This window comes from Terrabacter sp. LjRoot27 (genome assembly GCF_964254175.1).
GTDB lineage: Bacteria > Actinomycetota > Actinomycetes > Actinomycetales > Dermatophilaceae > Terrabacter.
The window spans coordinates 4314292-4368207 of record NZ_CAXUSS020000001.1; the positions used below are offsets into that span (position 1 = coordinate 4314292).

Annotated in this window: 58 protein-coding genes and 2 riboswitches (2 of these 60 cut by a window edge); of the genes, 36 read left to right on the forward strand and 22 right to left on the reverse strand. The window is 73.2% G+C overall.

Features of this window, described 5'->3' with window-relative positions:
- Positions 1 to 656: the final stretch of a precorrin-2 C(20)-methyltransferase gene (locus tag ACSQ2D_RS19870; protein WP_435987637.1), read on the forward strand. The gene continues 874 nt to the left of window position 1, outside the view; 656 of the gene's 1530 nt are visible here — the last part of the coding sequence; its start codon lies beyond the left edge, outside the window; its stop codon occupies positions 654 to 656.
- A 202-nt stretch (positions 657 to 858) separates the two neighbouring features.
- Positions 859 to 1401, forward strand: coding sequence for a GNAT family N-acetyltransferase (locus tag ACSQ2D_RS19875; RefSeq protein WP_435987638.1), 543 nt, complete (start codon positions 859 to 861; stop codon positions 1399 to 1401).
- 208 nt (positions 1402 to 1609) lie between these two features.
- On the opposite strand, the gene ACSQ2D_RS19880 is transcribed toward ACSQ2D_RS19875, so the two are convergent.
- Together ACSQ2D_RS19880 and ACSQ2D_RS19885 are read right to left on the reverse strand one after the other, a co-directional pair.
- The gene (locus tag ACSQ2D_RS19880; protein WP_435987639.1) at positions 1610 to 2209 is read right to left on the reverse strand and encodes a GNAT family N-acetyltransferase; all 600 of its coding nucleotides are present in this window, start codon (positions 2207 to 2209) and stop codon (positions 1610 to 1612) included.
- A gap of 499 nt (positions 2210 to 2708) precedes the next feature.
- The gene (locus ACSQ2D_RS19885; protein ID WP_435987640.1) at positions 2709 to 2987 is read right to left on the reverse strand and encodes a GNAT family N-acetyltransferase; all 279 of its coding nucleotides are present in this window, start codon (positions 2985 to 2987) and stop codon (positions 2709 to 2711) included.
- Between the two features lie 112 nt (positions 2988 to 3099).
- Between ACSQ2D_RS19885 and ACSQ2D_RS19890 the strand changes: the two genes are divergently transcribed.
- From ACSQ2D_RS19890 to ACSQ2D_RS19905, 4 genes are all read left to right on the forward strand, one after another.
- Positions 3100 to 3522 carry a hypothetical protein gene (locus ACSQ2D_RS19890; protein WP_435987641.1) on the forward strand — a complete coding sequence of 141 codons (423 nt, stop codon included), beginning with the start codon at positions 3100 to 3102 and terminating at the stop codon, positions 3520 to 3522.
- 36 nt (positions 3523 to 3558) lie between these two features.
- Positions 3559 to 4212 (forward strand): VWA domain-containing protein, encoded by a 654-nt coding sequence (locus ACSQ2D_RS19895; RefSeq protein WP_435987642.1) that lies wholly within the window; start codon positions 3559 to 3561, stop codon positions 4210 to 4212.
- A gap of 161 nt (positions 4213 to 4373) precedes the next feature.
- A complete protein-coding gene (gene glsA, locus ACSQ2D_RS19900) occupies positions 4374 to 5399 on the forward strand; it encodes a glutaminase A (protein WP_435987643.1) in 1026 nt (341 codons plus the stop codon).
- A 79-nt stretch (positions 5400 to 5478) separates the two neighbouring features.
- Entirely contained in the window at positions 5479 to 5769 is a 291-nt protein-coding gene (locus tag ACSQ2D_RS19905) for a DUF1905 domain-containing protein (protein WP_435987644.1), read from the forward strand.
- Between the two features lie 9 nt (positions 5770 to 5778).
- On the opposite strand, the gene ACSQ2D_RS19910 is transcribed toward ACSQ2D_RS19905, so the two are convergent.
- The 5 genes from ACSQ2D_RS19910 to cbiE form a co-directional block, all read right to left on the reverse strand.
- Positions 5779 to 6186: a hypothetical protein gene (locus tag ACSQ2D_RS19910; protein WP_435987645.1), complete on the reverse strand. Its 408-nt coding sequence runs from the start codon at positions 6184 to 6186 to the stop codon at positions 5779 to 5781.
- Complete coding sequence (locus ACSQ2D_RS19915; protein ID WP_435987646.1) at positions 6183 to 6956, reverse strand: CbtA family protein; 774 nt, start codon at positions 6954 to 6956, stop codon at positions 6183 to 6185. The genes ACSQ2D_RS19910 and ACSQ2D_RS19915 overlap by 4 nt, the downstream gene beginning before the upstream one ends.
- 1 nt (position 6957) lies before the next feature.
- Positions 6958 to 7164: a CbtB domain-containing protein gene (locus tag ACSQ2D_RS19920; protein ID WP_020143588.1), complete on the reverse strand. Its 207-nt coding sequence runs from the start codon at positions 7162 to 7164 to the stop codon at positions 6958 to 6960.
- A gap of 30 nt (positions 7165 to 7194) precedes the next feature.
- Positions 7195 to 7392, reverse strand: a riboswitch (cobalamin riboswitch).
- Positions 7393 to 7422: 30 nt separating this feature from the next.
- The gene (locus ACSQ2D_RS19925) at positions 7423 to 8205 is read right to left on the reverse strand and encodes a cobalt-precorrin-4/precorrin-4 C(11)-methyltransferase (RefSeq protein WP_435987647.1); all 783 of its coding nucleotides are present in this window, start codon (positions 8203 to 8205) and stop codon (positions 7423 to 7425) included.
- Positions 8202 to 9431 carry a precorrin-6y C5,15-methyltransferase (decarboxylating) subunit CbiE gene (gene cbiE / locus ACSQ2D_RS19930; protein ID WP_435987648.1) on the reverse strand — a complete coding sequence of 410 codons (1230 nt, stop codon included), beginning with the start codon at positions 9429 to 9431 and terminating at the stop codon, positions 8202 to 8204. The genes ACSQ2D_RS19925 and cbiE overlap by 4 nt, the downstream gene beginning before the upstream one ends.
- 143 nt (positions 9432 to 9574) lie before the next feature.
- Between cbiE and ACSQ2D_RS19935 the strand changes: the two genes are divergently transcribed.
- The 8 genes from ACSQ2D_RS19935 (at position 9575) to ACSQ2D_RS19970 (ending at position 18268) form a co-directional block, all read left to right on the forward strand.
- Complete coding sequence (locus ACSQ2D_RS19935; protein WP_435987649.1) at positions 9575 to 10084, forward strand: hypothetical protein; 510 nt, start codon at positions 9575 to 9577, stop codon at positions 10082 to 10084.
- On the forward strand, positions 10081 to 10821 hold the full coding sequence (locus ACSQ2D_RS19940; RefSeq protein WP_435987650.1) for a hypothetical protein: 741 nt from the start codon (positions 10081 to 10083) through the stop codon (positions 10819 to 10821). Before ACSQ2D_RS19935 ends, ACSQ2D_RS19940 begins: the two co-directional genes overlap by 4 nt.
- Positions 10822 to 10851: 30 nt before the next feature.
- Positions 10852 to 10972: riboswitch (cobalamin riboswitch) on the forward strand.
- Positions 10973 to 11029: 57 nt separating this feature from the next.
- Positions 11030 to 13129: a magnesium chelatase subunit D family protein gene (locus ACSQ2D_RS19945; protein WP_435987651.1), complete on the forward strand. Its 2100-nt coding sequence runs from the start codon at positions 11030 to 11032 to the stop codon at positions 13127 to 13129.
- Positions 13129 to 13740 carry a cob(I)yrinic acid a,c-diamide adenosyltransferase gene (gene cobO / locus ACSQ2D_RS19950; RefSeq protein WP_435987652.1) on the forward strand — a complete coding sequence of 204 codons (612 nt, stop codon included), beginning with the start codon at positions 13129 to 13131 and terminating at the stop codon, positions 13738 to 13740. The genes ACSQ2D_RS19945 and cobO overlap by 1 nt, the downstream gene beginning before the upstream one ends.
- Positions 13737 to 15254, forward strand: coding sequence for a cobyrinate a,c-diamide synthase (locus tag ACSQ2D_RS19955; RefSeq protein ID WP_435987653.1), 1518 nt, complete (start codon positions 13737 to 13739; stop codon positions 15252 to 15254). Before cobO ends, ACSQ2D_RS19955 begins: the two co-directional genes overlap by 4 nt.
- On the forward strand, positions 15251 to 16312 hold the full coding sequence (gene cobC, locus ACSQ2D_RS19960; RefSeq protein ID WP_435987654.1) for an Rv2231c family pyridoxal phosphate-dependent protein CobC: 1062 nt from the start codon (positions 15251 to 15253) through the stop codon (positions 16310 to 16312). The genes ACSQ2D_RS19955 and cobC overlap by 4 nt, the downstream gene beginning before the upstream one ends.
- Entirely contained in the window at positions 16302 to 17312 is a 1011-nt protein-coding gene (gene cobA / locus ACSQ2D_RS19965) for a uroporphyrinogen-III C-methyltransferase (protein ID WP_435987655.1), read from the forward strand. The genes cobC and cobA overlap by 11 nt, the downstream gene beginning before the upstream one ends.
- Positions 17309 to 18268: a cobalamin biosynthesis protein gene (locus ACSQ2D_RS19970; protein ID WP_435987656.1), complete on the forward strand. Its 960-nt coding sequence runs from the start codon at positions 17309 to 17311 to the stop codon at positions 18266 to 18268. The genes cobA and ACSQ2D_RS19970 overlap by 4 nt, the downstream gene beginning before the upstream one ends.
- Before the next feature lie 67 nt (positions 18269 to 18335).
- On the opposite strand, the gene ACSQ2D_RS19975 is transcribed toward ACSQ2D_RS19970, so the two are convergent.
- Genes ACSQ2D_RS19975 through ACSQ2D_RS19995 form a run of 5 tightly spaced genes read right to left on the reverse strand, consistent with a single transcriptional unit; the run spans position 18336 to position 22759 of the window.
- Positions 18336 to 18770: an MOSC domain-containing protein gene (locus tag ACSQ2D_RS19975; protein ID WP_435987657.1), complete on the reverse strand. Its 435-nt coding sequence runs from the start codon at positions 18768 to 18770 to the stop codon at positions 18336 to 18338.
- A 10-nt stretch (positions 18771 to 18780) separates the two neighbouring features.
- A complete protein-coding gene (locus ACSQ2D_RS19980; RefSeq protein ID WP_435987658.1) occupies positions 18781 to 20565 on the reverse strand; it encodes a SulP family inorganic anion transporter in 1785 nt (594 codons plus the stop codon).
- Between the two features lie 29 nt (positions 20566 to 20594).
- A complete protein-coding gene (locus tag ACSQ2D_RS19985) occupies positions 20595 to 21362 on the reverse strand; it encodes a cobalt-precorrin-6A reductase (RefSeq protein WP_435987659.1) in 768 nt (255 codons plus the stop codon).
- A gap of 2 nt (positions 21363 to 21364) precedes the next feature.
- Entirely contained in the window at positions 21365 to 22300 is a 936-nt protein-coding gene (locus ACSQ2D_RS19990) for a MerR family transcriptional regulator (RefSeq protein ID WP_435987660.1), read from the reverse strand.
- A gap of 3 nt (positions 22301 to 22303) precedes the next feature.
- Complete coding sequence (locus ACSQ2D_RS19995; RefSeq protein ID WP_435987661.1) at positions 22304 to 22759, reverse strand: SRPBCC family protein; 456 nt, start codon at positions 22757 to 22759, stop codon at positions 22304 to 22306.
- A gap of 159 nt (positions 22760 to 22918) precedes the next feature.
- Between ACSQ2D_RS19995 and ACSQ2D_RS20000 the strand changes: the two genes are divergently transcribed.
- The 6 genes from ACSQ2D_RS20000 to ACSQ2D_RS20025 are packed head-to-tail and all read left to right on the forward strand — an operon-like array spanning position 22919 to position 29777.
- Positions 22919 to 24193 (forward strand): NAD(P)/FAD-dependent oxidoreductase, encoded by a 1275-nt coding sequence (locus ACSQ2D_RS20000; protein WP_435987662.1) that lies wholly within the window; start codon positions 22919 to 22921, stop codon positions 24191 to 24193.
- The gene (locus tag ACSQ2D_RS20005) at positions 24190 to 24945 is read left to right on the forward strand and encodes a DUF1365 domain-containing protein (protein WP_435987663.1); all 756 of its coding nucleotides are present in this window, start codon (positions 24190 to 24192) and stop codon (positions 24943 to 24945) included. Before ACSQ2D_RS20000 ends, ACSQ2D_RS20005 begins: the two co-directional genes overlap by 4 nt.
- Complete coding sequence (locus tag ACSQ2D_RS20010) at positions 24942 to 26231, forward strand: class I SAM-dependent methyltransferase (RefSeq protein WP_435987664.1); 1290 nt, start codon at positions 24942 to 24944, stop codon at positions 26229 to 26231. The genes ACSQ2D_RS20005 and ACSQ2D_RS20010 overlap by 4 nt, the downstream gene beginning before the upstream one ends.
- Positions 26231 to 27598, forward strand: a complete 1368-nt coding sequence (locus tag ACSQ2D_RS20015) for a cryptochrome/photolyase family protein (RefSeq protein WP_435987665.1) — start codon at positions 26231 to 26233, stop codon at positions 27596 to 27598. Before ACSQ2D_RS20010 ends, ACSQ2D_RS20015 begins: the two co-directional genes overlap by 1 nt.
- Positions 27599 to 27625: 27 nt before the next feature.
- The gene (locus ACSQ2D_RS20020; RefSeq protein WP_435987666.1) at positions 27626 to 28345 is read left to right on the forward strand and encodes a CPBP family intramembrane glutamic endopeptidase; all 720 of its coding nucleotides are present in this window, start codon (positions 27626 to 27628) and stop codon (positions 28343 to 28345) included.
- 4 nt (positions 28346 to 28349) lie between these two features.
- Positions 28350 to 29777 (forward strand): tryptophan-rich sensory protein, encoded by a 1428-nt coding sequence (locus ACSQ2D_RS20025; RefSeq protein ID WP_435987667.1) that lies wholly within the window; start codon positions 28350 to 28352, stop codon positions 29775 to 29777.
- A gap of 21 nt (positions 29778 to 29798) precedes the next feature.
- Here the strand turns inward: ACSQ2D_RS20025 and ACSQ2D_RS20030 are convergent, their stop codons facing one another.
- Together ACSQ2D_RS20030 and ACSQ2D_RS20035 are read right to left on the reverse strand one after the other, a co-directional pair.
- Entirely contained in the window at positions 29799 to 31028 is a 1230-nt protein-coding gene (locus ACSQ2D_RS20030) for a lipase family protein (RefSeq protein WP_435987668.1), read from the reverse strand.
- A 171-nt stretch (positions 31029 to 31199) separates the two neighbouring features.
- Positions 31200 to 32162, reverse strand: coding sequence for a GlxA family transcriptional regulator (locus tag ACSQ2D_RS20035; RefSeq protein ID WP_435987669.1), 963 nt, complete (start codon positions 32160 to 32162; stop codon positions 31200 to 31202).
- A gap of 91 nt (positions 32163 to 32253) precedes the next feature.
- Here ACSQ2D_RS20035 and ACSQ2D_RS20040 point away from each other — a divergent pair, with 91 nt between their 5' ends.
- On the forward strand, positions 32254 to 32424 hold the full coding sequence (locus ACSQ2D_RS20040; protein ID WP_435987670.1) for a hypothetical protein: 171 nt from the start codon (positions 32254 to 32256) through the stop codon (positions 32422 to 32424).
- 21 nt (positions 32425 to 32445) lie between these two features.
- Here ACSQ2D_RS20040 and ACSQ2D_RS20045 read toward each other — a convergent pair whose 3' ends face one another.
- Positions 32446 to 33291, reverse strand: coding sequence for a PHP domain-containing protein (locus tag ACSQ2D_RS20045; RefSeq protein WP_435987671.1), 846 nt, complete (start codon positions 33289 to 33291; stop codon positions 32446 to 32448).
- Between the two features lie 72 nt (positions 33292 to 33363).
- Between ACSQ2D_RS20045 and ACSQ2D_RS20050 the strand changes: the two genes are divergently transcribed.
- Positions 33364 to 33756 (forward strand): VOC family protein, encoded by a 393-nt coding sequence (locus ACSQ2D_RS20050; RefSeq protein ID WP_435987672.1) that lies wholly within the window; start codon positions 33364 to 33366, stop codon positions 33754 to 33756.
- A 27-nt stretch (positions 33757 to 33783) separates the two neighbouring features.
- Here the strand turns inward: ACSQ2D_RS20050 and ACSQ2D_RS20055 are convergent, their stop codons facing one another.
- The 3 genes from ACSQ2D_RS20055 to ACSQ2D_RS20065 all read right to left on the reverse strand — a co-directional run bounded on the left by ACSQ2D_RS20055 (position 33784) and on the right by ACSQ2D_RS20065 (position 36297).
- A complete protein-coding gene (locus ACSQ2D_RS20055; RefSeq protein WP_435987673.1) occupies positions 33784 to 34236 on the reverse strand; it encodes an HNH endonuclease signature motif containing protein in 453 nt (150 codons plus the stop codon).
- Positions 34233 to 35240 (reverse strand): hypothetical protein, encoded by a 1008-nt coding sequence (locus tag ACSQ2D_RS20060; RefSeq protein WP_435987674.1) that lies wholly within the window; start codon positions 35238 to 35240, stop codon positions 34233 to 34235. The genes ACSQ2D_RS20055 and ACSQ2D_RS20060 overlap by 4 nt, the downstream gene beginning before the upstream one ends.
- 124 nt (positions 35241 to 35364) lie before the next feature.
- Positions 35365 to 36297: a DMT family transporter gene (locus ACSQ2D_RS20065; RefSeq protein WP_435987675.1), complete on the reverse strand. Its 933-nt coding sequence runs from the start codon at positions 36295 to 36297 to the stop codon at positions 35365 to 35367.
- 179 nt (positions 36298 to 36476) lie between these two features.
- On the opposite strand from ACSQ2D_RS20065, the gene ACSQ2D_RS20070 reads away from it, so the two are divergent.
- Together ACSQ2D_RS20070 and ACSQ2D_RS20075 are read left to right on the forward strand one after the other, a co-directional pair.
- Positions 36477 to 36974, forward strand: coding sequence for a cysteine dioxygenase (locus tag ACSQ2D_RS20070; protein WP_435987676.1), 498 nt, complete (start codon positions 36477 to 36479; stop codon positions 36972 to 36974).
- Positions 36971 to 37402, forward strand: a complete 432-nt coding sequence (locus ACSQ2D_RS20075) for a rhodanese-like domain-containing protein (protein ID WP_435987677.1) — start codon at positions 36971 to 36973, stop codon at positions 37400 to 37402. Before ACSQ2D_RS20070 ends, ACSQ2D_RS20075 begins: the two co-directional genes overlap by 4 nt.
- Here ACSQ2D_RS20075 and ACSQ2D_RS20080 read toward each other — a convergent pair.
- A complete protein-coding gene (locus ACSQ2D_RS20080; protein WP_435987678.1) occupies positions 37317 to 38246 on the reverse strand; it encodes a LysR family transcriptional regulator ArgP in 930 nt (309 codons plus the stop codon). The genes ACSQ2D_RS20075 and ACSQ2D_RS20080 overlap by 86 nt on opposite strands.
- 70 nt (positions 38247 to 38316) lie before the next feature.
- On the opposite strand from ACSQ2D_RS20080, the gene ACSQ2D_RS20085 reads away from it, so the two are divergent.
- From ACSQ2D_RS20085 to ACSQ2D_RS20095, 3 genes are all read left to right on the forward strand, one after another.
- Positions 38317 to 38913 carry a LysE/ArgO family amino acid transporter gene (locus ACSQ2D_RS20085; protein WP_435987679.1) on the forward strand — a complete coding sequence of 199 codons (597 nt, stop codon included), beginning with the start codon at positions 38317 to 38319 and terminating at the stop codon, positions 38911 to 38913.
- 145 nt (positions 38914 to 39058) lie between these two features.
- Positions 39059 to 39217 carry a hypothetical protein gene (locus tag ACSQ2D_RS20090; RefSeq protein ID WP_435987680.1) on the forward strand — a complete coding sequence of 53 codons (159 nt, stop codon included), beginning with the start codon at positions 39059 to 39061 and terminating at the stop codon, positions 39215 to 39217.
- A gap of 17 nt (positions 39218 to 39234) precedes the next feature.
- The gene (locus tag ACSQ2D_RS20095) at positions 39235 to 42228 is read left to right on the forward strand and encodes a helix-turn-helix transcriptional regulator (protein ID WP_435987681.1); all 2994 of its coding nucleotides are present in this window, start codon (positions 39235 to 39237) and stop codon (positions 42226 to 42228) included.
- Positions 42229 to 42234: 6 nt separating this feature from the next.
- Here the strand turns inward: ACSQ2D_RS20095 and ACSQ2D_RS20100 are convergent, their stop codons facing one another.
- Positions 42235 to 43443, reverse strand: coding sequence for a hypothetical protein (locus tag ACSQ2D_RS20100; RefSeq protein WP_435987682.1), 1209 nt, complete (start codon positions 43441 to 43443; stop codon positions 42235 to 42237).
- 58 nt (positions 43444 to 43501) lie between these two features.
- On the opposite strand from ACSQ2D_RS20100, the gene ACSQ2D_RS20105 reads away from it, so the two are divergent.
- The 5 genes from ACSQ2D_RS20105 to ACSQ2D_RS20125 all read left to right on the forward strand — a co-directional run bounded on the left by ACSQ2D_RS20105 (position 43502) and on the right by ACSQ2D_RS20125 (position 47478).
- Positions 43502 to 44491 (forward strand): ArsR/SmtB family transcription factor, encoded by a 990-nt coding sequence (locus ACSQ2D_RS20105; protein WP_435987683.1) that lies wholly within the window; start codon positions 43502 to 43504, stop codon positions 44489 to 44491.
- A gap of 98 nt (positions 44492 to 44589) precedes the next feature.
- Positions 44590 to 45588: a peptidoglycan-binding protein gene (locus ACSQ2D_RS20110; RefSeq protein WP_435987684.1), complete on the forward strand. Its 999-nt coding sequence runs from the start codon at positions 44590 to 44592 to the stop codon at positions 45586 to 45588.
- An 80-nt stretch (positions 45589 to 45668) separates the two neighbouring features.
- Complete coding sequence (locus ACSQ2D_RS20115; RefSeq protein WP_435987685.1) at positions 45669 to 45989, forward strand: DUF2853 family protein; 321 nt, start codon at positions 45669 to 45671, stop codon at positions 45987 to 45989.
- 158 nt (positions 45990 to 46147) lie between these two features.
- Complete coding sequence (locus ACSQ2D_RS20120) at positions 46148 to 47152, forward strand: hypothetical protein (protein WP_435987686.1); 1005 nt, start codon at positions 46148 to 46150, stop codon at positions 47150 to 47152.
- An 83-nt stretch (positions 47153 to 47235) separates the two neighbouring features.
- On the forward strand, positions 47236 to 47478 hold the full coding sequence (locus ACSQ2D_RS20125) for a hypothetical protein (protein WP_435987687.1): 243 nt from the start codon (positions 47236 to 47238) through the stop codon (positions 47476 to 47478).
- On the opposite strand, the gene ACSQ2D_RS20130 is transcribed toward ACSQ2D_RS20125, so the two are convergent.
- Complete coding sequence (locus ACSQ2D_RS20130; RefSeq protein WP_435987688.1) at positions 47475 to 48419, reverse strand: hypothetical protein; 945 nt, start codon at positions 48417 to 48419, stop codon at positions 47475 to 47477. The two genes, ACSQ2D_RS20125 and ACSQ2D_RS20130, sit on opposite strands and share 4 nt — an antisense overlap.
- Before the next feature lie 162 nt (positions 48420 to 48581).
- On the opposite strand from ACSQ2D_RS20130, the gene ACSQ2D_RS20135 reads away from it, so the two are divergent.
- On the forward strand, positions 48582 to 49250 hold the full coding sequence (locus tag ACSQ2D_RS20135; protein ID WP_435987689.1) for a cobalamin B12-binding domain-containing protein: 669 nt from the start codon (positions 48582 to 48584) through the stop codon (positions 49248 to 49250).
- A gap of 102 nt (positions 49251 to 49352) precedes the next feature.
- Entirely contained in the window at positions 49353 to 49529 is a 177-nt protein-coding gene (locus ACSQ2D_RS20140; protein WP_435987690.1) for a hypothetical protein, read from the forward strand.
- On the opposite strand, the gene ACSQ2D_RS20145 is transcribed toward ACSQ2D_RS20140, so the two are convergent.
- A complete protein-coding gene (locus tag ACSQ2D_RS20145; RefSeq protein ID WP_435987691.1) occupies positions 49513 to 50442 on the reverse strand; it encodes a LysR family transcriptional regulator in 930 nt (309 codons plus the stop codon). The two genes, ACSQ2D_RS20140 and ACSQ2D_RS20145, sit on opposite strands and share 17 nt — an antisense overlap.
- A 71-nt stretch (positions 50443 to 50513) precedes the next feature.
- Between ACSQ2D_RS20145 and ACSQ2D_RS20150 the strand changes: the two genes are divergently transcribed.
- Both ACSQ2D_RS20150 and ACSQ2D_RS20155 read left to right on the forward strand, forming a co-directional pair.
- Positions 50514 to 51803: an MFS transporter gene (locus ACSQ2D_RS20150; protein ID WP_435987692.1), complete on the forward strand. Its 1290-nt coding sequence runs from the start codon at positions 50514 to 50516 to the stop codon at positions 51801 to 51803.
- Positions 51772 to 53916, forward strand: the 5' portion of a protein-coding gene (locus tag ACSQ2D_RS20155; RefSeq protein WP_435987693.1) for an acyltransferase family protein. Its footprint extends 57 nt past the window's final position; the window shows 2145 of its 2202 coding nt (coding positions 1-2145); its start codon is at positions 51772 to 51774; the stop codon falls past the right edge of the window. The genes ACSQ2D_RS20150 and ACSQ2D_RS20155 overlap by 32 nt, the downstream gene beginning before the upstream one ends.

The window sequence follows — 53916 nt, forward strand, 5'->3', positions numbered from 1 at the left end:
CCGAGGTCGGTCACGTCGTCGGCTACGCGCCCTACGTCAACCGCGTCCCTCAGCGCGAAGGTCTGACGCGCCATGCGTCAGGCAACAGCGTCGAGGTCGACCGCGCCCGGGACGCGCTCGAGCTGGCCCGCAAGGGCGAGCGCGTCGCCGTCGTCTCGGGCGGCGACGCCGGCGTCTTCGGGATGGCCTCCGCCGTCTTCGAGGCCGCCGAGACGTACGGCTACGCCGACGTGCCCGTCCGCGTCCTGCCCGGCGTCACCGCCGCGCAGGCCGTCGCCGCGCGTGCCGGCGCACCGCTGGGCGGCGACTTCGCGATCATGTCACTCTCCGACCGGCTCAAGCCGTGGGCCGTCATCGAGAAACGTCTGCGGGCGGCGGCGTCGGCCGACCTCGTCGTCGCCCTCTACAACCCCGCCTCACGCAGCCGGACCGAGCAGGTGTCCCGCGCCCGCGAGGTCTTCCTCGAGGAGCGCGACCCCGCGACCGTCGTCGTCGTCGGACGTGACGTCGGCCGAGCCGAGGAGTCGCTCACGGTGACGACCCTCGCCGAGCTCGACCCGGCAACGATCGACATGAAGTGCCTCGTCATCGTCTGCGCCTCCGGGACCCGTGTCACCGGCACCGGCCAGGTGTGGACACCCCGATACGTCAGCTGACCTCCAGACGTCGCGCGGCCCCAACCGTCCCATCCGGCCGATGAGAGGTCGCGGCAAGCGCTGGGTTCTCGGCCATGTCCCTCTAGCCGATGGCTCGCGAGGCACGCCGTCGCCACGGTAGGGGCGCAGCGGCTGGGCCTGCACCGACGACGGCGCGACTTGCGGTGACCTTCGGCTGCTCGCCGAGCTAGAGTCGCCCAACGTGACGACCCCGGGCCTCCAGCTCACCTCCCCCACGGCCGAGCTCGCCGAGCAGTTCCTGACCTGGCGCCACCGGCCCGACGTGACCCGCTGGTTCCTGCAGCAGCGCATCGACGACACTGAGGAGTACGTCGCCGACTGGGCGGCATACGACGACCGCGATCACCACCGGGTCGTGGCTGTCCTCGACGGCGTGATGGTCGGCCAGGCGACCTTGGGGGTCGTCGACGGGATGGGCCAGTCGGGTCACGAGGAGGAGTTTGTCGGCCGTGAGGGGCGCCTCTCGTACTTCGTGCACCCGGACCACGCGGGCCGGGGCATCGCGACGGCACTGGCGCGCGATGCGCTCGCGAATGCTTTCGGCCGGCTGGGGCTGCGCCGGGTCCAGGCCGGCTGCTTCGCAGACAATGTCGGGTCGTGGCGGGTGCTGGAGAAGCTGGGGATGCGGCGCGAGCAGCACGGGGTCAAGGACTCCTTCCACGCCGAGTTCGGCTGGGTCGACGGCTACACCTATGCGGTCCTTGCCGAGGAGTGGCCCGAATGAGCACCGGGCACGTCGGCAGATCTGCTGGTGCTGGACACCGTCCCCCTGACAGGGTCCGCGCCTGTCGGGATGCCCAACGCGAGTCGGCCCCAACTGTGCCCATCCCTCGAGAATGCGGCTCGGTCGAATGTCCGCGACTGCCGCGATCCGCGATGTCGTGCCGATGAGTGCGCCTTGAGTGGGACTGCGCATCTCACCACCGTGCACGCTAACGGTGCAGGAGATCGCGTCTCATCACCGGTCGGGTCGGGTAGGTGCGTCCGATCTCGGCAAACCCCGCCCGCCGGAACATGACGAGGGTTCCCGTGAAGACTGCGGATGGGGACGGGATGCGGGCGAGCCCGTCGGTGTCAACAGGGTGGCCGTCGAGTACCGACGCCCCGTGCTGCGCCGCCCAGTCGACAGCGGCATCGAGCAGAGCAACTCCGATGCCGCTGCCCCGGTGCTCGCGGCGAACCACGAAGCGGGAGACCCACCAGGCGTCGAGGTCTTCATCGAGGATGCGGGATAGTGCCCGGTGCTCGGCTATCCCAGGCAGCGTCGACCGCGGCACCGCCCGCGTCCAGCCGACGACGTTGTCATCGAGGTAGGCCAGCAGACCGACCGGAGGATCTGTTTGCTGGATCTCACGTTGCAGCGCGTCTCGGTTTGTGGGCTCGTCGTGCCGACGAAAGCGTTGACACCAGCACGATGTGGGGTCCTTCTCCCGAGGGCCGAAGACCCGTCCGAGTTGTGGCCATCTATCGGCAGTCGCCGGCACCACACGCACAGAGGTCATCGGTTCGAATCCCTCCTGCTGCACCACCACGTCTGTCCGTCGCTCTGCATCGACTGACAACGATGCTAGACCCACGACGACGACGGGCCCGTCGAATCACGTGCCCTCGCTGAGCTGAGTGACTCGCGGCGAGGGGATCGCGCTGGAGACGCTCTCATCCCGCCTTGAGGACGGGACGTCCGACCAAGGCGCAAGCAGAACGGATGGGCGGTGTCGCCGACAGGCGCTGATCAGGTGGATGCGGGCGGGAGCTCCGCTCCCCAGCCGTCGAACTCCGAATCGTGCCTTGCAGCGGCGCCATCGAGTTCCATCACCAGCGCGTCGAGTGTGCCGAGGTCGACGCTGGACACCAGCCTGGACGCCTGGACGTCAACTGACCTTCCGGCGCAGAAGCCCCGTCTTGGCAGAGGAGACCTGACTGTCCCACCCGGCTGCGGACAGCTCCTTCGCGAGCTGCGTCGCGGCCTCCGTTGCCAAGGTCCGCTCTTGCCGCGCGGAAGACGTTGCCCCTGTGACGCTTCGGCGCAGATCAGGTCAGGTCACCGCCGAAGATCAGCGCCGGGTCACCGTTCTTCTCCACCTCGCGCTCGAGCGAGAGTCCGATCGTGAGTGCCACTCGTTGGGACGCGACATGGTTCGGACGGATGATTGCGACCAGATGCTCGGCTCCGGAGTCCCGAGCAGCATCCCGCACTGCCGAGGCTGCTTCCGCGGCATAGCTGCGCTGGTTCCATTCGACCCAGCCGCTCGGACCGCGTGAGCCGCCGATGTCGAGCATGACGACGTTGGGCACGTCATCCCCGGTCATCTCACGGAACCTCAGCCGCGGGGTGGGGGCCGGCATCATGTCGCAAGCCTAGGGAACGGCCAGTTCGGCTCATCTCTTGCGGTGCCGCAGTTACTGCGCCTAGGGTGGATGGATGGGTGACGAAGCACGACGGTCTCTCCCGGCCGAGACGGAGCAGTCCCTGCGTACGACGATCGACGCCGCGCGCGAGGCGCTCGACCGTGCCGACGCCTCCCGCCCCCTCGACGCGCTGCCGCTTCTGCGAGCCGCCCAGGAGCACCTGACGTCCGCCGTCGACGAGGCGATGGCGGCGGTCCTCGTGACCGAGGGCGGCACGATCCGGACTGCCGGCGCCCTGGCCGGCCTGTCGGAGAACGCCGTCGGGCCGCGCCTTGCCCGCACCAGCCTGCTCGGCGCCTACGGCTCCGAGGCCGGACGTGTCACCGCCGCCGGTGTCGAGCGTGCCCGCTACGACCTCGAGGAAGGACGCCACCGGGTCGCGCCCGAGGCCTCGGACCCCCCGCTGCGCTTCCGCGCCCGCCGCAGCAGCACCTGAGGACCACCAGCCCAGCCCGACCACGAAGGAGACGCCATGACAGACCCGAACCTCACGCACCTCTACTTCCTGCTCGACCGCAGCGGGTCGATGCAGTCGATCAAGGACGACACGGAGGGCGGCTTCGACGCGTTCATCGCCGAGCAGCGCAGCCAGCCCGGCGACTGCCGGGTCACCCTGGCGCAGTTCGACGACCGGTACGAGGAGGTCTACCAGGACGTACCCGTGGCCGACGTGCCGCCGCTGTCCCTGTCACCACGCGGGTCCACCGCACTGCTCGACTCCATCGGACGCCTCCTGGGCGAGGCCGGCGGCCGCCTCGCCGCCCTGCCCGAGCACGAGCGGCCAGGCGTCGTCATCGTCGGCATCATGACCGACGGCCACGAGAACTCCTCGCGCGAGCTCACCCACGCCCAGGTCAAGGCGCTCATCGAGCGGCAGACCTCCGAGTACGCGTGGCAGTTCCTCTACATGGGCGCCGACCAGGACGCCATCGAGGTCGGGTCGAGCCTCGGCGTCGCGGCCGCAAACTCGATGACCTACGGCCGAGGCCGGGTCGCCGCAGCCATGGCCGCCACCTCGCGCAACATCGGGCTGACCCGTTCGGCCGTCGCCGCCGGCGCCTCCGCCAAGGAGGCAGCCGTCCACCTCGCCTTCGACGACGAGCAGCGTCGAGCCGCCACCGAGTGACACGTCGGGGGAACCACCGGGAGGCACGCCAGAGCTGATCGCCCTCCGCGCGGTCCAGCAGTCTTTCGTACGAGCCCTCGCACCCGGGCCAGAGATCTGAAGGCCCTGGCGGCGCCCCAGGCGTGTCATAGGCTTCGCACATCCAGCGTTGGAGGCGCGCCATGAGCAAGCTGTCGATGCATGAGCAGCTGCCGTTCGACGAGGAGGCGGCCAGGTCGTCGATCTCGACCGGTGAGCTGCCGGAACCGGACGACGTCAGGGCCGCGGTCACCGAGGCGTACGAGCGGTACCGGGCAAACCGCGAGGGTGCCGTGGCCGACTACATCCCGGTCCTGGCCGAGGCGTCGCCGGACTGGTTCGGCATCTCGGTGGTGGGAGCTCGAGGAAGGTCGTTCGAGATCGGAGACGTCGAGAGGACGTTCTCGATCCAGAGCGTGTCGAAGCCGTTCGTGTTCGCGCTGGTCTGCGAGGCGGTCGGAGGCGTCGACGCGCGCCGCCTGCTCGGGGTCAACAGCACCGGTTTCCCTTTCGACTCGCTGGTGGCGGTCGAGCTCAACCTGGACAGGACGATGAACCCGTTGGTCAACGCGGGCGCGATGGCGGCCACGAGTCTGGTGCCGGGGAGCACAGCGGCGGAGAAGTGGGACCGGATCAGGGACGGCCTCTCGCGCTTCGCCGGCCGTGAGCTGAGCCTGAACGAGAGGGTCTACGCCTCGGAGTCCGCCACCAACCTGCGCAACCAAGGCATCGCCCACCTGCTGCAGAGCTACGGCCGTCTCTACTTCGACCCCGACGAGGCCACCGACGTCTACACCCGCCAGTGCTCTCTCGACGTGAACGTCCACGACCTCGCGGTCATGGCGTCCACGCTCGCCAACGGTGGCGTGAACCCGGTGACCGGAGAGACGGTCGTCGGGCGCGGCGTGTGTCGGCGTGTTCTGGCGGTGATGGCGACAGCCGGCCTGTACGAGCTGTCCGGCGACTGGCTCTACGAGGTCGGGGTCCCCGGCAAGAGCGGGGTGAGCGGCGGCATCGTCACCGTCGCACCCGGCAAGGGTGGCCTGGCCACGTTCTCCCCTCCCCTGGACGTGGCGGGCAACAGCGTGCGCGGTCAGCTGGTCACCAAGTACCTGGCGGAACAGCTGGGACTCAACCTCTTCGCCTCGGTGACGGTCTCGAAGGACTAGGGCGCCCGGTCTGGCATGTCCGGCGAGGAGGTGCCGTCGGTGTCGCGAACCACCCGCTGATCGGTGCCATCCTGTGGCCATGGAGCTGGAGTTCACGGCCGAGGTCTGGGAGTGGCGGGGCCCGTCGCCCTACTACTTCGTCACCGTGCCCGAGGACGAGTCCCGGGCCCTCCACGACGTCGCCCACATCAGCTACGGCTGGGGCATGATCCCGGTCACGGCTCGCATCGGGCGCACGCGCTGGGCGACGTCGCTGTGGCCGAAGGACGGTGGCTACGTCGTCCCCCTCAAGGTCGCCGTCCGCCGCGCCGAGGACGTCCAGGAGGGCGACACCGTCGAGGTGGGACTGGACGTCCGCGCCGACTCGTGACGGGCCGCGTCAGACCGCCGTCCACGTCACTGACAGGCCGCTCGGGGCGAACACCTGCTCCTCCAGCCCGGCGGGCACGTCCGCGACGCCCGGGCCACCGAGCGCGACCCACCCGATGATCGCGTCGACCGCCTCGTCGTCGAGCACGGCGCGCACCCACACGGGTCGCCCACCGGCCCGGCGGCCCTGCACCGACGGTGTCACGACGACGACGTTCGACTCGTCGCACGCCAGCAGGCACGCGCTCCGCAGCACGCGGGCACTCCCCCGGGTGCCGACCTCGAGCCGGGCCAGGAGCCCGTCGTGGTCGACCCCGGGGTGCTTGCGTTCCGTGCCGCAGCAGCAGTCACGGCACACACGGACGATGCACGAGCCCGCGGGATCACTGTCAGCAGAGGCGTTCTCGTATGCCGTCACGCCGCCACGGGCGCGAGCGCCCGCTTGGGCGCGGCGACCCGTTCGAGGAGCAGTCCGAAGACGAGGCCGAGGGTCAGCCACATCGTCGCGAGCTGCGCCAACGACGCGAGCCGGAAGTCCCAGAGCAGCGCCGCGGGCACGTCGGCCGGCACCGCGTCGGGCGAGCCCGGCACGAGGACCAGCACGAGCACGACGAGCACCACGGTGGCGACGACGTCGACGGCCCACCGCGTGGACGCCACCGTGCCCCGCGCCGCGAGGCGCTGGTCGAGCACCGGCACGAGCAGCGCGATCGCGACCCCGAGGAGGAGGACGACGGCATACAGCATCGTGCGCTGCCCGACCGTCTCCGGATCGCCGACGGCCGGCGGGTTCGACGGGATCTTAAGTGCCGGAAGGAGACTCACCGACGCGAAGCCGATCGCGGCGAGCACCATCGAGCGACCGAAGTCACCCCGGCCGGGGAGCCGCTCACGCATCCTGGCGAAGACGACGGCGAAGATGACCCCGACGGCGACCCCGACGAGGACCGCCGTGACGGCACCGCCGACGACCTGCGCGGCCCGGGACACGAGCGGCTCCTCGCCGCCGTGCGTCGGCAGGCCCGTGGGTGCGGACTGCCCGCCATGGAGCGAGCGGGCATCCTCGACCGCGAGGGCGCGGCGGATGACCGGCTCGACGACGAGCCAGATGACGACGGCGGCCGCGAGGCCCGCGGACACGCCGGCAAGGACCCCGCGCCGAAGCACGGAGCCGAAGCTCAGGCCCACCTCAGTGGCAGGGGACGCCGAGAGCGTGACGCGCGTCGTGCGTCAGCTCGTGGAGCATCTGCGCAGCGGGCGCGCTGAGCAGCGCACCGTTCTCCTGCGAGACGAAGTAGAGCGCGAAGACCGCGAACGCGAGAAGGGCCCACGCCCAGACGGGGACGCGGACGCTGGTGGACGGGGAGACGGCAGACGCCGATGCAGCAGTGGTCATGGCAGATTGACCCTTTCGTTCCATGCCTCGTGGACAGATCGCGCCGCAGCCGGTCTCCTGGCTTCCAGATCGTCACGCCTCCCCAGCCTTCCCAGCGACTCAGCGTCGGACTCGCGTCAACCTGAGGTCACCAGTGGCGAATGGTGGGGACTTGCTCCCTGGTCACAGTGGCGAGGACCACGTCGGAATCACACCGACTTCCCGTGCACTGCGGCACTCGCATCCTGACACAGCCCGTCCGGGCACGCCACGGGGACCCTAGGCGCCCGGCGTGTTTCGCGTGTCTCGCGTCGCCCCGCTGATCCGCGTGCCGTAGAGGTGCGACTCGACGAAGTCGTCGGTGTCCCGGGCCGCGAGCGCGCGGCCGACGAGGATGACGGCAGCCTGGCGCAGGCCGGCCGCCTCGACCTGGTCGGCGATGTCGGCCAGCGTGCCGCGCAGCACGAGCTGGTCGGGCTGCTCGGCGTTGGCGACGACGACCACGGGGCAGTCGTCGCCGTAGTCGCCGACGAGCGAGGCCATCAGCTCACGCGTGCGGCGGATCGCGAGGTGCAGCACGAGCGTGGCCCGTGAGCGGGCGAAGTGGGCGAGCGACTCGGTCTCGGGCATCTGCGTCGAGTCGCGGTGCGCCCGGGTCAGCACGACCGACTGGGCGACCTCGGGCAGCGTCAGCTCGCGGCCGATGAGGGCAGCCGCAGCGGCATACGCGGGCACGCCGGGGGTCACGTCCCACGGCACGCCCGCGCGGTCGAGCCGTCGGGTCTGCTCGGCGACGGCGGAGTAGAGCGACGGGTCGCCGGAGCACAGCCGCGCCACGTCGTGACCGGCTTCGTGGGCGCGGACACAGTGCTCGGTGATGGCATCGAGGTCGAGGTGCTGGGTGTCGACGAGCTCGGCCCCTTCGGGGCAGTGCGCGAGCACCTCGGAGCCGATGTAGGTGCCCGCGTAGAGGCACACCTGCGACTCACCGACGAGCCGCACCGCACGGAGCGTCAGCAGGTCGGCGGCTCCCGGGCCGGCACCGATGAAGTGGACCGTCATGCGTCAGTCTCCGAATCCGTTGGTGGCACAGGCTTCTCCACCGACCACTGCACGATCGACCGTGCCGGCTTCCAGCCGTGGAGCGACCCGATGGTGTCGAGGTCCTCGACGGCGATCCGGGTCATCGAGCCACCGAGTCTCGCCCGCACGTCGTGGAGCAGGACCTCGGTCTCGACGGTGACGCCGTGGACGACGAGCCGTCCCCCCGGCGCGAGGGCGTCCCAGCAGGCGTCGAGCAGCGGGCCGGTGGCCCCACCGCCCACGAAGACGGCGTCCGGCCGGGGCAATGAGGCGACGACGTCGAGCGACGCCGCCTCGACGACCTGCACCCCGGGCACCCCGAGCGCGCGCGCGTTGCGCCGCGCCCGCTCGGCCCGCTCCGGGTCGCGCTCGACGGCGTGGACCTCGTTGCGGGGGTGATGCCGCGCGAACTCGATCCCGACCGACCCGGCGCCGGCACCGAGGTCCCACATGACGTCCCCGGGCTGCGGCGCCAGGTGGGCCAGCGCGGCCGCGCGCACGACGCGCTTCGTCAGCTGCCCGTCGTGGTCGTATGCCGTCTCGCCGAGTCCCGGCACGAGCGACCTCGCGCTCCGGGCCGGGTAGGGGTCGCACTCGATACAGACGAGGTGCAACCGAGGGGCGAGACGGCCGTCCCACGATGCGGCCACGCCCTCGGTGCGGGACTCGTCCGGGGAGCCGAGGTCACCGAGCACCGTGAGGCGGCTGCCCGCATACCCCTCCTCGACGAGCAGGGAGGCGATGCGGGCGGGGGCGTCGTCGCCCGACGTCAGCACGACGAGCCGGGCCCGCGGCGCCAGGTCGCGGCGGAGCCGGTCGACGTCGCGCCCGACGAGGGTGACGACGTCGGAATCCTCTGCGGCCCAAGACATCCGGGCTCGCGCGAGGGCGACCGACGACACGGCCGGATGGATCCGCACCGCGTCCGCACCGAGCTCGCGCACGAGGGTCGACCCGATGCCCGAGACGAGCGGGTCTCCGCTCGCGAGCACGACGACGCGATCCGCGCCGGCGTCGTCGAGCACCTGCCGCAGGGCCGGGAGCAGCGGCGACGGCCAGGGCACGAGGCGACGGCCGGGACGGGCATCGAGCATGGCGAGATGGCGTTCGCCGCCGACGACGACCTCGGCCTCGTCGACGAGCCGGCGGCCGTCCGGGCCGAGGGACTCCAGCCCGGACGCACCCACGCCGACAACCTCGATCACAGCGGCGACCCTAGCGCGACGATCCGAGGACATTCGTTATGACCGTTCCGGCCCGATACGCCCCGTCTCGGCCCCATGATGTCTATCGCACGTCGTCGGGGGACGGCTGGCAACCAGATGGCGACGCAGGGGAGGACACCCAGATGACTGACGTCCACCGGGGGGCGGGGCAGGACCCGACGCCCCGACTCACCACGATGAGCACGCGCGGGGGCAGCGTGTCGTTCGCCGTGCCCGAGCACTGGGACGCGATCGAGCTCTCGCCGGACGGAGACGTCGTCGCCGCCGTCGAGCCGGACGACTCCGACCGCTTCCGGACCAACGTCGTCCTCACGTTCGCCGAGGTTCAGGGCTCGCTCGCCGACTGGCAGCGCACGACGCAGCAGCGGGAGTCGCAGGAGCTCGACGGCTACCTCCTCCTCGACCACGAGCACGCCACGGTCGGCGGCCGTGCCGGGCTGCGCCGTCTCACGACCCACTCGACCCCGGCCCACGAGTCCGTGACCACCGAGTCGTGGACCACCCTCGTCGACGGCACGGGCGTCACCCTCACCACACGGGTCGGCACCCTGCGACTCGGCCAGCTGGGCCCCGTCCTCGACGCCGTCGCGGCGAGCCTCGTCATGCGCACCGACGGCCTGGTGCCCGCATGAGCGTGACGTTCGACGCCACGACCACCCGACTGCGCCTCGACGCCGACGCCTTCATCACGCTCGTCGAGTACGCGACCGACCCCGAGGGTGCGTGCGAGGACGTCGTGGAGCGCCTCAGCGACGCCGGTGCCGTGGCCGACGGGGCGCCGCACCCGGTCCTGCGCAACGCGCTGGCCGCGGTCACGACCTCGCTCGGCTCGCTCCAGGTGCTCGTCACCGGACCCGACGGCGTCCGCCTCCACCAGGCCTGGGTGGCCTTCGTCAGCGCGATGCTCACCGACCTCGCCGACGGCACCTACGACTTCGCGGCCGTGAGCACCGAGTTCGTGCCGACGACCATCGCGCAGCTGACGAGGCTTCAGGCGCGCCCGCGCCTCGACGCGACGTCGGCCGTCGTCGACGAGTCCCTGCTCGACGACCTCGCCTCGAACTCCGCGTCAGCCCGCACCGCCGGCAGCGAGGCCCTCGCCGACCTGCTCGCCCCGTGGCCCCCGGCCTCCGCCGCCGTGCGTGCCGGTCGGTGGCAGCTCTCGGTCGTCGACATCGCCTTCCAGGCCCGGCAGCGCACCGTCGTGCGACGGCTCGCGTGGGTCGACGTGGACGCCGGCCTGCTCCGGGTCGAGGCCGACGAGCACGGGCCGACCCTGGTGCCGACGACGTCGACCGCCCTGTGGCGGGCCATCGTCTCGATCCTGCCGACCGACGCCGAGACGGACACCGAGGCGCAGTCGGCCTGAGCCACCGGGCGCCGCACCCCGGCGACGTGGCAGACTGCCGCTGGCGACTGGGAGAGGAATCCGGTGCGAATCCGGAGCGGTCCCGCCACTGTGAACCTCCGACCACGCGGTCGGCGGAAGCCAGGGCATCTCCCGTCGCTGGTCGCGCCCGCCGGGCGCGTCCGGTCCACCGACGCGGGCGCGGCACCCGCAGGAGGCACGCAGTCACATGCGCGACGGCTCGAACGACGTCCCGAACGACGTCTCGGACAACCCCGACCAGCACGGGTCCCCACCCGGCACCTTCCCCTTCTCGGCCGTCGTCGGCTCCGACGACCTGGCCCTCGCCCTCGTCCTCACGGCCGTCTCGCCCGAGGTGGGCGGCGTGCTCGTGCGCGGCGAGAAGGGCACGGCCAAGTCGACGATGGTGCGCGGCCTCGCGGCCGTGCTCCCCCGCCAGCAGGTCGTCGCCGGCTGCCGCTTCGGCTGCGCACCGGGCGACGGAGCCGGGTGCCCCGACGGACCGCACGACCCGGACGCCGAGGCCGGCACCCGCGCGGCCCGCCTCGTCGAGCTGCCGATCGGCGCCACCGAGGACCGCGTCGTCGGATCGCTCGACCTCGAGCGGGCGCTGGGACGCGGCGAGACGGCATACCAGCCGGGTCTGCTCGCGGCCGCGAACCGCGGCATCCTCTACGTCGACGAGGTCAACCTCCTCCACGACCACCTCGTCGACCTGCTGCTCGACGCGGCGGCCATGGGGCGCAACACCGTCGAGCGCGACGGCGTCTCGGTCTCGCACGCCGCCCGGATCGTGCTCGTCGGCACGATGAACCCCGAGGAGGGCGAGCTGCGCCCACAGCTGCTCGACCGCTTCGGGCTGACCGTCGAGGTCGCGGCGCCGCGGGAGCCTGCGCTGCGCGCCGAGGTCGTACGCCGCCGGCTGGCCTTCGACGCCGCACCGGGTGCGTTCGCGGCCCGGTTCGAGGACGACCAGGAGGCGCTGCGTGAGCGGATCGCCGACGCGCGGTCGCGGGTCGGCGCGGTCGTCCTGACCGACCAGGTGCTGACGAAGATCGCGACCGTGTGCGCTGCGTTCGAGGTCGACGGCCTGCGCGCCGACATCGTCACGGCGCGCGCCGCCGTCGCCCACGCGGCCTGGTCAGGCCGCACCGTGGTCACGGTCGCCGACGTGCGAGCGGCCGCACGTCTGGCCCTGCCGCACCGCCGGCGCCGCAACCCCTTCGACTCCCCCGGCCTCGACGAGGACCTCCTCGACGAGCTCCTCGGCGACGACGAGCCGGATCCCGAGCCCGAGCCCGACCCGGACCCGGGTGACGGCGGCGAACCGGAGCCCGGTGGTGACGAACCCGCCCGCGACGACGGCGAGGCGCGTCCGAGCACGTCGCCGGAGCCGGCACGGACCGACGGGCAGGAGTCGCCACGAGAGCCCCAGCCCCAGCGCGCCGAGGTCGAGCCGGGACCCAGCGAGAGCGGGGCTCCCGCGGCTTCGGCGGTGAGCGCTGCCGACGAGCCCTACCGCGCAAAGCTGTTGCGCGCCAAGGGGATCGGTCAGGGTGACCCCGGCCGACGGTCGGTCGCCCTGACGAGCACCGGGCGCCGCGTCGGCTCGACGAACAGCCACACCGGGCCGGTCCACCTGCCCGCGACGATCCGCGCGGCCGCTGCTCGTGGCACCACGGGCGACCGGTCGGGACGCCTGCGCGTGCTCCCCGGTGACCTGCGCCGCTCGGTCCTGCAGGGGCGCGAGTCCAACCTCGTGCTCCTGTGCGTCGACGCCTCCGGGTCGATGGCCGCCCGCAAGCGCATGGAGGCCGTGAAGTCGGCCGTCCTGTCGCTGCTCCTCGACGCCTACCAGCGGCGAGACAAGGTCGGCCTCGTGACCTTCCGCGGGTCCGGCGCCGAGCTCACCCTCCCGCCGACCGGCTCCGTCGACATCGCGGCCCGCCGGCTGCGCGACCTGCCGCACGGCGGACGGACGCCGCTCGCGGAAGGCCTCGGGACGGCATACGACACGTTGCGCGTCGAGCGCCTGCGCGACCCGAACCGGCGCGCCCTCCTCGTCGTCGTCACGGACGGCCGGGCGACGACCGGTCCGGACGCGCTGGGCCGGGCCGCGCGGGTCGCCACGCAGCTGCGACACGAGGGCGTGGAGAGCGTCGTCCTCGACTGCGAGTCGGGGCGCTTCCGGATGGGCTTGGCGGCCCGGCTCGCCGAGCACCTCGGCGCCGAGCACCTGCCCGTCGGCGAGCTCGCCGCATCGGCCATCGTCGGCGCCGCCCACGCCTCCCGCGAGCGGGCCGCCTGATGCGCGGGCAGCCGACGACCGTCCCCGAGGACGGCCTGACGACGCGCCAGCGCCGCAACCGCCCCCTGCTCATCGTCAACACCGGCGACGGCAAGGGGAAGTCGACCGCCGCCTTCGGCCTCGCCCTCCGCGGCTGGAACCAGGGCTGGTCGGTCGGGGTGTTCCAGTTCGTCAAGAGCGCGAAGTGGCGCATCGGCGAGCAGACCGCCGTCGAGACCCTCGCCGAGCTGCACCGCGAGACCGGCAGGGGCGGTCCGATGGAGTGGCACAAGATGGGCGCCGGCTGGTCCTGGACGCGCAAGGAGGGCACCGAGGACGACCACGCCGAGGCGGCCCGCGAGGGGTGGGCCGAGATCAAGCGTCGGCTCGCCGCCGAGACGCACGCCGTCTACGTCCTCGACGAGTTCACCTACCCGATGGCGTGGGGGTGGATCGACGTCGACGACGTCGTCGCGACCCTGCGCGACCGTCCGGGCCACCAGCACGTCGTCATCACCGGGCGTCGCTGCCCCCAGGCCGTCCTCGACCTCGCCGACCTCGTGACCGAGATGACGAAGGTCAAGCACCCGTTCGACGCGGGCCAGAAAGGACAGCGAGGGATCGAGTGGTGAGCGCCTTCAGCAGTGCGGTCGACGCGGCCGTCAGCTCGGCGGTCGGCACCGCCCTCGGGCGGCTCCCGGCCCAGCCCGACGGGCCCGGTGCCACCGCCCTCCCGCGCCTCGTCGTCGCCGCCCCCGGCTCGGGCCACGGCAAGACGACCGTCGCGACCGGGCTCATGGCCGCCCTGCGCGCCCGGGGCCTCGGCGTCTCGGGGTTCAAGGTGGGGCCGGACTTCATCGACCCCGGCTACCACGCGCTCGCCACGGGTCGACCGGGGCGCAACCTCGACCCCTTCCTCTGCGGACAGGACCAGGTGGCGCCGCTGCTCGTGCACGGCGCGGCCGCGAGCGGACCGACCGACGTCGCCGTCATCGAGGGCGTCATGGGGCTCTTCGACGGCCGCATCGGCGGCGACGGCTACGCGTCGACGGCGCACGTCGCGACCCTGACGCGTACGCCGGTGGTGCTCGCCCTCGACGTCAGCCACATGACGCGCACCGCTGCGGCGATCGTCCACGGCCTCGCGACCTTCGAGCCCGGCGTCCACGTGGCCGGGGTCGTGCTCAACAAGGCCGCGTCGGGTCGGCACATGCGCGAGGTCTGGTCGGCGCTCGAGGCCACCGGGGTCCCGGTCCTCGGCGTGCTGCCGCGCGACGCCGGCATCGAGGCGCCCTCACGACACCTCGGGCTCGTGCCCGCCGCCGAGCGCGAGGAGGCGGCCCGCTCGGTGCGGCTGCTCGCCGAACGCGTGGCCGAGCACGTCGACCTCGACGCGGTGCTGTCGATCGCCCGGTCCGCTCCCGACCTCGAGGTGCCCGGATGGGACCCCACCACCGCCCTCGGTGAGGCTGCGCGTCCGACCCCCGGTGGACGGCGTCCTGTCGTGGCCGTCGCGGGCGGGCGCGCCTTCACCTTCCGCTACGCGGAGACCGACGAGCTGCTCCAGGCCGCGGGTCTCGAGCCGGTCGTCTTCGACCCGCTCCACGCGCGGTCGCTGCCCGCGGGCACGGCCGGGCTCTACCTCGGCGGCGGCTTCCCCGAGGTCCATGCCGAGGACCTGTCGGCGAACTCCTTTCTGCGGCAGGACATCCTGGACGCCGTGCGTGCGGGACTGCCGACCGTGGCCGAGTGCGCCGGGATGCTCTACCTCTCCGAGTCCGTCGACGGCCACGAGATGGTCGGCGCCATCCCGGCGGTCGGGTCGATGGGGCCGCGCCTGACGCTCGGCTACCGCACCGCGATCGCTCCCGGCGACTCGGTGCTCGGGGTGGCCGGCACCCGCGTCACGGGGCACGAGTTCCACCGGACCACCGTCGCCGGCGACCACGGGTCCCGCACCGCGGCCTGGCTGCTCGACGGCACCCCCGACGGCTTCGCCCTCGATCCCGCCGGGACCGGCCGCCCGACCCTCCACGCCTCCTACCTCCACACCCACTGGGCGGGACACCCCCGGCTCGCCGGGCGCTTCGCCGATGCTGTCCACGCGTATGCCGTCACGGCCGCCGCGCGCAGGAGGGCGTCGTGAGCGGGCTCGTCGACCTGCACCACCACGGCGACCGTGACGCAGCCCCCGGCCTGGTCGACCTCGCCGTCAACGTCCGGCTGCCCGCACCGCCGCCGTGGCTCGCCGACGTCATCGCGGACTCGCTGCGCGACCTCGGCCGCTACCCCGACCCCGCCCCGGCGGTCCGGGCCATCGCGGCGCGACACCGCGTCGACCCGGCGTGCGTGCTCCCGACCGCAGGCGGGGCCGAGGCGTTCACGCTCGTCGCCCGGGCCGTCGCCGGCACCCGCCCGGTCGTCGTGCACCCTCAGTTCACCGAGCCCGAGGCCGCCCTCGCCGCTGCCGGCCGCCCGGTCGAGCGGTGCGTGCTGCGGCACGAGGACGGCTTCCGTCTCGACCCGGCCGCCTTCTCGCCGTCGGGCGAGCACGCCGAGGCCGACCTCGTCGTCGTCGGCAACCCGACGAACCCGACCGGCGTCCTGCACCCGGCCGGCGACCTGCGGGCGCTGCGCCGAAGCGGGCGTGTCCTCGTCGTCGACGAGGCGTTCATGGATGCCGTGCCGGGTGAGCCCGAGTCGCTCGTCGGCCGGGACCTCGAGGGTCTGCTCGTCATCCGGTCGCTGACGAAGACGTGGGGGCTGGCCGGCTTGCGCGCCGGCTACGTCGTGGGAGATCCCGACCTCGTCGCAGCCCTGCGCGGCGTGCAGCCGCCGTGGTCCGTCTCGAGCCCGGCGGTCGCCGCCACGGTCGCGTGCCTGTCGGAGCGCGCCGTCGCCGAGGCGGAGGCCGCGGCCGTGGCGTTCGCCGCCGACCGCGCGACCCTCGTGCGCGAGCTCGCCGCCGTCGGTCTCAGCACCGCGGCCCCCTCGTCCGCCCCCTTCGTCCTCGTCGACACGAGCCCGCTGGGCGACTCGTCGGTCCGTGAGGACCTCGCCCGGCTCGGTCTCGCCGTGCGGCGGGGCGAGACGTTCCCCGGCCTCGGGCCGACGTGGATCAGGCTCGCCGTCCGCGACCCAGAGACCTCCCGCACCGTCGCGGCGGCGCTCGACGACCTGAGGAGACTGCGCCATGTCGCCTGAGCTGAGCTTCTCCGGCCTCTCGGTCCTCGTCGCGCGCGTCGCCGCGCACTCGGTCGCGACGGTCCACGCGCTGCTGCGCGACGGCGCCCGCGTGACCGTCGCGGCCGCGCTCGACGACCTGCCCACGTCGCTGCGCGACCTCGCCGAGCGCGGTCTCGTCACGCTCGACCCCCGGGCCGACCCGACGGCCTTCGACGTCGTGCTCCGCGGCGACCCGACGACGTCCCCGGCCCCGGAGCCGGACCCCGTCGTCGCAGAGGGCCTCCCGGTGGTCGGGACGGTGACGCTCCTCGGGGGTGGCCTCGGCGACCCCGGCCTGCTGACGGTCGCCGGGATCGAGGCGATCCGACGGGCCGACGTCATCGTCCACGACCGGCTCGCGCCGCTCAGCGCACTGCGCCACGCACGGGACGACGTGCACGTCGTCGACGTCGGCAAGATCCCGCGCGGCGACTTCACACCCCAGGAGCGCATCAACGACCTGCTCGTCGAGCACGCCCTTGCGGGCCGGAACGTCTTGCGCTTCAAGGGCGGCGACAACTTCGTCTTCGGCCGCGGTGGTGAGGAGGCCGAGGCCTGCACGGCCCGGGGCATCCCTGTCGTCGTCATCCCGGGCATCTCGTCGAGCATCGCCGCACCCGCCCTCGCCGGCATCCCCGTCACGCACCGCAGCCTCGTGCAGGGCTTCACCGTCGTCAGCGCACACGTGCCCCCGGGCGACCCGCGCAGCACGCTCGACTGGGGGGCCATCGCGCGGAGCCGCACGACGATCGTCGTGCTCATGGGCGTCGCGACGCTCGGAGCGGTCGCCGAGACCCTCGTCGCGGAGGGCCTGTCCCCGTCGACGCCGGCTGCGGTCGTCGCGGACGCCGGACTGCCGAGCATGCGCACGGCCCGGGCCCCGCTCTCGCAGATCGACGCCACGGCCAGACGTCAGGGGCTGGGGGCGCCGGCCGTCGTCGTCATCGGCGACGTCGCCGCGCTCGACGTCCTGCGATGAGCCGCGCCCTCGGTCTGGTCCTCGGCTGGGCGCTCGACCAGGCGCTCGGCGACCCCCGCCGCTGGCACCCCGTGGCCGGGTTCGGCTCGGCCGCCACGGCGCTCGAGCGGAGGACGTATGCCGTCCGGCGCGCCCACGGGGTCGCCCACGTGGCGATGCTCGTGGGCGCCACGGCCGGCCTCGGCGTCCTGGCGGAGCGGTCGACCCGGCGCGGCAGCGTCGCCCGCACCCTCGTGACCGCCGCGGCGACGTGGGCCGTGCTCGGCGGTCGGTCACTGACCCGGGAGGCGTCGGCCATCGACGGCCAGCTGGCTCGCGATGACCTCGAGGACGCCCGCGTGCAGGTGCGCAACCTCGTCGGCCGGGACACGACGCGGCTCGACGCCGACGGGATCGCCCGCGCGTGCATCGAGTCGCTCGCCGAGAACACGTCCGACGCCGTCGTCGCGCCGCTCCTGTGGGGCGGCCTCCTCGGCGTCCCAGGCCTGCTCGGCTACCGCGCCGTCAACACGCTCGACGCGATGGTCGGCCACCGCACCGACCGCTACACCGAGTTCGGCTGGGCGGCGGCGAGGCTCGACGACGTCGCGAACTGGGTGCCTGCTCGCGTCGCCGCCGCATTGGCTCTCGCGAGCGCCGGGTCGAGGCAGCGAGCCACCCGGGGCTGGGTCGCCGTCCGTCGCGACGCCCCGGCCCACCCGAGCCCGAACGGTGGCGTCGTCGAGGCGGCCTTCGCCGGCGTGCTCGGGGTCCGGCTCGGCGGCTCGAACGTCTACGACGGCGAGGTCGAGGACCGCGGCACCCTGGGCACCGGCCCGGCGGCGAGGGCCCACGACATCGCCCCGGCCGCCCGCCTCGCGCAACGCGTGAGCGTCGGCTCCCTCGTCGTCGCCGTCGCCATCGCGACAGCGGCCGCCACGACAACGCGCCATCTGGTGCGCCGTCGCGGGGTCTGACGCCTGCCGGCCGCGACAACCCGCAACGTGGCGGGTTGTTGCGGCCTGGCGCACACCGGGACCGCCCTCAGGGGCCGAGGTCGACCTCGTCGCCGACGCTGATCGTCCCCGACGTCAGCAGCCGGAAGACCGTTCCCGCCCGGGCGTGCAGGGCCCGCGCTGCTCCCGGGCCGAGGTTGTCGTCGAGGAGGCGGCACGGTGCCGCGATGCGCACGACCTCGAGCTCGACGTCGCCGATCGTGATGCGGTCGCCCGGTCTCGTCGGGATCGTGCCGCCGGAGATCGTCAGGTTGCGTCGCGTCAGCCCCGGGTCGACGGGACGCCCGAGGTCGGCGGCGGCGGCCTCGAGGTCGGGCAGCGACTGGATCGTCACGTGGCGGTGCCTGCTGCCGTGGTAGCGGTCACCGACGAGCCCGGCGCCCGCCTCCGCCTCGACGCTCTGCACCGAGCGCGTCGGCAGCCGGCGCCCCTTGGCGACGTGGATCATGACGACGGTCTCCATGCCGGCAAGGCTAGGCGTCCGGCTCCGGCTGGGCCGGCACGGGTGGGATGCGCAGCCCGGGCGGCCCCGAGCCGTGCTCGCGCTCGTACCACGCGGCATACGCGGCGACGGCGGTCGGCAGGGTCGGGAAGATGAGGTCGGCCCCGACCTTCTCGACGAAGCCGCCCGCCTCGAGCGAGAGCCGCATGTCCTCCTTGACCCGCGCCATGGCGAAGCGGATCTCCCGGTCCGCGAGCGTCGAGCGCAGGGTCTCGAGGGCGTCGACGGCCGTGAGGTCGATCTCGGTGTTGGCCTCGGCGTTGAGCAGGAACCACTCGACCCGGCCGTGCCGCGTCGCCTCGTCGACGACCTGGAGCGCACGGCTGGCGAAGTCGTCGGAGTTGGCGAAGAAGAGCGGCGAGTCGTAGCGGTAGACGACGAGCCCGGGCACCTGGACGGCGTTCGGGTGGTCGTCGATGTCGTGCATGCCCGCGACGTCGGGGACGTAGCCGAGCACGCCGTCGTGCGGGTGGACGATGCGGCGCAGCAGGTCGAGCACCGACAGTGCGATCGCGACTCCGATGCCGGGCAGCACCCCGAAGAGGAGGACGGCGACCGTCGTCGCTAGGGCCAGCACGAGCTCGCTGCGCCGGAACGCGCCGATGCGCCGCATCTCCGCGATGTCGACGAGGCGGATCGCCGCGTAGACCACGACGGCGCCGAGGGCCGCGGTCGGGAAGGCGGCGATGACCGGCCCGAGCCACAGCAGGGTCGCGACGACGAGGAGGAGCGAGACGAGCGAGTGCAGCTGGGTGCGGGCGCCCATCGAGTCGGCGATGACGGTGCGGCTCCCGCTCGAGCTGATCGGGAAGCCCTGCAGCAGCCCGGTCGCGACGTTGGCACCGCCGAGCGCGAGGAACTCCTGGTCGCTGTCGATGGTCTCGCGGTGGCGCCCCGCGAAGGCCCGCCCGGTCAGCACGTTGTCGGAGTAGGCGACGACCGCGACGCCGAGGGCCGCCGGGAGCAGGGCCCACACGTCCACGTCCGAGACGCTGGGCACCCGGAACGCCGGCAGCCCCTGGGGCACGGGACCGACGAGCGTGATCCCGTAGCGGTCGGCGAGGTCGAGCACGGCGACGACCACGGCCGACCCGAGCATCGCGATGAGCGGCCCCGGCCAGCGCGGCGCGAAGCGCTGGAACGCGAGGAGCACCAGGAGCACGCCGACCGAGAGCAGCAGGGTGGGCACGTGGACGTCCCCGAGGTGCGTGACGGCATACCTCACCTCCTGGAGGAAGGAGTCCCCCTCCACCTCGAGCCCGGTCACCTTCCCGATCTGGCTGACGATCATGAGCGCGGCGATGCCGGCCATGTAGCCGACGAGCACGGGCTTGGAGAGCAGGTCGGAGAGGAAGCCGAGCCGCGTCGCGAAGCCGACGATGCAGATGAGGCCGACGGCGATCGCCATGAGCGCAGCCATCTCCTGCCGCATCGCCATGCCGCCGCCGGCCGTCACGAGCGCACCGACCCCGGCCGCGGTCATGAGCGCGGTCGTCGACTCCGGCCCGACGGACAGCTGCCGCGACGACCCGAGCACCGCGTAGACGAGCAGCCCCGGCCCCACGGCCCACAGCCCGCTCACGGCGGGCAGCCCGGCCACCTCGGCGTAGGCGAGCACCTGCGGCACGAGGTAGGCGGCGACCGTGATCCCGCCGAGAACGTCGCCGCGCAGCCACACCCGGTCGTAGCGGCGCAGCACCGCGACACCCGGGAGCAGCCGCTCCCAGCGCGCCCGGTGCTCCAGGTCCGCCGTCACGTCACGAACGTACGCGAGGGCGTATGCCGTCAGGCCGGTTTCGCGGCGATCGTGGGCTTCGCGCCCACCGCGCCCGTCGCGCTCAAGACCTCCCCCACCGTCTCGACGACGGTGACGCCGTCGGGGACCGGCGGACGGCGCACGACGACGACGGGCACCCCGAGGTCGTGGGCGGCGGTGAGCTTGGCCTCGGTCAGGGCGCCACCGGAGTCCTTGGTGAGGAGCACGTCGACGGCGCGGCTCTCGAGGAGGTCGCGCTCTGCGGCGTAGGAGTATGGCCCGCGGGCCCGCAGCACCTCCCAGGACGAGGGCACGTCCCAGTCGGGTGGGTCGACGACGCGGGCGAGGACGTAGCGGTCGTCCCAGGCCGCGAAGGACTCGAGCTGCTGGCGTCCGGTCGTGAGGAAGGGCCTGACCCCGAGCGCCTCGGCCGCGACCCGCGCGGCCTCGACGTCGTCGACCCAGGTGAGCTCCCCCGCGAGCGGGTGGCGCGACCACCCCGGCCGCTGGAGCCGGACGAGCGGCACCCCGACCGTGGCGCAGGCGGCGACCGCGTTGCCGGTGATCTGCGCGGCGAAGGGGTGGGTCGCGTCGACGACGAGGTCGTAGCCGTGCGACACGAGGTGGTCGGCTAGGCCGGCGACACCGCCGAACCCACCGGTGCGCACCTCGCCGACCGGCAGGGCCGGCGCGCTGACCCGACCCGCGAGGCTCGACACGACGGTGTCACCGCGCTCGACGAGGCGGCCCGCGAGGTCGCGCGCCTCCCCCGTGCCCCCGAGGACGAGGATGCGCACGGTCAGGCGGGGATGCGCAGTCGGCGCGTCATCTCGCCCACGGCGACGGTGATCGAGTGGCCGAGGTGCACGCAGGAGCCGTTGATCTCGTTCTGCTGGCTGCCACCGAGCCCGATGACGACCTCCGGGTGGACGCGGGCCACGGTGTCGACGATCTCCTGCGCGGCCGTGATGTCGATGTCGCGCGGCACGGCCATGACCATGCCCGTGGCACCGCGGGCCTCGATGGCCCGCAGCCAGTCCTCGACGGGCAGGTCGGCGCCGACGTAGACCGTCGCGAAGCCGGCGCGCCGCGCGGCCACGGCGAAGGCGAGCAGGCCCAGCTCGTGGCGGGCGCCGGGCGGCAGGCCGATGAGCAGGGTCGGGCCGTCGACCCGACCCGACGCGGCCTCGTAGGCGGCTGCGAGACGGCGCTGGACGGCATACGACACGAGGTGCTCACCGGCGACGGTGAGGCGGCCGTGCGCCCACTCCTCGCCGACGAGCTGGAGGGTCGGCATGAGCCAGTCGTCGACGACGTGCTCGAAGGTGCCGAGGGCGAAGCGGGCGTCGAGGACGGCCGTCGCCGACGCGGAGTCGAGCCGCTCGGCCGCCCGGACGAAGGCCTCGGCGTCCTCGGACTGGTAGCGGCCGCCGGGGCGCAGCGGCGCGACGCGGGAGCTGCGGCTCTCGCGGTCGGCGCGACCGAAGGGAGCCTCACGGCCGGCCGGGTCGCGGCTCGAGAGCCGTCGGGTGGTCTCGGCGGCGGCCTCGCGCGCCGACCAGCCCTCGTTGACGAGGGAGTTCATGATCGCGAGGGCGCGCACGTCCTCGGGGCCGTAGAGGCGGTAGCCACCGTCGGAGCGCTGCGGGCTGACGACGCCGTAGCGCCGCTCCCAGGCGCGCAGGGTGGCGACGCTGATCCCGGTCAGCTCCGCGGCACGTTTGATGGTGTACACCGGCTACCCCAACCTGCTCAAGGCGTCTCGCATGCCCCGCTCGGCCTCGTCGCCGAGCTTCTTGAAGGCCGGTGCGAGCAGCGGGGCGGCGAGCTTGGCGATGCCCTTGAACTCGAAGTCGGCGCGGTAGGTGACCGTCGTGCCCTCACCGGTGGTGGCTCCCGAGCCCGTCACGGTGCGCACGAAGGTCATCGTGTCCTTGGCGACGACCGTCGCGTTCTCACCTCGCAGCGCGAACCGCTCGCCGGGGACGTGCTCGATGACCATGTAGTCGAGCTCGGTCTCGCGGCCGAGGAACTTCGACACGTTGTGGTAGCGGGTGCCGAGGCCGCCGTCGCCCGACACGCGCTCGGTGCGGACGGTCCCCGGGTCCCACTCCGTCGTGTTCGTGAAGTCGCTGAGGTAGGCGAAGACGCGGTCGACCGGGTGTGCCACCGTGACGCTGCGCTCGATCTCCATGCGTTCTCCAACCTTTGACAGACCTTGAACAGCCACTCTACGGTGTGGACGAAGGATGGACAACGCACGACGCGGCCACCATCACTTCGAACCCTCTCGAACCATCCGGTCGGGGCTCCGCGCCGAACCACACGGGACCACATCAGCCAGGAGGCCTCGGTGACTCGACCGAACCACACGACCCGACCCACGGCAGCCGTCATCGGCGCCGGAGTGTCCGGTCTCACCGCCGCGCACGTGCTCAGCGCCACCCACGACGTCACGCTCTACGAGAGCGACGCGCGCTTCGGGGGCCACGCGCACACCCACGACGTGCCGGGACGCGACGGCAGCCTGCGCATCGACAGCGGTTTCATCGTCCACAACGAGAAGACCTACCCGCACCTGCTCCGCCTCTTCCGCGACCTCGACGTGCCGACCCAGCCGACCGAGATGAGCATGAGCATCACGTGCGAGGGCTGTGGCCTGTCGTATGCCGGAGGGCGCGGCCCCAAGGGGATGTTCGCCCAGAAGCGCCGCCTCGCCGACCCGCGCTTCGTCAAGATGCTCAGCGACGTCCCGCGCTTCCACAAGGCCGCGCAGGCGCTGCTCGCCGACGAGTCCCAGGACCCGACGTGGGGCGAGTTCCTCACGGCACACGGCTTCTCGACGTACTTCCGGCGCCACTTCGCCATCCCGCTCGTGGCCTGCGTCTGGTCGTGCGGCGACCTCGATGCGTCGTCCTACCCGGCGCGGCACCTCTTCCGGTTCCTCGACCACCACGGCATGCTGACGGTGACGGGGTCGCCCACGTGGCGCACCGTCACCGGCGGGTCGGCGACCTACGTCGACCGGCTCGTCGAGCGTCTGCCCGACGTGCGCAAGGAGAGCCCGGTGACCGCCGTGACGAGGCACGACGACGGTGTCGACGTGCTCGTGCGCGACGGCCAGACCGCGACCTTCGACCGCGCCGTCGTCGCCACGCACGCCGACCAGGCCCTCGACCTGCTCGCCGACGCGACGCCCGACGAGAAGCGCGACCTCTCGGAGATCCGCTACTCGCGCAACGAGACCTGGCTGCACCGCGACTCCTCGGTCCTGCCGAAGCCGCGCCAGGCCAAGGCCTCCTGGAACTACCGCATGCACGCGTGCGACGCCCCGGCCCCCGACGTCACCGTCAGCTACTGGATGAACCGCCTCCACGGCATCACCGACGCCGACGACCACGTCGTGACGCTCAACCCGGCCGGCAGCATCGACGAGTCGCTCGTGACGGCGCGGATGTCCTACGACCACCCGATCTTCACGCGTGAGGCCGTCGAGGCCGCCTCGCGCCTGCGCGAGGGCGGCGGCGAGCGCCTGGCCTTCGCGGGGGCGCACCTCGGCTGGGGCTTCCACGAGGACGGGTGCCGCTCCGGCGTGGAAGCCGCAGAGTCCTTCGGGGTGCGCTGGTGACGGCCGTCCTGACGCCTCCGGAGGTGCCGGCGCTCGTCGACGGCACCGTGGCCCACTCGCGCCGGACCCCGCTGCACCACAGCTTCACCCACGGCCACTACCAGTGGCTCGTCGACATCGACGACCTGCCCCGGCTCCCTTGGCCCACAAGGCTCCTCGCGCGCTTCGACGTCCGCGACCACCTCGACGGCGGCCGGCTCGGCGGCGGCATCCGCGGTGACGTCGAGCGTTTCCTCGCAGCGCGCGGCGTGACGCTCGCCGCCGACGACCGTGTCCTCATGCTCGCCAACGCGCGGGTGCTCGGCCACACGTTCGACCCCCTGTCGGTCTTCTGGTGCCTGCGCCCCGACGGCTCGCTCCTCGCCGTCGTCTTCGAGGTGCACAACACGTACGGCGAGCGCCACGCGTACCTCCTCGACGTCCACGACGACGGCACGGCGACCGTCGACAAGGCCTTCTACGTCTCCCCCTTCAACGACACGAGCGGGGAGTATGCCGTCCGCCTCGTCCTCGAGCCCGGCGCCGTCAGCGTCACGGTGGCGCTCGACCGTGACGGCGAGCGCATCATGACCGCCGTCACGCGCGGCACACCGGAGCCGGCCACGACCCGTGCGCTGCTCCGCCTCGTGCGCCGTCACGGCCTCGTCACGCAGAGGGTCACGACCCTCATCCGGGTACACGGCATACGCCTGTGGTTGCGCCGTCTGCCCGTCATGCCCCGCCCCCGACACCCCGAGGAGGCCGTCCGATGACCGCCCAGTCCCCCGCCGCGCTCCAGAACATGGCCCAGCCGCTGTGCCTGCGCCGACCCACCCTGCGCGTGCTGTGCGTGCGCGCCCGTCTGGCCCGGAGCATCCTCGCCCAGGTCGCCAAGCGGGTGCCGGTCGACGTCGTCATGCCGGACGGCTCGCTCCTCGGCGGTGGCACGCGCCGCACCGACCGTCCCGGGCTGGAGATCGTGCGACCGACCGCGGTCTTCGAGCGGCTCGCCCACCACCCGAAGATCGGCATCGGCGAGGCCTACATGGCCGGTGACTGGAAGGCGGCCGAGGGCACCGACCTCGCCGAGCTGCTCATGCCGTTCGCCGAGCGCATGACCACGGCCGTCCCCGAGGGCTGGCTGCGCCTGCGCGGCTTCGTCGACCGTCGCATCCCGAGCATCCAGAACAACTCGCTGCTCGGCTCGCGACGCAACATCGAGGCGCACTACGACCTGTCCAACGACCTCTTCGCGACCTTCCTCGACGAGACGATGAGCTACAGCTCGGCGATCTTCGACGAGGACCAGCCGCTGCGCACGCAGTCCTTCGAGGAGGCGCAGCTGCGCAAGGTGCACGCCATCCTCGACATGGCCAAGGTCGGCCAGGACACCCGCGTCCTCGAGATCGGCACCGGCTGGGGCACGCTCGCGCTCGAGGCCGCCCGCCGTGGCGCCACCGTGACGAGCGTGACGCTCTCCAAGGAGCAGGCGGCGCTCGCCCGTCAGCGCGTGGCCGACGCCGGGTTCACCGACACGGTCGACATCCGGATCCAGGACTACCGCGAGGTCGAGGGTGTCTACGACGCCGTCGTCAGCGTCGAGATGATCGAGGCCGTCGGCGAGGAGTACTGGGAGACCTACTTCCGCACCATCGACGAGCGCCTCGCCCCGGGCGGCATCGCAGCCGTCCAGGCCATCCTCATGTCGCACGAGCGGCTCATGGCCACGAAGCACTCCTACGGCTGGATCCAGAAGCACATCTTCCCCGGGGGCCTCATCCCGAGCCTGCAGGCGATGAGCGAGACGACCGACGCCGCGACGACGCTGCGCATGTCGGCCGTCGAGGCGTTCGGCACCGACTACGCCGAGACCCTGCGGCGCTGGCGCGAGACCTTCCAGGCCCGCTGGCCCGAGGTGCACGCGCTGGGCTTCGACGAGACCTTCCGGCGCAAGTGGGAGTTCTACCTCGCCTACTGCGAGGCGGGTTTCGCGACCGGCTACCTCGACGTGGCCCAGGTGCGCTTCGAGCGGGAGGGCGCCGCGGCCGCGGCCTCGTGATGGCCCCGTCGACGACGTCGATCCTGTGGTTCCGCCGCGACCTGCGGCTGAACGACCACCCGGCACTGCTCGCGGCGGTCGACGCCGCGAGCCACGTGCTGCCCGTCTTCGTCCTCGACCCGCGCCTGCTCGAGACCGACACGCCCCGGACCCGGCGGCTGCTCGCCTCCCTCGCCTCGTTGTCGAAGGACACCCGTGGGGCGCTCGTCGTCCGACGCGGTGACCCCGTCGACGTCATCCCCGAGCTCGCCGCGCAGGTCGGCGCGCAGCAGGTGCACGTCTCGCGCGAGACGACGCCCTACGGCCGCCGCCGCGACGACGCCGTCGAGAAGGCCCTCGCCGACGACGGGCGCGAGCTCGTCGCGACCGGCACGCCGTATGCCGTCGGACCGGGTCGCATCGTCAACCAGTCGGGCTCGCCCTACAAGGTCTTCACGCCGTTCTCCAAGGCGTGGCACCAGCACGGCCGCCCCGCCCCTGCGGCCCGGCCGAAGCGCATCCCGTGGCTGCGCGACGACCTCCGCAGCGACCCGCTGCCGGAGGTCCCCGGCCTGTCCGAGCTCGAGGCCGGCGAGGCCGCCGCGCTCAAGCGGTGGGAGCGCTTCCTCCACGACGGGCTGACGGCATACGACCGGGAGCGAGACCGGCCCGACCTCGACACCACCTCCCGGCTGTCCGCGCCCCTCAAGTACGGCGAGATCCACCCGCGCACGATGCTCGCCGACATCGCGGCGCACTCAGCGGGGCGGTCGCAGGCCGCGAGCACCTACGTCACCGAGCTGATCTGGCGCGAGTTCTACGCCGACGTGCTGTGGCACCACCCCGACTCGGCCTGGCACGACCTGCGGCCCGAGCTCGCGAAGCTGCCCTACGACTCGGGCGACGAGACCGACCGGCTCGTCGACGCGTGGCGCGAGGGGTGCACCGGCTACCCGATCGTCGACGCCGGCATGCGCCAGCTCCTCGCCGAGGGCTGGATGCACAACCGGGTCCGGATGATCACGGCGAGCTTCCTCACCAAGGACCTCCACGTCTGGTGGCCGGTCGGGGCGCAGCACTTCCTCGACCACCTCGTCGACGGGGACATCGCCTCCAACAACCACGGCTGGCAGTGGGTCGCCGGCACGGGGACCGACGCGTCTCCCTACTTCCGCGTCTTCAACCCGGTGACGCAGGGCAGGAAGTTCGACCCCGACGGGGAGTACGTCCGGCGCTGGGTGCCGGAGCTCGCCCACCTGACGGGTGGCGCGGCGCACGAGCCGTGGAAGCATGACAACGGGTACGACCATGAGTATCCCCAGCGGGTCGTCGACCACGACGACGAGCGCAAGGAGACCCTGGCCCGCTACGAGCGCGCCCGACGCTAGCCGTCCGACGAGCCGAGGAGACGAGAGATGCGGGGCCCCGTGACCGAGCTGCGCGCGTTCGTCAACGCCGCGCTCATCGAGAAGGTGGAGCGCGACCACCGCGACCCCGACGACGTCTTCCGGCGCCGTCAGGTCGTCGTCGCGCTCACCTTCGTCGTGGGCACGGCGGTGCTGGCGTGGGCGCTGCGGATCACGCCGGGCGACCCGCTCTTCTACGTCGCCACCCTCGCCCTCGCGGCGGTGTGGCTCGTCGGCGCCCTGCTGTCCGGTCCCCTCCACGCGGGGATGGGGCACACGCGTCGCGGTGAGAAGGCCCGGCCCATCGTCCAGTCCCTCGTGCTCGGGGTGCTGCTCCTCGTCCTCTTCCTCGTCGGTGCGCTCGTCGTCGCGCGGATCCCCGTGCTGCGCGAGCCGGTCGACCAGCTGCTCGACCACGCTCGCTTCGGGGCGTTCACGGCCGTGCTCGCCATCACCTTCGTCAACGGCGTCGTCGAGGAGCTCTACTTCCGCGGCGCCCTCTACGCCGCCCTGCCCCGCCACCAGGTGACCCTGACGACGGTGCTCTACGCCCTGACCACCGTCGGCAGCGGCATCCCGCTGCTCGTCCTGGCCGCTGCCGTCATCGGTCTCGTGACCGCCCTGCAGCGCCGCGTCACCGGTGGCTTCCTCGGGCCGATCATCACGCACGTCGTGTGGTCGACCGGGATGCTCCTGCTCCTCCCACCCGCCCTCGAGCTCACCAGGTGACCCCATGACTCCCACCCCGAACGCCTCCACCCCCGACGGCACCCCGCGACGCGCGCTCGTGACCGGCGCCTCCGGCTACGTCGGCGGGCAGGTCGTGCCGCGGCTGCTCGACGAGGGCTGGACGGTGCGGGTGCTGACCCGCCGCCGGGCCTCGATGGACGACAAGCCGTGGGTCGACCGGGTCGAGGTCGCCGAGGGTGACGTCGCCTCCGCCGACGACATGCGCCGCGCGCTCGAGGACGTCGACGCGGCGTGGTACCTCGTGCACTCGATGGACGACCAGCCCGACTTCCAGGAGCGCGACCGCGAGGCGGCGACTCACTTCTCGGAGGCGGCGAAGGAGGCCGGGGTCTCGCGCATCGTCTACCTCGGCGGCCTCCACCCGGACGACGAGGTGCTCTCGCCGCACCTCGCCTCACGCGTCGAGGTCGGGCGCATCCTGCTCGACTCGGGCGTGCCGACCGCGGTGCTCCAGGCCGCCGTCGTGCTCGGTGACGGGTCGGCGTCCTTTGACATGCTGCGCTACCTCACGACCCGCCTGCCGGCGATGGTCGCGCCGAAGTGGCTCGACAACAAGATCCAGCCGATCGCCATCGACGACGTCGTGACCCTGCTCGTCGGCGCCGGCAGCCTGCCGCCCGAGGTCAACCGCACCTTCGACATCGGCGGTCCCGAGGTGCTGACCTACCGCGAGATGATCGCCCGCTTCTCCGACGCGACGGGACGCCGTCGACCGGTCGTCGTGACCGTGCCGGTGCTGACCCCGCGTCTCGCGAGCCACTGGGTCGGTCTCGTCACCCCGATCTCGGCGGGCCTGGCCAAGCCGCTCGTCGGCAGCCTCGTCCACGAGGTCGTCGCCAAGGAGAACGACATCCGCGACCACGTCGACGTGCCCGGCGGCTTCATCGACTTCGACACGGCGGTGCGGTCGGCGATGCGCACGACCAAGCCCGACACGGCGATGCGCAACCTCGCCCTGACGAGCGCCGCGACGGTCGCGAGCGCGGTCGCGGGTTCGCTTGCCACGCAGCCCGACTCACGCTGGTACCGCTCCCTCGACCTGCCGGACTGGCAGCCCCCGACGCTCGCCTTCCCCGTGGTGTGGACCGCGCTCTACGCGGACATCGCGGCGACGTCGGCGACGGCGCTCAACGCGTACGACAAGGCCGGTGACACCGAGGGGCGCAACGCCTACCTCAAGGCCTTCGGGACCAACCTCGCCCTCAACACGGCGTGGAGCGTCCTCTTCTGGCGCGTGCGCAAGCCGTGGGTGGCGGCCGCGGAGGCCGCCCTGCTCACGGCGAGCTCGGCCGACCTCGCCCGCCGCGCCGGCACGGTGAGCAAGGGGGCCGGGATCGCCCTGTCGCCGTATGCCGTGTGGTGCGGATTCGCGACCGCGCTCTCGACCGCGATCGCCCGCCGCAACCGCTGAGCCCGGCTCCCCGAACGCGACTCAGAGCCACCAGCAGTCGGAGACCTGCGGGAGACCGGCGACGCGAGCCTCGAGGAAGGCGTACTGCTTCGCGAACGACGGCACCGCCCCACCGACGTGGGTCGGGGTGATGTTGGGCGAGAAGGCGACGTTCGCGCCGCGGGCGCACCAGTCGTGGGCGAGACCGCGCCCGACGGCATACGGGATGACGTCGTCGAGGACGGAGTGCGTGACGAGCACCGGGACGGCGGGCCGGAGGCGGCCGATGCGCTGCTCGGCGATGATCGAGCGGAAGGGCTCGGCGGCGGCGAGCTCGGTGAGGGTGCGGCCGTCCTTGGTCAGGTCGCTCGAGCGGGTGAACGCGTGCAGGGCGATCGACTCGCCGACGCACTCGCCCTTGACGGCGGCGATGACCGACGTGCCACGGGCGTTGAGGAAGGCGTCGAGGTCGAGGCCGTAGGCGGCGGACTGGCCGGCGACGGCGTAGAGGGCGAAGGCGGAGTAGAGGCTGCCGTCGAGGTGGTCCGCGACGGCGCCGAGCTCGGCAGGGACGGCACCGGCGACCGCGCCGGTGAGCTTCAGCTCGGGGGCGTAGGTGGGTGCGAGCTCGACGGCTGCGGCACTCGCACCTCCGCCCTGGCTGTAGCCGGCGAGCATCACCGGGCCGGCGCCCGGCAGGCCCGTGCCGGGGAGGCGCTGGGCGGCGCGGACCATGTCGAGGACGGCGTGCGCCTGGGCCTCGCGGACCATGTACGTGTGGGTGCCGGGCGTGCCCAGGCCCTCGTAGTCGGTCATGGCGACGGCGTAGCCGCGGGTCAGCAGGCCCGAGATGAAGGCCCCTTCGTACTCCGAGCCGGCCGCGAGCTGGCGGCTCGGCGCGCACTGGTCGCCCATGCCCTGGGTGCCGGCGGCGTAGCCGATGACGGGGCGCTGTCCGGGGCCGAACCACGGGACCGGCGGCACGAGGACCGTGCCCGTGACGGCGAGCGGGGCGCCGCTGCGGTCGCGGGTGGCGTACATGACGCGGGTGGCGCGCGCCGTCGAGGGGACGGCCCTGAGGGGGTCGAGGTAGAACGTCATCGGCTCGGCCCTGAGCACGGTCCCGGGCGCGGCGGTGACCGTCGCGGGCGGGTCGTAGAACCCCGCCGCCCGGGCGGTCGTCACCGGCGACATGACCGCGGCGGCGATGGCGAGCACGACGACGCCGATGACGCGACGGGTGCGGGACAGGCGTTGGGTCGAACGAGGCATGGCGGCGTTCTCCTCAGGCGGCGGGACGACGTCGGTGGCGTCCACTGGCCAGTAACCTACTGGCGGTAACCACGCCTGTCGCGCTGAGATCCCGGCGGCTCCTCGGCCTCTGGCGCCGTCTTCGGTCGTCTAGCGCCGAGCCGATAGTCCGCCAGACGGCGCTCGCGAGGGTCAGGCCGAGGCGGGCTGCTTCGTGAAGGCGCGGCGGTAGGCGACGGGCGGGATGCCGATCTCGCGCTGGAAGTGGTGACGCAGGACCGCGGCCGTGGCGAAGCCGCTCTCGCGGGCGATCCGCTCGATGTCGAGGTCCGTCGACTCGAGCAGGTGGCGGGCGCGGAGCACCCGCTGGCTCGTCAGCCACTTGTGCGGGGTCGTGCCGACCTCGGCGGTGAAGCGGCGGGCGAAGGTGCGCTCCGACATGGCGGCCCGCTTGGCGAGCGACGGGATCGAGTGCTCCTCGTCGAGCCGCTCGGCAACCCACTCCATGACGTCCTGGAGGCCCTCGCACGGTTCGGACGGGACGGGCGTCTCGACGAACTGGCGCTGCCCACCGGAGCGGTGGGGCGGGACGACCATGCGGCGGGCGATGCGGGTCGCGACCTCCGAGCCGAGCTCGGTGCGCACGATGTGGAGGCACGCGTCGATGCCGGCCGCCGTGCCCGCGCTCGTCAGGACCGGGCCGTCCTCGACGTAGAGGACGTCGAGGTCCACGCAGGCCCGCGGGTGCTCGTCGGCCAGCCGGGCGGCATACCGCCAGTGGGTCGTGCACTCGCGGCCGTCGAGCAGGCCGGCCGCGGCGAGCTGGAAGGCACCGGAGCAGACGGACAGCACGCGGCCGCCGTTGCCCGCGGTGTCGCGCAGGATGTCGAGGACCTCCGGGTCGTAGGGACCGTCCACCGCTCCACCCGGGATGGCGACGAGGTCGGCGCCACGGGCGGCCTCGAGGGGGAAGGGCGCGACGATGCTCAGGCCGCTCGTCGTGCGCAGCACCTCGCCGGGGCGTGCCGAGCAGACGCGGAAGTCGAAGGCCGGGACGCCGTCGTCGGTGCGGTCGATGCCGAAGACCTCACAGAGGACGCCGAGCTCGAACATGGCCACGGGCTCCTGGGCGATGACGGCGATGGTGCGCAGCATCCGGCCAGCATGACACCACTGGCAGGATCTTGTCGAACATCGACTGTTCTGCCACTCGTGGCGGGATCATGATGAGCGCAGACTTTCTGCCATGGACATCATCTTCTTCATCGCCATGATCGTCGCCATCGTCGCAGCCCTCGGGCCGCACCACCGCCGGACGTTCTCGCTGCCACGCGCCCCCTTCGGCGCCGACGCCGAGGCCGACCGCGACATCGAGCGCGTCCTGCACGACGTGCCCACCACCCCCATCCCCCGCTGAGCCCCTGCCGGCCGGGCGCCGTCAGTCGGTGCGCGCCCAGAGGTCGTGCGGGTCGCGGCCCGGCCGGAAGCCGCAGGCCTCGGCGAGGTGCCGGGCGTCGCGGAACCGACGCGCCAGCGATGCGGGATCGTGCGCGTCGCTGCCGAAGCTCACCGCACCACCGCCGACGTCGTGCCACCAACGCACGACCGTCGGGTGCAGCGGCAGGACGGTGTTGATCTCGAGGGCCTTGCCGGCTCGCGCCACAGCCTCCAGGGCGTGGAGGAACTCGGCCTCGAACTCCGCCGGGTCGAAGGGGCCGTCCGCGGTCTCGTCCCACGAGCGGACGGGGTAGTCGACGTGGGCGAGGACCTCGAAGGTGTCATCGACCGCGACCATGGCTGCGACATCGCCCAGGTAGGTGCGGACGATGTCCGCGGCCGGCCTGCGGCCGAAGAGCTCACCGGGCTCGGTCCAGCCCTCGCCGTCGGGAAGGCAGTGCAGGGAGCCGAGGATCCGGTCGAAGGTGCCGGCCGCGAGGACACGGCCGACGGCCTCGGAGTGCAGGTGCGGCTCGCCGAGCTCGAGCCCACTGAGGATGCGCAGGCCGGGGTAGCGCTCCCGGCACTGCGCGACGGCCTCGAGATAGCCGGCCGCGTCGAACGGGCCGGGGGTCACCAGGCCGTCGGACGACGTGAAGGTCAGCAGGTGCGCATCCTCGTCCACGTGCGAGCGGTCGAGCGACCAGACGGTGTGGTCGACGTGCTCGGTGAACGCCACGGCCGGCAGCCCCAGCTCGAGCGCCCGTGCGCACGTGCGGTCCATCGACCCGTGCGCCGCATCCCACGACCACTCGGTGTGCACGTGACTGTCCGCCGGGAGCGTCATCCGGCCACGCTAGGCCCACCCGCCACCATTCGGTGGGTCAGGACCGTCCGAGCCGGGTGACAGGGTGACCGCATGACTTCTCCCACACCGCCACCCGTCGGCCGACTCGCCTCCGTCTCGCTCGACTGCCCGGACCCGTCGGCCCTCGCCGACTTCTACGCGGGGCTGCTCGGTCTCTCGCGCGCCTACGAGAGCCCGGACGGCGGGGTCGTGTCACTGTCGGACGGCGGGCTCGCCGTCACGATGACGCGCGCCGCCGACCACGTCCGGCCGACCTGGCCGGGGCCCGGACAGCAGCAGCAGGTGCACCTCGACATCCTCGTCACCGACCTCGATGACGGCGTGGCGCGCGCCGTCGCGCTCGGCGCGGCCGAGGCCACTCACCAGCCGGCTCCCTCGGCATGGCGGGTCCTCGTCGACCCCGCCGGTCACCCCTTCTGCCTCACGACAGTCACCGGCGACTGACACGTCGCCCGCTCGACGCAGGTCAGGTCAGAAGGGCGGCGGATCGGCGGCGGGAGGGGGCGCGTCAGGAGGCACGGGGACGACCGGTCGGGGCGGGCCCGAGCCGGGATCGCGGAGGGCCTCGCGCCAGTCCCTGGGATAGGTGATGTAGTCACGACCGGCGAGCGAGGACCACGCGATGCCGTCGTCGCGGACCCGCTCGACCTGCCAGACCCCGGCGGTCTTGCCGTTGTGGCAGCCCCGGCTCAGCGAGTCGGAGTTGGAGACGTGGGTCGGGCCGGTCGGCCACGGGACGAGGTGGTCGAGGTCGCACCGGTCGGCCGGGACCTGGCAGCCGGGTGCGCGGCAGACGCCGTCGACGGCGCGCACGTGCTCGACCATCGCGGCGGTCGGGCGGTAGCGGTCGGTGGAGAGCTCGAGGGCGCGGCCGGTGTCGACGTCGACGGCGAGGCGCTGCCAGACCGAGCCCGGTGCGGTCATGATCTGCCGGGCGTGGGCGGCGGTGACCCAGCCGTGGCCGGGCAGCTCGCACGCGGCGTCGGACGTCCCGACGGCGACCTCGAACGGCACGACGATGCGGACGGTCGCGGGCGCGGCGTCGGACAGCAGGCCGGCGCACGTCGGCCCCTCGTCGACACCGACACCCGTGCCGGACGGCACGACACCGAAGAGGGCGAGGTCGCAGAGCAGGTCGCTGCGCAGCTGGTCGATGCTGCGGTCGTCGCCGGCCGCTCGGGCGGCCGGGCGAGGGCGTCGACCCGGTCGAGCACGCCGACGACCCGCTCGGCCGGCGCGACGACGGTGAAGAGGCCCATGCCGTCCTCGAGGAGGCGACCGTACGCCGTGCGACGCAGGCGCGAGGACCGGCGGCGCTCCTCGGCGGCGCGGGAGTCGGCCGAGCGGACACACCGCTGCAGCCGCGTGGCGAAGAGGCGCGCCGAGGCGACCGAGCCGTCCGGCGCCGGCGCGAGCACCGTGGCCTCGAGGTCGGGGAGGACCTCGTCGCCCAGCGCCCGCGTCTCGACGACGACGCGCAGGGCTCGCTGGAGACTGACGGCGCCGGCCCGCAGCCGCTCACGCAGCACCCGGTGACGCCGGGGTGCGGTGGCGAGCTCGAGCCGGCGGGCGACCTCGGTCGCGCCCACGCCGGTCGCACAGGCGATCTCCTGCGCGGCGACCTGGTCGGCCGTGATCGGGACCGGCGTGCTCGTCGTCAGCCGGGCGAGCTGCTGCTCCTCGACGGAGTGCAGCGCTGCGTAGGCGTCGACGAGACGACCCTCGAGACGAGCCTTCTGGACCTCGAGGCGCTCGATCTGCGACAGCACCGCGTCGGCCGTGTCGTCCAACGTGAGCGAGGCTCTGTGCTCTCGGGCGCGCTCGGCGCCGGCCTTGGCCTGACCGAGCAGCCAGACCGCGCGAGGGTTGAGGCTGCTGCCTCCGGCTGTCGCGTCGGGCGCCGGACGCCCGGTGTCGAGGAATGGCACGAACTCACTCCTCCCACCCGGGTCGCCGACTCCTCCATTAGAACACATGTTCGACTGGCTGTGAAGACCCATCCACACCCTGATCCAGTCCGATCCCCTTGCGTCGCAAGGCGATCGGAACCGCTCACTCCTCCGCGGTCGGAGCCACTCGGGGCTTGCGCCGCGTCAGCAACACCCCGGCGATGCACAGCGCCCCACCGACGAAGGTCAGGGGCGGTGGCACCTCGGAGAGCAGCGCCCAGGCGATGAGCGTCGCGATGAAGGGCACGAGGAAGGTCGTCAGGGTCAGCGTGCCCGCGTCGCTGCGTGCGAGGACGTAGGCCCACGTCGAGAAGGCGATCGCGGTCGGGAAGATGCCGAGGTAGGCGATCCACCACAAGGTGCTCGGGTCGCTGTCACGCACCACAGTGACGAGCTCGCCGCTCCACGGCAGGCACACGACGGCGCCGATGACGCAGGCGAGCCAGGTGACCTCGGGACCCGGCAGCCGCCCGAGGAGAGGCTTCTGCGCGAGGACGCCCACGGCATACGTCACCGCGGCGAGGACGGCGAGCCACACGCCCACCATATCACCGGAGTCGCCGGCGGAGAAGCCGCGCGCGATGACGACGACGCCGGCGAAGCCGACGGCCATGCCGATGAGCAGCCAGCGGGTCATCTTCTCGCCGAGGAAGACCGTGGCGAGGAGCGCGACGATGATCGGCCCGATCTGCACGATGAGCGCGGAGGTGCCGGCATCGATGCGCCGCTCGGCCTCGTTGAGCGCGAGGTTGTAGATGCCGAACCAGCCGACGCCGCAGAGCAGGAGCAGGGGCCAGTCGCGACGGGCCGGCCACGTGCGCGGCCGACGGAAGACGAGCACCCCGAGGGCGACCGACGCGACGAGGAGACGCCCGAGCGACAGCGCGCCCGGCGGCACGTCGCGGCCGAGGTGGCGGATGGCGACGAAGGCGGACGCCCACAGCAGGAGCGTCACGGCCACGGCCGCGAGGACGAGCCACCTCGTGCGACGAGCGTCGGTCGGGGCCTGGGATGCGGTGCGGGAGTCCACGGTCACCCGAAGACCGTAGGCGCCTGCACCGACAGGGCGCCGCCGGTTTTCCGGTCAGATGTCCCCCACATCCCGCCACCACGAGCTCGCCTTGCTGCTCACGGCATACATAAGTTAGCGTTTGTCTTATAGCAAGACTTGGTTATGTTTTACCTTCAGGCCCCACCTCCCGAAAGGCTCGACCCATGTCCCGCGGCGCACAACGCACCACCGTCGACCTCGCCGACACCGCCCGTCGGCTCGCCCGTCAGCGCGCCCTCTGGCAGGGACTCGTCGACTTCGACCCCATCACGCGCTACTACGCGCGGCTCCTCGCCGACCACGACCACGAGGCCTGGCTGCTCACCTGGCTGCCCGGCCAGGGCACTCCGTGGCACGACCACGGCGGGAGCGCCGGCTCGTTCGTCGTGCTCCAGGGCGTCCTCACCGAGGAGGTCGCGGGCTACCGCTCGGCCGTCGACCTCGACAACGTCCGGCGCGTCACCGGACCGGGCGTCCGGCTCACACCGGGCGACCAGCGCACGTTCGGCACCCGCCACCTGCACCGCGTGACGAACGCCGGGTCCGACCCCGCCGTGAGCCTGCACGTCTACGGGCCCAGACTGACGACCATGACGAACTACCGCGCCGTGGACGGCGTCCTCGAGGTGGAGGAGCAGGCCGAGGTCGGGGTCGACTGGTGACCCGAGCGGCCCGACCCCGACCCCGCACCATCGACGAGGTCCTCGCCGAGGCCCGTCGTCGCCTCCACCGACTCACGCCCCAGCAGGCCGAGGCAGCAAGTGCGGACGGCGCGCTCGTCGTCGACATCCGCCCCGCCGCCCAGCGCGCGGCCGAGGGTGAGCTGCCCTTCGCGACGGTGATCGAGCGCAACGTCCTCGAGTGGCGCCTCGACCCGTCGAGCGACGCGTCGCTGCCCGTCGCGAGCCACGACCTCGAGGTGGTCGTCCTCTGCCAGGAGGGCTACACGTCCAGTTTGGCGGCCGCCGCGCTCCAGGACCTCGGCATCCACCGCGCCACCGACGTCATCGGGGGGTATGCCGCGTGGCGGGCCTGGCTGGCCGATGCGCCGTCGGGCGACGGGGCGCGGCCGACGCGGCAGCCGACCTGACCGACTCGCTCAGCCGGTCGAGGTGCGCGGACGGCAGCCGCCACCGCTGCCAGTAGAGCTGGACGTCGACGTGGTCACGCGACCCGAGCCGCACGAGCTCTCCTGCATCGAGCAGCGGCCCGAGCTGCGTCGTCAGGAGCGCACCCCAGCCGAGCCCGGAACGGACCGCCGTCACGAAGCCGCCACCGTCGGGCACCTCATGCGTCGGCGGCGCACCGGTCACCCGGTGCCGGTCGAGGATGCGCTGCTGGATGTCGTCCTTGTCGTTGAACCGCACGAGAGGCATCGCGGCCCAGTCGATCCCGCGCCCGATGCGATGGCGGTCCACGAGCTGGGGCACCGCCGCCGGCACGTAACGCATCGTCACGAGGGACTCGGTCGAGCAGCCCTGGACCGGCGTCGGGTCGGACGTCACCGCTCCGAGCACCTCACCGGACCGGAGCAGCCGGGCCGAGTGGTCCTGGTCCTCGACCCGCAGGCGCAGCACGACGTCGTCCCACGCGGCCGCCTCGGTCAGCACCGCACCGAACCACGTCGACATCGAGTCCGCGTTGACCACGATCGGCAGGTCGACCCGGGACCGGCCGTCGGTGACGACACCCGCGAGTGCCTCAGACTCCAGCAGCCCCTGCTGGCGGGCGAGCCGGACGAGCGCCTCACCGGCGCTCGTGGCGCGACACGGGGTGCTGCGCACGACGACGACCTGGCCGACCTCGGCCTCGAGCGCCTTGACCCGCTGGCTCACGGCCGACGGCGTCACGTGCAGCCGCCTGGCCGCCGCGTCGAAGGTGCCGGTGTCGACGATGGCGAGCAGGGTGGAGAGGTGCTCGGGCTGGAGCCGCATGAAGACATGCTAATGATGCTAAAGAAACCTTCGCTTCACTGAAGGCCACCGTCCCTCTACCGTCGAGGGCGTGACCTCCCTCCTGCCCGGCTTCCTCACGATGGCGTCGCTCATCGTCGCCATCGGCGCGCAGAACGCCTACGTGCTGCGCACCGGTCTCGCGCGCCACCACGTCGGCCTCGTCGTCGCCGTCTGCGCCGTCAGCGACGCGGTCCTCGTCCTGGCCGGGGTGATCGGCGTCGGGGGTCTGGTCACGGCCCACCCGGAACTGCTGACGGTCGTGCGGTGGGTCGGGGCGGCATACCTCGTCGGCTACGGACTGCTGTGCCTGCGCAGCGCGCGCCACCCCAAGGGTCTCGAGGCCGGCGGCACCCAACGGTCCCGCAGCGGCGTGCTCGCGACCGTCCTCGCGCTCACGTGGCTCAACCCGCACGTCTACCTCGACACCGTGCTGCTCGTCGGGTCGCTCGCCAACCAGCACGGACCCGAGGGTCGCTGGTGGTTCGCCGCCGGCGCCGCCCTCGCCAGCGTCGCATGGTTCACCTCGCTCGGCTACGGCGCCCGCCTGCTCGCCCCGCTCTTCGCCCGCCCCGCCACGTGGCGCGTCCTCGACGTCGCGATCGCCCTCGTCATGTTCACCATCGCCGCCACCCTCCTCCTCGGCTGAGCTCCTACCTCAGACGGTCCACACGGCATACGCCATCGGATCTGAGGTAGCCGGCGGGCAGGGATAGGGCGGTCGTCCGATGTGGGGGTCTACCTCAGCAGCCGAGTCTGGAGGAGTCCAGAAAGGCACGAGCAGAGGAAAGACCATGACCACCCAGTACGTCGACTTCCGCACCGTCCAGGTCGAGATCGAGTCCCGCTACCCGCAGCGTCGTCGCGTCCGCCGCGACTCGTCGCTCGAGATCATGCGCCGCACCCTGGCGCGGATCTCCCGAGAGGAGAACAACCCGGGCCGCACGCGGTGACGACGGCGACGCGACCCGTGTCGCCGACCGTCCCGCTGCTGTCGGCGGAGTACGCGATGATTCCGCGTATGCCGCTCAGCACCGGGCCACTCATCGGGCGGGACACCGACCTGTCCCGTCTCGCCGACGCCATCGGACTGCGCCCCACCCCGGGTGCCCGGCCCGGTGGCGTCGTCGTGCTGTCCGGCGACGCGGGCATCGGCAAGTCACGGATCGTGGGGCACCTCGTCGACGAGGCCACCGCAGCCGACTGGTTCACCCCCGTCGGCCACTGCGTCGGGCAGGCGGGCAGCAGCCTCGCCTACCTCCCCTTCGTCGAGCTCGTCGGCACCATCGACGCGGGCCACCCCGACGTCGTCGAGCGCGTGCTCGACACGCATCCCAGCCTCGGGCACCTGCTGCCGGGCCGCGCCGACGCACCCGACGGAGACCGCTCCGGACGCAGCACCGACCCCGGACAGGTCGCCGAGGCCGTGCACGCGCTGCTGTCCGCGCTCGGCGACACGCAGCCGTCCCTCCTCGTCATCGAGGACGTCCACTGGGCCGACCACTCCTCGCGCGACCTCATCACCCTCCTGCTGACCCGCGGCTTCACGCGCGCGGTCGGCCTCGTCGTGACCTACCGCTCCGACGACCTCTACCGCCGCCACCCCCTCCACGAGACGCTCGCCGTGTGGGCGCGCATCGCGGGGCTCGAGCACGTCGACCTCGCCCCGCTCCCCGACGACGCCGTCCGAGAGCTCGTCTCCGGCATCGAGGGCGCCCCCACCGACGCCGCGACGAACGCCGAGATCGCCCGTCGCTCCGAGGGCAACCCCTTCTTCGCCGAGGAGCTCGTCGCGAGCGCCGCGGCCGGCCAGGCCCTGACCGGCGGACTGAGCCGCGTGCTCCGCGCCCGCGTCGAGCAGCTCGACGAGACCGCTCAGCGCGTGCTCCGGGCCATCGCCCTCAAGGGCGGCCAGTACATCGGTCACGACCTCCTCTCCCGCGTCGTCGACCTTCCCGACGAGACGCTCGAGGCCGCGCTCGCCGCCGCCGTCGAGCACCACGTGCTCGAGGCCCGCTGGCCCCCGGCCTACACCTTCCGCCACGCCCTCCTCGGCGAGACCGTCGCCGACAGCCTCCTTCCCGGCGAGCGCCTCCGGCTCCACCGGGCGTATGCCGCCGTGCTGGCCGAGCGCCCAGAGCTCGCCCCCGCGTCCGAGCTCGCCCGCCATGCCGCCGCCGTGGGCGACCTGCCGACGGCGGTCCGCGCCAGCCGGGCCGCGGCCGAGTCGGCCATGGCCGTCGGTGGTCCGCAGGAGGCGCTGCTCCACCTCGAGCGGGCGCTCACGTGGCTCGACGAGGACGACCCCGAGCGCGACGAGGTGACCCTCCGGGCGTCGCGTGCGGCGATGGTCGCCGGCGAGCCGATCCGCGCCATGGACCTGCTGCGCGACCGGCTCGACCACCCCGGCACGGCCCAGGAGCCGGGTGCGCGCGCCGACCTGCTCTCGACGCTCGTCATCCGCTCGCGCATCCTCGACCTGCCCATCGACTCCATCGCGCTGACCGACGAGGCGCTGTCGCTCATCGGCGAGGAGGCCGACGAGCGCCGGGTGCGTGTGCTCGTCGCGCGGGTGCAGGCGCTCGTCGACCACGGCTCCTTCGTCGAGGCCGCCGTCGTCGGCAACGAGGTGTCCCTGCTCGCGGAGCGACTCGGCCTGGGTGGTGCGCTCGCCGAGGTGCGCACGATCATGGCGCGCATCCTCGAGGCGCAGGAGGACCTCGACTCGGTCGAGACGCACCTGCGCTCGATCGTCGCCGACATCGACCCCGACGACCCGCTGCTGCTCCGCGCCCTCCACCAGCTCGCGTCGCTCGCGCACCGCCGAGGCGACCTGCCCGGGTCGCTCGCGCTCTACGACCGCGGCGCCGACGTCGCGCGGCGGATGCACCGTGAGTGGGCACCGTGGGGGCAGGAGTGCCGTCTCCTCGGCGGGCTCACCGCCTACGAGCTCGGCGACTGGGACGGCGCGGCTCGCCGCCTCGACCTCGGGGGTCGACCGGCCCCGCAGCCCGGCCGCACGATCTTCACCGGTGCCGCCCTGCTCGTGCGCGCCGGTCGTGGCGACCCCGTCGACCCAGACCTCTTCGACGCCCTGCGGGAGTGGTGGCCCGTCGACGGCCTCTGCGTCGTGCTGACGACCATGCCCGCCGTCGACGTGCTCGGGCAGGCGGGCGACCTCGGCGGGATGCTCGACCTCACCGAGGAGGCCGTACGCGTCCTCGACGCCACGTGGGGCGAGTACCACGCCGTCGTGCGCCTCGCCGCCCTCGTGGCCGGGCAGGCGGCCTCGCTCGTGCCCCGTGCCGACTCCGACCTGCGGGCCCGGGCCGTCGCCGTCGTCGACGACCTCGCCGAGCGCGGCCGGCGCATCAGCGAGCTGCGTCCCGCGGTCGAGAAGGCGAGCCGCCCGAAGTTCGAGCGCGCGGCGGCCGAGTCGCTCGAGGACACGAGCCGCGAGACGTGGGCGTGGACCGCGCGGCTCGAGGCCGAGGTGCTGCGCCTGCGCCGGGTCGCCGGCGTCGAGGAGCCGCCGCCCGTGGCCGAGCTCGTCGACGCCTGGCGCGAGAGCGTCGCGGCGTTCGAGCGCTACGGGCACGTCTTCGAGGCCGCACGCTCACGGGCCCGGCTCTCCGAGGCGCTGCGGGCCGCGGGTGACGACGCCGGGTCCCGCACCGTCGCCGAGCAGGCCCGCGAGGTCGCGGTCCGGCTCGAGGCCAAGCCGCTGCTCGCCGAGCTCGACGCCGTGCGCCCCGGAGGCGCGACGGTCGAGCTCACCCCGCGCGAGCTCGAGGTGCTGGCGCTGCTGGCGCAGGGCCTGACCAACGGCCAGATCGGCAAGCAGCTCTACATCAGCACCAAGACCGTGAGCGTCCACGTCTCCAACCTCCTCGCCAAGCTCGGCGCCTCCGGACGCACCGAGGCGGCCGCCATCGCCCGACGCCGGGGGCTCGTGACCGGCTGAGGTCGGTCAGGCCGCGGCGCCCTCGAGCACGGCGGCCCCGGGCCGCGACCGGCGCAGACCGGGCGTGAGCGCGATCGAGACGACGACGGAGGCGACCGCCATGACGCCCATCGCGTGCGCGGCCGCGACCGGACCCATCCCCAGCGCGCTCGCCACGACGCCGCCGAGGAGCGCCCCGAGGGCCTGGCCCACCATGAGGCCGGTGCCCTGCAGCCCGAAGACCTGGCCCCGCGCCTGCGCATCGGTGTGCGTCACCAGCCGCTCCTGCAGCGGGAGGCTCGCGGAGTAGCCGACGGACGCCACGAAGGCCAGCGCGGCGGCATACGGCAGGGACGGGACGGCGAAGAAGGCGAGGTAGGGCACGGCGAGCAGCAGCCGCAGCGGGCCGATGAGCCGGTCGCGCACGGCCACGGCGAGGAACCGCCCCACGACGACGTCGCCGAGCAGCATCCCCGCGGCCGTGACGGCGAAGAGGTAGCCGGCGCGCTCGCCCGCGAACGGCACGAAGAGCGCCTCGCACCCGACGATGAGGCCGTTGGGGACCCACATCGTCAGGTAGAGCGGGCGGATGACGCGGGACCCGAGCAGCGCACGGTTGACCTCGCGGGTCCGGCGCACGAGGGAGGCGCCCGCGTGCCGCGGCGGGTGGTCCGCCAGGCCGAGGCGGAGCAGCACCACCGCGACGAGGAGCGCGGCCGCGGAGCCCAGGAAGAGCTCGGTCGTCGTGAAGGTGATGAGGAGCAGCCCGCCGATGCCGTAGCCGACGATCTGCATGCCGCCGACCGCGATGTTCATCGTCGCCCGACCGAGGATGAAGCCGTCGGGCGGGAGGATGTCGGAGACGAGCGCCATCATGCTGCCGCCGAGGGCCGAGGTGATGAGCGGGCCGACCGCCAGCAGGGCGAACCGCCAGCCCCACGCGAGTCCCGGGATCGCCTGGAGCAGGTCGCTCACCATCGTCGTCGTGAAGACGAGCACCAGGGCCGTCCGGGGCCGCACGAGGTCGGAACCGGAGCCGAAGAGCGTCTGGCCGACGATCCGCATGAGCGGCGCGCCGAACATCGCGAGCGCCGTGAGGACCGGGGACCCGGTGGCCGCGAAGGTGATGGTGCCGAGCGCGAGGGACGCGACGGCATACGCCCCGATGTTGATGCACTGGACGAGGAAGAGGACCCGGAACTCACGGATGGCGAACAGCTGTCGGTAGGTCTTCACCCGATCCACCCTGACGGCCGGTCGATGTCGACGCTAATGTTTCGGCAGGAGGCGAAACATGGGGACGTGGCAGATCTCGGCCGACCTGCTGGCCCGGAGCCGATTCGTCGTGTCGCCGCGCATCGAGACGGTCGGCGCGCTCAACGACCTCGTGCGGCCCTCCGACCCCGAGGGGCGCGCCCTCGCAGCCGCCCACGGCGAGGCGTTCCGGGCGATGCTCGACGCCCACCCGGTGCGGCGCGCCGTGCTCGACCACAGCTGGAAGCCGCAGTGGATCTCGGACTGGCTGTGCCTGCCCCCGGCCTCGGGTGGACGGACCTTCGCCGAGGAGCTCGACGACGTGCGCGCCCTCGGTGACGACCTGATGCGTGACTGCCTCGCCGAGAGCTCGCCGACCCGCGATCTGCCCGACGCGCTCCTCGCCGACGGCCTGACCGAGCACGGTGTCGAGCTGCTCGAGTGGGTCTGGACGCATGTCCTCGCCACCGACTGGGCCCGCCGGGAGCGGATCCTGCGTGCCGACATCGTCGCCCGCACGTCGCGCCTCGCCACCCAGGGATGGGCGGCGGTGCTGCACGACCTCGGCCGCGACCGCGAGTGGGTCGGCGACGGCCATCTGCGCATCAACAACTACGACCTGCCCTCGCGGGTGCTCCCGGACGACGCCGACCTCTTCTTCGTGCCCGTGAACCACCGCGCTCGCTGGGTGGGGTGGCTCCTCCCGCAGCGGTATGCCGTGTACTACCCGGTCGCCGGAGCGCTCGCTCGCGTCGACGCCGGGGCTCCCGACGGCCTCGAGCGTCTCGTCGGGCGCAACCGCGCCCGACTCCTCACCGCTCTCGAGTCACCTTCCAGCACAACGGGTCTCGCGGCCACCACGGACCTCGCGATCGGGTCGGTCGGTGACCATCTCAAGGTGCTCCTCGCCGCGGGCCTCGTGCTCCGTCGGCGGTCAGGGCGCGAGGTGCTCTACTGGCGCACGGCCGTGGGCGACGCGCTCGTGGCGTCCGGTTCGGGGTCGCCCGGTGACGGCGTCCCCGCCGGCTGAGGGGAGTTCTCCCCATGTACCGCAACGATGCCCACCCCTAGCGTCGGCGCTGCGGACGCGCCCGCGCCCGCACCACCGACACACGCTCAGGGGTCGTCATGTGTGAGCTCCACGAAACCGCCAGTCCCGCCGTCGGCCGCCGCACCCTGATCCGCGGCGCCGGGGGCCTCCTCATCGGCGGCGGACTCGTCGCCGCCACGGCCACCGCTGCGCAGGCCGCGACGTCGCAGAACGGCTGGCCCGCCGGCTCGTCGTCGACCGTGCCGCTCGGCACCCTGTCGGTCGGCGCCGCGACCTTCCCCGCCGGAGTGCGTCGCGGCGACGTGCACATCGTCCTCGGCTACGTCGCCCGCCGTTTCGACAACGAGGTCGAGGCGCTCGTCAAGGGCTGGTGCTGGGGCCACAGCTACCGCCCCATCTCGGGCAGCACCACCCTGTCGAACCACTCGAGCGGCACGGCCATCGACCTCAACGCCCCGCGCCACCCGCTCGGCAAGTCAGGCACCTTCACGGCGACGCAGCGCTCGCACATCCGCTCGATCCTGGGCTCCTGCAACGGAGTCGTGCGCTGGGGCGGCGACTACTCGGGCCGCAAGGACGAGATGCACTTCGAGATCAACGTGCGCCCCGGCGACGCCCGCCTCGCAGCCCTCGCCAAGCGCATCGGCGGGGGCGGCACCACCCCGGCGCCAGCCCCGATCGCCTGGACCACGGTCAAGCGCGGCGCGAGCGGCTTCCGCGTCACGGCGATCCAGCACCTGCTGCGCCAGCGCGGGCTCAGCCTCACCGTCGACGGCTCGTTCGGCCCGACGACCCAGAGCCGCGTCATCTCCTTCCAGCGCTCCAAGGGCCTCGCCGCCGACGGCGTCGTCGGCCCCAAGACGTGGTCGGCGCTCGTCGTCACGGTCAAGCGCGGCTCGAACGGTCAGGCCGTCGTCGCGGCGCAGAAGCTGCTGACCCACCGCGGCTACAGCCTCACCGCCGACGGGGTCTTCGGCGCCATGACGGCCACGAAGACGCAGGCGTTCCAACAGTCCCGGGGCCTGACGGCCGACGGGGTCGTGGGAGCCCGCACCTGGGCCAGGCTCACGGCCTGAGCGCCGGGCCCTTCTCACGGCGCCTTCTGGGGTTTAGCGTCGCTCGTGTTCCAGCCATTCAACGAAGAGGGGCACGGCACATGGCAGAAGACTGGGCAGCAGACGTCAGGAAGTACTCCCCCGACGCCGACGACGCCGCGATCAAGGGCATCGTCCGGCACTGCGGCATCGCGCTGCAGAAGCGTGACTCGGCACTCGTGTCGTTCAGCGACAAGACCGAGACCGACCGCGTGCGTGACGGGTTCATGAAGAAGAAGCTAGGCCTCACCGACTCCGACGCCGACCTCGACGCCTCGCTGGCAGAGGTCGGGCAGACGCTCAAGGGTGACCGCACGAAGAACCGCGTCACCGTCTACTACCTGCTCGCCGAGAAGCACGGGAAGCTCGACCTCTTCCGCTGACCTCGTCCGCTGACCTCGTCCGCTGACCTCGGACGCACGTATGCCGCCCGGCCGGCCGGGCGGCATACGTGTGCTTCCAGGGGAGCCTGCTGCCCACGACCCTCGACAACGCTCGACCGGCCCTTCCGGACACCGCGGTCGTGTGCGCAGGATGGGGAATGGACACTCACACGCCCAGCCCCCGTCCCCTGCCCCACCCGACGCGCCGAGCCGTGCTGACGACAGCAGCCGCCGGCGCCTTCGTCGCCCTCGCTGCACCAGCGGCGTCCGCCGCCCCGGCCCGGCGCTCGCCGGCGCCCGAGACGGTGGCCCTGCCCGACGGCATACGCCCCGAGGGCATCACGTCCGGATCCGGCACGACCTACTACGTCGGGTCGCTGGCCGACGGGCGCATCGTCACCGGCGACCTGCTCACCGGCACCGTCGCCACCCTGCTCGCCGGCGCACCCGGACGCGCGCTCCGCGGTCTCTTCCACGACGACCACTGCGGTGTCGTGTGGGCCGTCGGCGGTGTCACGACCGCCGGCGTCACGGAGGGACACGTGTGGTGCGTCGACGCCACGACCGGTGCCGTCATGCACGACGTCGTCGTGCCGGGCGCCGTCTTCCTCAACGACGTCGTCGTCACCGAGTCGGCCGTCTGGGTCACCGACTCGCGCGTCGACCGGCTGACCGTCGTCGGGCACGACCACGCGACGATGTCGGTGAGCGGTCCGACCTTCGTGCCACTCACCGGCGCGTGGCCCGCCGGTGACGGGGTCGCCAACAACGCCAACGGGATCCGACTGCTACCCGATGGCGACATCGTCCTCAACAACAGCCGCGTCGGCGGCCTGTGGCAGGTGGCGCCGACCACCGGGACGACTCGGGCGATCCCGGTCAGCGGCGGCCCCGGGATCATCGGCGGCGACGGGCTCGAGACCGACGGGTCGGTGCTCTACAACGTCCGCGGCAGCGGCCAGTACGAGGTGTCCGTGCTGCGGCTCGCCCCCACGGCCACCGGATGGTCGGCGAAGTGGGCGGGTGCCCGCACCGACGAGACGCTCGACATCCCGTCGACGGCCACGCTCGCCGGTGGGTGGCTGTGGGCCGTCAACGCGCGCTTCGGCGTCGCGTCACCCGGCACCGCGAGCTACTGGATCACGCGCCTCCCGGCCGTCTGAGAGGACGTGTGCCGCCGGGTCCCCGGCGCACGGGGGTGCACAGGGCCATGGACCCGGCGGCGGCACGGGCGCACACTGGACGGATGGACACGCGCCGCAGCAGGTTGACCCGTCGCAGCGCCCTGACCGCCGTCGCGGGCTCGGCACTCGTCGCCCTCACGGCCCTGGCCGGATCGACGGCCGTCGCCGCACCACGGGCGGCGACGCCCGCCTCCCCCGTCGTCACCACGTCGCTCGCCGACGTGCGCCTGCCGTCCGCGTCGACCCCGCACCACGTGCCGACCCGGGCCGGGTCGTGCTCGGTCTCGATGATGGACGACCTCTAGGGCCACCCGTCGAGCCACGTCGAGCGCGCGCTGACGTAGGGAGCGATCAGCTCGACGAGTCCCGGATCCGCTTCTCCCGCCAGGACGTGGGAGGCGATCCGCCTGGCCGCGCCGGCGAGGAAGTCGGCCAGCTGCACGCGCGGGTCGTCCTGTGAGTCGACGAAGCTGATGCCCTCGAGCACGTCCGACGACCCGTCCGCGCGCGCCCCGACCGCCGTGCGGATCGCCGCGTCCGTGAGCGTCGCCTGCACGTCGTGGACCACCCAGAGCGGACGACCGGCCGCTCCCCAGTGGCGCAGCACCTCGGCGAGCGCCGGGACGATCGGGTCGAGCGCCCCCCGACCGCGGGCCACGAGCGCCAGCAGCCCCTCGGGATCGTCAGGGATGCCGGCGGGCAGTGACGGCGCGAGGTCGACGAGATCGGAGAGGCCGCCGCGGAGGACGGCCGCACTCGCCGCCGCCTCGTCGAGCGAGCGGGCGCGGACGACGTCGTTGAAGGCGGCGAGCAGGGACTCCCAGCCGACCCGGCCCATCCGTCGCGTCGCCACCCGGTGCAGCACCTCGGCCCGGCGGCCCCGATCCGTGGCCGCAGCGGGCTCGCCGTCGAGCAGGACGACCATGCGTCCCGTCAGGTGCAGCGCCTTGTCGGTGAGGTGGACGTGGGCGTGACCGAGCAACGGCCCGTCGTCGCCGAGCAGCCACTCGAGCAGGCGACGGTTCTGCGGCCGCAGCACGACGCTCGCCTTCACCTCCGTGGCCGGCGAGCGCGCCTCGACACGCACCCGCTCGATCGTGGCCAGCGCGACCTCGGTCGCCACGTCGACGCTCGCGTGCGCGAACGTGTCGGTGCTGCCGCGGACGAGCTTCTCGCCCTCCGACCCGGACTCGTCGCACGCCACCTCGAGGAGGGCGGTGGGGCGCGGCGGCGCGGCGGGCGGCATACCCCCATCCTGTGCGTGCGCGCCGGGCGCGCCAAGCGACTTTGCCCCGCAACAGCACGATTCGGTCACGGCCGGTGAGGACGAGGGCCCCACTGGGTACGTCGCGTCAGTTCGGACCCGGGTCACGTCACGGGTCGAGGTCCCGCCTGCGAGGAGCACGCCATGACGACGCCGCGCCGCACCACGCCCCGAGAGTGGATGGACCACCTCGAGCAGACGCTCGAGGCGTTCGACGAGACCGGCGGCCACCGCGTCCTCACCCAGGTCTTCGACGAGCTCGGCGTCGAGGACGCCCTCTCGTACGTCGTGCTCCCCTACCTCCAGGAGGTCGGCGAACGCTGGTCGGCCGGGTCGATCGGCGTCGCGCAGGAGCACTTCGCGAGCAACGTCCTGCGCTCGCGGCTCTCGGTGCTCATGGGCGCCGACGAACGCCCCGAGGGTCCGCTCGCCGTCCTCGCCTGCATGCCGGGCGAGCAGCACGAGTTCGGCCTCATGGCGACCTCGATCGTGCTGTCGCGCCTGGGGTGGCGCACCTGCTACCTCGGCGCCGACACGCCCACCGCCGAGCTCGCCCTGACCTGCCGAACCCTCCAGCCCGAGGCCGTCGTCGTCGCAGCACGACGGGCCACCGCCTTTGCCGCCCACGCGCCGGCCCTGCGCCGCGTCGCACGGACCACGCCGGTCCACCTCGCGGCGTCCGGCGCGAACGACGACGTCGTGCAGCTGTGCCACGCGACCCTGCTCGAGGGCGACCCCGTCCAGGGCGCGCACACCCTCCACGGGACCCTCGGCGAGTCCGCCTCGGGCCTCGACGAGTCCACGGCCGTCTGACGACGCACGCCGCTGCGCACCGTGCGCGTGACCTCCACGGCGATAGGCTCGTTTGCCGTGCCCCGGCACCGTGACCCGCAGGACCCGACCGATGGAGCTCCCATGAACGCAGGACCGAACGGCCCGCAGCACCTCGTCGAGCAGGTCGGGTCGGAGCCCACGGGGGGTCCGGGCCGCAGAGGGCGCGACCAGCGCATGGGGCTCGTTCTCGCCGGCATCGCCGCCGCGGCCCTCCTCGTCGCGGGACTCATCGCGCTCGTGCTCACGATGGCCGACTGAGCGCGGCAAGCGCCACCGAGCGCCCCGACCGGCCCACGAACTCCTCGAACGCCGCGACCGTCGGGTCGTGCGCGGGGTTGCGCACGATCGCGCCGATGGTCCGCCGCGCCTGCGGGTGGTCGAGCCGGACGGGCACGACGTCTCCCTCCGGCGCGAAGTCCGGCAGGATCGCGACGCCGAGGCCGGCACCGACGAGTCCCCTTGCGGTGTGGACGTCCTCGGCCTCGAAGGCCACGCGCAGCGGCACGCCGGCATCGGCATAGATCTCCTCGACGCGGCCACGGAGGCCGAAGCCGGTCTTGAGGACGATGAGCTCGTCGCCTCCGTCGGCGGCGAGGCGCTCGACCGAGACCGAGCCCGCCCCGGCGGCCGGGTGCGACCGGTGCACGGCGACGACGAGGGGCTCGTCGTAGAGGACCGTCGTCGACGCGCCGGGCAGCGCCGGCGGCGAGGCGACGAGCGCGACCGAGCAGCGACCGGCCTCGAAGTCGTCGAGCGCCTTCTGCCGCGACCCCTGCGCGAGCTCGAACCGCACCCCCGGGAAGCGGTCGCGGAAGCGGCGGATGAGGGCGGGCACGACCGCCTCGCCGAGGAGCGTCTGGAACGACAGGCCGACGGTGCCGTGCCCGACGACGCTCGATTGCGTGACGACGTCGACACCGCGCTCGAGCGCGCCGACCCCCTCCTGCGCGAAGGGCAGCAGGGCCCGACCGGCCGCGGTCAGCGCGATGCCCCGCCCGGCCCGCTCGACGACCGGGGTGCCGAGGAGGTCCCCGAGACGCGCCAGCGCCCGGCTCACCGTCGGCTGCGGCATGCCGAGGACGGCGGCCGCGGTCGTCACCTGGCCGACCTCGGCGACGACGACGAAGACGGGCAGGAGCCGGACGACCGCTCGGAACTCGGCGGGTCTCATGCTTCGATCGTATGAGTCACCCCGCTGGTATGCATTGGTGCACCTTCCGCTCGAGGCCTAGCGTCGAGCGCATGACTTGGGCCGGACACCTCCCCGCGAGTCGCGAGTACCGCCGCATCCTCGTCGGGCTCGGCGCTGCCGGCATCGCGACGTTCGCGCAGCTCTACTCGCCGCAGGGGCTGCTGCCCACCCTTGCCCGGGGCCTCGAGGTCAGCCCCGCCGACGCCGCCCTGTCCGTCTCGCTCGCGACCCTCGGCGTCGCCGTCGCGGTGCTGCCGTGGTCGTGGATCGCCGACCGCGTCGGTCGGCTGCGCGCCATGCAGGTGGCCATCGTCGCCTCGACCGTGCTCGGGGTGGCCGTCGCGCTCGCGCCCGGGATCGAGGCCTTGCTCGCCCTGCGCCTCGTCGAGGGGATGGCCCTCGGCGGGCTCCCCGCGCTCGCCGTCACCTACCTCCACGACGAGGTGCACGCCCGCCACACGGCAGCCGCGGCCGCGGCCTACATCTCCGGCACGACCATCGGCGGAGCGGCCGGACGACTCATCGCCGGACCCCTCGCCGGCGTCGTCGGCTGGCGCCCGGCCCTGCTCACGGTCGCCGCCGTGTGCGCCGTCGCGTCCGTCGTCTTCCTGCGCCTCATGCCGCGGGCGCGCGGCTACCGCCCGACGACCGCCGCCACCGCGCGGACCGTCGCCGACGGCATACGCACGAGCCTGCGGGACCCGGCTCTGCTCGCGCTCTACGCCCAGGGCGCGCTCCTCATGGGCGGCTTCGTCGCGGTCTACAACTACCTCGCCTTCCGGCTCGAGGGCCCGGAGTTCGCGCTGCCCGCGACGGTCGGGTCGCTGATCTTCGCCGCGTATGCCGCCGGGACCGTCAGCTCGCGCCTCACGGGCCGCTGGGTGCCGCGTCTCGGGCGGCGCCGCGTGCTCGTCGGCGGGACCGTGGCCATGGTGTGCGGCGCATTGCTGACGCTGTCGGGCGCGCTGCCCGTCGTCGTCCTCGGGCTGCTCGTGCTCACGGCCGGCTTCTTCGCCGCCCACGCGACGGCGTCCGCCTGGGTGGGGGCCCGCGCGACGACCGGACGGGCCCAGGCGACTGCGCTCTACAACGTCGCCTACTACAGCGGCTCGGCCCTCGTCGGCTGGCTGCTCGGCTACGCCTGGTCGGGCCCCGGGTGGGTCGCCGTCGTCGGAGCCGTCGCCGTGCTCGCCGGGGTCGCGTCGGCGCTCGCCCTCACCGCCCTGCCCGGCCGGTCTCCGGCACCCGAGGCGAACGGGACCGGCGTTATGCCCTCACCGGACGCTCGCGCGGTGCATGCTGGCCCGCATGAGCGAGGGTCCGGTGGGGGGACCGCGTAGGGCGGACATCCAGGGCCTCCGGGCCGTGGCCGTGACCGCCGTCATCGCCTTCCACCTCTTCGGCTGGCCGAGCGGCGGCTACCTCGGGGTCGACGCCTTCTTCGTCGTGTCCGGCTTCGTCATCACCGGGGTCCTCGTGCGCGAGAGGGAGCGCACGGGACGGATCTCCTTGCGCGCCTTCTGGATCCGCCGGGCTCGACGCATCCTGCCGCTCGCGCTGCTCGTCATCGCCGCCGTCGTCGCCATCGCGCCGTGGGCGTGGGCAGGCGCCAAGGTCGCGTCGATTGACACGGACGCACTCTGGGCGATGCTCTTCGCCGCGAACTGGCACTACGCCGCCCGCGCCGACACCTACTTCGACGCCGGGTCCGCGCCGTCGCCGCTCCTGCACTACTGGTCGCTCGGGGTCGAGGAGCAGTTCTACGTCGCCTGGCCGCTGCTCGTCGTGCTGGCCGTCGCCGTCGCCGGCGGCGTGCGCCGGCACCGGGTGGCGATCGGCGTCCTCGCCGCGGCCGTCGGCGTCGCGTCCCTCGTGTGGGCCGCCGTCCAGACCTCCTCCGACCCGACGACCGCCTACTACTCGACGCTGACCCGCGCGTGGGAGCTCGCTCTGGGCGCCGCCCTCGCCACCGTGCCCCGGAATGCCGTCAGCCTGGCTCCCGCGGCCCGCACCGCGCTGTCGTGGGCGGGGCTCACGACGGTCGTCACGGCATACGTCCTCGTCACGCCGGACACGGGCGTCCCCTGGCCGGCAGCGCTCGGGGTCGCCGTCGGGACGGCGCTCGTGCTCGTCGCGGGGATCGGTGTGCCGGCACCGGGCGCGGTGCTGCTGACGAACCCGGTGAGCGGCTACCTCGGCGACATCTCCTACGGGCTCTACCTCTGGCACTTCCCGCTCGTCGTGCTCGCCCCGGTCGTCCTCGCGACCACCGGGGCGGCGAGCGCGGCCGTCGTCCTCGCCGGGACCCTCGTGCTGGCCGTCATCTCCCACCACCTCGTCGAGCGGCCGGTCCTCGACGCGCCACGGGTCCGACGCCGCAGCATGCTGGCCGCCGCGATGGCGCTCGTGCTGCTCGTCGTCGGGGTCGGCGGGGCGGCGTCGGCCCGGCCCGACCTCTTCGCCGGTGGGAGCGTCGTCGCGGCCGACGACCCGGACGGCGCCGTCCCGCCGCCGGCCGGCGAGGTGCCCGAGACGACGACGAGCGAGGTGACGACTCCGGCGACGACCGGGCCACCGACGCCCGCCCCGACGGCGACCCGGACGGTGACCCAGCCACCGACCCCGACACCGACCCCGACGGCCACCGGCTGGACGCCGATCCCGCTGGGCACCACCGGGACCCGCATCCGGGACGGCCTCCGCGGCGCTCTCGCGTCGGGGTCGTGGCCCGCCGACCTCAACCCGTCACCCGACGAGTGGCAGACGACCGCCGACCAGCGCGACGCGATGAGCGCCTGCGCCGCGACCGACGCCGAGGACCCCGAGTCGTGCACCTTCGGCAAGCGCTCCGGCCCCGAGATCATCGTCTACGGCGACTCCATCGGCTTCCCGCTCCTCGCGACCGTCGAGAAGGCGTACGGCAAGAAGTACAAGGTGCGCGGCATGACGAAGATCGCGTGTGCCGTCAACGGCGTCGACGCGAACTACGGCAAGGACGAGTGGGCGGTCCCGTGCGTCGACCACCGGAAGATGGTGCTCGACTACGTGCGGCGGGTGAAGCCGAAGGTCCTCATCATGACCGAGACGTACTCGTGGGCCGTGCGGCTCAGGTCCCACGCCAAGGGAGCCGCGTCGGCGAAGGAGTGGCTCGCCGCCGACCAGGCCTTCGTCGACGCGGTGCGCGGGAGCGTCGGCACCGTCGTCATCGTCGCGCCGTCGATGCCCGGCGTCGCCTTCCTCGACTGCTACCGGCCGGGCGCATCGCCGGGACGGTGCGTCACCGGCATACCGACGTGGTGGGCGCGGACGCGTGACGTCGAGAAGAAGGTGCAGCACGCCGTCTTCGTCGACACGACCCACTGGTACTGCGTCGACGGACGCTGCCCCATCTTCACGACGACCACGGGCACGGTGCTCAAGGGCGACTACCTCCACACCTCGGTGCAGTACGCC

What these genes read in the sequence shown, in the direction of transcription:
- ACSQ2D_RS20125 (WP_435987687.1), top strand. Translation starts at nt 47,236, where the DNA reads ATGGACACGCGCCGCAGCAGGTTGACCCGTCGCAGCGCCCTGACCGCC.
- ACSQ2D_RS20035 (WP_435987669.1), bottom strand. Translation starts at nt 32,162, where the DNA reads ATGCTGCGCACCATCGCCGTCATCGCCCAGGAGCCCGTGGCCATGTTC.
- ACSQ2D_RS20070 (WP_435987676.1), top strand. Translation starts at nt 36,477, where the DNA reads ATGTCCCGCGGCGCACAACGCACCACCGTCGACCTCGCCGACACCGCC.
- cobO (WP_435987652.1), top strand. Translation starts at nt 13,129, where the DNA reads ATGCGCGGGCAGCCGACGACCGTCCCCGAGGACGGCCTGACGACGCGC.
- ACSQ2D_RS20090 (WP_435987680.1), top strand. Translation starts at nt 39,059, where the DNA reads ATGACCACCCAGTACGTCGACTTCCGCACCGTCCAGGTCGAGATCGAG.
- ACSQ2D_RS19975 (WP_435987657.1), bottom strand. Translation starts at nt 18,770, where the DNA reads ATGGAGACCGTCGTCATGATCCACGTCGCCAAGGGGCGCCGGCTGCCG.
- ACSQ2D_RS20145 (WP_435987691.1), bottom strand. Translation starts at nt 50,442, where the DNA reads ATGAGACCCGCCGAGTTCCGAGCGGTCGTCCGGCTCCTGCCCGTCTTC.
- ACSQ2D_RS20010 (WP_435987664.1), top strand. Translation starts at nt 24,942, where the DNA reads ATGACCGCCCAGTCCCCCGCCGCGCTCCAGAACATGGCCCAGCCGCTG.
- ACSQ2D_RS20045 (WP_435987671.1), bottom strand. Translation starts at nt 33,291, where the DNA reads ATGACGCTCCCGGCGGACAGTCACGTGCACACCGAGTGGTCGTGGGAT.
- ACSQ2D_RS20030 (WP_435987668.1), bottom strand. Translation starts at nt 31,028, where the DNA reads ATGCCTCGTTCGACCCAACGCCTGTCCCGCACCCGTCGCGTCATCGGC.
- ACSQ2D_RS20110 (WP_435987684.1), top strand. Translation starts at nt 44,590, where the DNA reads ATGTGTGAGCTCCACGAAACCGCCAGTCCCGCCGTCGGCCGCCGCACC.
- ACSQ2D_RS20105 (WP_435987683.1), top strand. Translation starts at nt 43,502, where the DNA reads ATGGGGACGTGGCAGATCTCGGCCGACCTGCTGGCCCGGAGCCGATTC.
- ACSQ2D_RS19940 (WP_435987650.1), top strand. Translation starts at nt 10,081, where the DNA reads ATGAGCGTGACGTTCGACGCCACGACCACCCGACTGCGCCTCGACGCC.
- ACSQ2D_RS20020 (WP_435987666.1), top strand. Translation starts at nt 27,626, where the DNA reads ATGCGGGGCCCCGTGACCGAGCTGCGCGCGTTCGTCAACGCCGCGCTC.
- ACSQ2D_RS20040 (WP_435987670.1), top strand. Translation starts at nt 32,254, where the DNA reads ATGGACATCATCTTCTTCATCGCCATGATCGTCGCCATCGTCGCAGCC.
- ACSQ2D_RS19970 (WP_435987656.1), top strand. Translation starts at nt 17,309, where the DNA reads ATGAGCCGCGCCCTCGGTCTGGTCCTCGGCTGGGCGCTCGACCAGGCG.
- cobA (WP_435987655.1), top strand. Translation starts at nt 16,302, where the DNA reads ATGTCGCCTGAGCTGAGCTTCTCCGGCCTCTCGGTCCTCGTCGCGCGC.
- ACSQ2D_RS19920 (WP_020143588.1), bottom strand. Translation starts at nt 7,164, where the DNA reads ATGACCACTGCTGCATCGGCGTCTGCCGTCTCCCCGTCCACCAGCGTC.
- glsA (WP_435987643.1), top strand. Translation starts at nt 4,374, where the DNA reads ATGAGCAAGCTGTCGATGCATGAGCAGCTGCCGTTCGACGAGGAGGCG.
- ACSQ2D_RS20050 (WP_435987672.1), top strand. Translation starts at nt 33,364, where the DNA reads ATGACTTCTCCCACACCGCCACCCGTCGGCCGACTCGCCTCCGTCTCG.
- ACSQ2D_RS19905 (WP_435987644.1), top strand. Translation starts at nt 5,479, where the DNA reads ATGGAGCTGGAGTTCACGGCCGAGGTCTGGGAGTGGCGGGGCCCGTCG.
- ACSQ2D_RS20115 (WP_435987685.1), top strand. Translation starts at nt 45,669, where the DNA reads ATGGCAGAAGACTGGGCAGCAGACGTCAGGAAGTACTCCCCCGACGCC.
- ACSQ2D_RS20140 (WP_435987690.1), top strand. Translation starts at nt 49,353, where the DNA reads ATGAACGCAGGACCGAACGGCCCGCAGCACCTCGTCGAGCAGGTCGGG.
- ACSQ2D_RS20135 (WP_435987689.1), top strand. Translation starts at nt 48,582, where the DNA reads ATGACGACGCCGCGCCGCACCACGCCCCGAGAGTGGATGGACCACCTC.
- ACSQ2D_RS20055 (WP_435987673.1), bottom strand. Translation starts at nt 34,236, where the DNA reads ATGACCGCACCGGGCTCGGTCTGGCAGCGCCTCGCCGTCGACGTCGAC.
- ACSQ2D_RS20080 (WP_435987678.1), bottom strand. Translation starts at nt 38,246, where the DNA reads ATGCGGCTCCAGCCCGAGCACCTCTCCACCCTGCTCGCCATCGTCGAC.
- ACSQ2D_RS20130 (WP_435987688.1), bottom strand. Translation starts at nt 48,419, where the DNA reads ATGCCGCCCGCCGCGCCGCCGCGCCCCACCGCCCTCCTCGAGGTGGCG.
- ACSQ2D_RS19925 (WP_435987647.1), bottom strand. Translation starts at nt 8,205, where the DNA reads ATGACGGTCCACTTCATCGGTGCCGGCCCGGGAGCCGCCGACCTGCTG.
- ACSQ2D_RS20015 (WP_435987665.1), top strand. Translation starts at nt 26,231, where the DNA reads ATGGCCCCGTCGACGACGTCGATCCTGTGGTTCCGCCGCGACCTGCGG.
- ACSQ2D_RS20025 (WP_435987667.1), top strand. Translation starts at nt 28,350, where the DNA reads ATGACTCCCACCCCGAACGCCTCCACCCCCGACGGCACCCCGCGACGC.
- ACSQ2D_RS19935 (WP_435987649.1), top strand. Translation starts at nt 9,575, where the DNA reads ATGACTGACGTCCACCGGGGGGCGGGGCAGGACCCGACGCCCCGACTC.
- ACSQ2D_RS19895 (WP_435987642.1), top strand. Translation starts at nt 3,559, where the DNA reads ATGACAGACCCGAACCTCACGCACCTCTACTTCCTGCTCGACCGCAGC.
- ACSQ2D_RS20150 (WP_435987692.1), top strand. Translation starts at nt 50,514, where the DNA reads ATGACTTGGGCCGGACACCTCCCCGCGAGTCGCGAGTACCGCCGCATC.
- ACSQ2D_RS19890 (WP_435987641.1), top strand. Translation starts at nt 3,100, where the DNA reads ATGGGTGACGAAGCACGACGGTCTCTCCCGGCCGAGACGGAGCAGTCC.
- ACSQ2D_RS20120 (WP_435987686.1), top strand. Translation starts at nt 46,148, where the DNA reads ATGGACACTCACACGCCCAGCCCCCGTCCCCTGCCCCACCCGACGCGC.
- ACSQ2D_RS19995 (WP_435987661.1), bottom strand. Translation starts at nt 22,759, where the DNA reads ATGGAGATCGAGCGCAGCGTCACGGTGGCACACCCGGTCGACCGCGTC.
- ACSQ2D_RS19945 (WP_435987651.1), top strand. Translation starts at nt 11,030, where the DNA reads ATGCGCGACGGCTCGAACGACGTCCCGAACGACGTCTCGGACAACCCC.
- ACSQ2D_RS19885 (WP_435987640.1), bottom strand. Translation starts at nt 2,987, where the DNA reads ATGACCGGGGATGACGTGCCCAACGTCGTCATGCTCGACATCGGCGGC.